We start from the raw sequence: 57,671 nt of genomic DNA on the forward strand, positions 1-57,671 counted from the left end.
ATTGACCATTGACCATTGACTAACGGCGAAGTCTACTATGTTTCTTTCCGTACACAAAATACAGACACAGCCCAATCACCAGCCAAACCACAAAACGTTCCCAGTTGGTCGTTCCGGATTCACAAAGCAGGTAAGTACAACATAAAAATCCGAGCACCGGAATAAGTGATAATTTCTTTACGAAACTGAGAATAGTAGTCGCCAGAAACACCGTACCGAAAAGCAGGTAAGGTACTTTTTCGCGCCAGACGCTCCAGCCCGATTCACCTTTTTCATTTACGCCACTCAAAAAGCCGCTCACGCCGCCGGGATAAAATTTGAGGAACAAAATGACTGCTGTAATAAACAGCGCCGGTACAATCAACTGACCATTGACATACGGTGTTTTGAATTTAATTGCCGATACGGTTTGCGAAGTATCGCCTTTCTTTCTTCTTTCCTCTAGCAGCAAAATACCTCCGCAAACCAGCACAAATGCAAACAGAGTACCCACGCTGGTCAGCGCTACCACATCATTCAGATTCATAAACAAAGCCGGAATACCCACTACAAAACCCGTCAGCACCGTAGAGAACGAAGGTGTTTTATACTTTGGGTGAATGCGCGAAAATACCGGCGGCAGCAAACCATCACGGCTCATGCTCATCCAGATACGCGGCTGTCCGAGCTGGAAAACGAGCAATACACTCGCGGTGGCAATTACCGCACTTACAGAAATAATACCCGCCATCCAATCCATCTGGATACTCTGGAACACATGTGCCAGCGGGTCGCCTACATTCAGTTCTTTATAACTCACCATACCAGTCAGCACCAGGGCAATCAAAACATAGACAACCGTACAAATGATCAGTGAATAAAACATGCCACGTGGCAGATCGCGCTGCGGATTACGACATTCTTCTGCTGTGGTAGAAATGGCATCAAACCCGATGTACGAAAAGAAAACAGCTGCCGTTCCGCCCAGCACGCCAGCAATACCATTAGGCATAAACGGATGCCAGTTTACGGGTTTTACGTAAAAAGCACCGGCAATAATCACCAGCACAATCACCGCCATTTTCAAAATCACCATGCCATTCATCAATCGCTTCGACTCCTTGATACCTATATATATGATCGCGGTAATGACAACGGTAATCAGGAATGCCGGTAAATCACAAATCAGTTTAAAACTACCAAACGAAGGCGCATTGGCCCAGGCAAGTTTAGCGTCAGCGGTAGCGCCTGCTTTCGCGGTCCAGTAATCCATGGTCAGAAACTCCGGAATATGCAGCCCCAGCCCGTCTAGTAACGTGGTGAAATAATCACTCCAGGAAATGGCTACCGCAATATTACCAATCGCATATTCCATCAGGAGATCCCAGCCAATTATCCAGGCAATGATTTCGCCGAAGGCAACATAAGAATAGGTATAAGCACTACCCGACACCGGCACCATGCTCGCAAATTCTGCATAACAAACCGCAGAAAAACCACAGGCAATCGATACAAACAAAAACAGGAACACCACACCCGGACCACCCTGAAAACTGGCTGTTCCGATAGTGGAAAAAATACCGGCCCCTACAATGGCTGCGATACCCATAAAAGTAAGATCGCGGACACCCAGCACTTTATTGAGCCCGCCGGACCCGTGCCCGTCACTGAGCCCACTTGCTGCTTCCAGCTCAATTTGTTGTATAGATTTTTTACGAAATAAGTCTTGCCACATGCGCGCTAAAACGTATCTGATGTGATACGGGCGGTAAAGTAAATTGAAAAATGAACAAGAAAAAAGCGCCGGCCGAAAATTGACAGGGATATATACCATCTATACTCGCTTAGGCAGGATTTGAATGCGGCTTCTTACATTTGGAGTGCAAATAAGTAAAATCATGAGTAAGATCGTAGAAGAATTCAACGAATACCGGGGTAAAATGAACGAAGTGATCCTGAGTAAGAATAATAAAGTGATCAACCGTCTTTTTAATCTCGATACCAATACATATGCAGCAGGCGCATTGCCGGTAAAAACAAAGGAAATGCTCGGACTGGTTGCCAGCATGGTACTCCGTTGCGACGATTGTATCAAGTATCACCTCGGCAAGTGTCACGATGAGGGCATCACAACGGATGAGATGTATGAAATTTTTGCCGTGGCAAACATTGTTGGCGGTACTATTGTAATTCCACATACCCGCCGCGCTGCAGAATATTGGGAAGCACTGCAGGAAGGCTAAAAACTTTTTTCATAAACAAATAAAACGCGATACGGTGCCCAACTGTATCGCGTTTCTTTTATGTCTTTCACCGAAGACATTTGCGATGAGATGACAAATATTTGCTACTTGTTGCGAAAAATTTATAGTTTTAACCTTTCTAAAAACCACAACTACTCAATCCAATGACCTTACACAAAGTCCTAATGGCTACCGCCATAGCTGTGCTATGCGCACAGGCTTCGAAGGCGCAGATGAGCAGCTATACCCAAACGCTGAATGCGACGGGTGGCACTGCGGTTGTCAGCACCGACATCTTCGAATGGTCAGTTGGGGAAATGCCCCTGGTACAAACCTTTACCACTTCCAGTCTGATGGTTACACAAGGTGTTTTGCAAACTGATCCAATCTCTACGGATGTAAATACTACAGCAGGGATTAACGACAATCTGCACGTCTATCCGGTTCCGGCATCTTCATTGCTCAATATCCAGTATGATTTCGCGAAAAGCGGAACGCTGAACTATGAGCTGCAGGATATCACCGGCCGTAAAATTGCAGGTCGCTCGCTGAAGATCAGTTCCGGCAGTCAGACCGAACAGGTATCGATGGAATCATTAGCCAGCGGTCACTACCTGCTTCATGTGCTGTATCAGCCTACAGGCGCTGACAAAGCTTCTTCCGTTGTCTTTAAAATTGAAAAAAACTAATTACTCATTATTCCCTTATTTATTAACCACCCGATTTGAATAAAATGAAAAAACAATTTTTAACTTTTGCGCTCTGCGCATTTGCGGCTTATAGTGCCTTTGCTCAGGCTCCTCAAAAATTCAATTACCAGGGTGTAGCGCGTTCTGCAACCGGTAGTGCGATTGCCAACCAGTCTATTGGTCTTCGCATCTCCATCCTCGATGGTTCTTCCACAGGTACGGCTCAGTATGTAGAAACACAAACTGTTACTACAAATGCCCTCGGCTTATATAATCTGCAAATTGGCGGTGGTTCTGTGGTAAGCGGCACGTTCGCCAATATTACCTGGGGTTCCGGCAATAAATACATTAAAGTAGAAGCAGATCCTACAGGTGGTAGTTCTTACACAACACTTGGTACATCTCAATTATTGAGTGTTCCTTATGCATTGTATGCGGCAAACGCAACAACTGGCGGTGTTTCCGGTACTAAAAACTATGTAAGTAAATTTACTTCTGCATCTGCAATTGGCAACTCCAGCATTTACGACAGCCTTGGCAAAGTAAGTATCGGGTCAATTACGCCAATTGCGACGCTGGACATTAGAAGTGTTGCTGCAACGGATTCTATGCTGCAATATATCAGCTCCACTTATAACGGTAGCGTCAACTATGGTGTTCACCGAGTGGAATACTCCGGTACATCAGAAAACGCTGCTGGTAGCATTGTCGCGGCATTTCCACCGGCAACCCAGACAAGTTCTGCGACAGGTATCGTTGGCGCTGGTAACAACACCGGTGTAGACGGTCGCGCACTGAACTCACTCTCTGCGCCAACCTCTACCCTTACAGACATGGGTGTTCTGGGCCAGGCTTATTCCCAGGGTTCAGCAGCTGGTGTTTTCGGTTACGCAAATAATTATACCGGCACGGCAGCTGGTACTAAAATAGGCGTTTATGGTACGGCAACTGGCGGTGCTACTAACTATGCCGGTTTCTTTAATGGCAATGTACAGATCAATGGTACATTGGCGAAATCATCCGGTACGTTCAAAATCGACAACCCGATGAATCCTGCAAACGAATACCTCTACCACAGCTTCGTAGAAAGCCCGGATATGATGAACGTTTATAACGGCAACATCACTACAGACGCTAACGGTAAAGCAGTAGTTACACTGCCTGATTATTTTCAGACACTGAATAAAGATTTCCGTTATCAGCTGACGGTGATCGGTACGTTTGCGCAAGCAATCGTTGCTGAAAAAGTAAACGGCAACAAATTTGTGATCAAAACCAATCAGCCAAATGTAGAAGTAAGCTGGCAGGTAACTGGTATCCGTCAGGATGCATTCGCAAATGCACACCGCGTAGTGCCGGTTGTAGAAAAAGAAGCAGAAAACAAAGGCAAATACCTGAATCCGGTAGAGCTGGGTAAAGATCCTTCACTGCAAATTGGCCGTCTGGAAATGCCAAAAACTGGCGCACTGGGTATAACACCATCAGTAAAAGGCAAATAATCGCTAAAGCACATAAAATCAGAAAAGCCGTCCCAACAACATCGTTGGGACGGCTTTCTTATTTATGAATCTTTTTCCTGACGTTAACCGGAATGTTTAATGTTTAATTCCAACTTATAACCTATAACATACAACTTATAACTCACAACTTACCTCTTGTAATTCGCCACTACCTGATTGTACAGGTTCTCGTACATCGGAATGATTTTCTCCTTTTCGAAATTGCTGGCATGCTCAATTGCATTCCGTTTAAACATTTCCAGCGTGTTGTCTTCTTTCAGGATTTCAATTGCATGTTTCGCCATATCCGTTACATCGCCTACATCACTTAAATAGCCTGTTTTACCTTGCACATTAATTTCCGGTAATCCTCCGGCATTGGTAGAGATCACAGGTACACCACAAGACATTGCTTCCAGTGCTGCTAAGCCAAAGCTTTCGTAAGAAGAAGGCAGAATAAATAAATCGGTGATGCTGAGAATTTCATCCATCTGTTCCTGTTTACCAAGGAAGCGGATATCATTGCAGATACGCAGCGTACGGCAAAGCTCTTCAGCACTCTGACGCTCCGGCCCATCGCCGATCATCAGCAATTTAGACGGAATCACTTCATGTACCCGTTCAAATACGCGCACCACATCTTCTACTCTTTTTACTTTTCTGAAATTGGAAACATGCGCCAGGATCCGCTCACCATTTGGTGCCAGCATTTTTTTAAAATGTCCTTTATCAGTTTGGCGGAAACGGATGGAATCTACAAAGTTTGGAATAACCTGTATATCTTTTTCGATGGCAAAAGAACGATAGGTTTCTTCACGCAGATTATCGGAAACCGCTGTAATCGCATTTGATTCATTAATCGAGAATGTAACCACCGGCGCATACGTCTGATCTTTCCCTACCAATGTAATATCCGTACCATGCAACGTTGTAATAAATGGAATATCTCTGCCCTGTTTTTTCAAAATCTGACGGGCGAAATAAGCAGCCGACGCGTGTGGAATCGCATAATGCACATGCAGTAAATCCAGATTATTGTTTAGAATCACATTCACCATGGTGCTGGCCAAAGCAGTTTCGTAAGGCGGAAAATCAAACAACGGATATGTGGGCACCGTTACTTCGTGATAATAAATATTGGGATGGAAATTGAGCCGTACCGGTTGTTGGTAGGTGATAAAGTGTATTTCATGGCCTTTTTCAGAAAGCGCCATACCTAATTCTGTAGCCAGAACCCCACTACCGCCAAATGTCGGGTAGCAAACAATACCTATCTTCATTACTATTACCTGCTTATGTAAAACAAAAATGCTGACGCAAATATCCATATCCTGAGGGATATATCAAGAATACCTGCATCAGCATTTTCAATGGACCAATTTGGGCTTAAAGCCCAAAGCTTAAAGCTTTCCCACGTAGTACAGCTTTAAGCTTTAGGCGTATTTAACTAGCTCATTTTCGCGTTGCTCAGAATATACGCGCGTACCAGGCTGGTTTGCGTTTCATCGAGGTGCGCTTTTTTCGCCATACCAGGAATAATACCTTCCCATGACTGCACGGTGTGCGTCGGCGGTTCTTTCAGTTTATGACACTTCTGGCAATTAGCTTCGAAAATTGTTTTTCCCTGAGCAAGCTGGTCGTCCGTAAAATTCTTCTTGATCTCTGCTACTTTTTCTTCTGGTGTCGGACCTGCTGAGCTTACAGATTTAGAGGTTTTGGGAGCACATTGAACCAATGCCATTGATGTAACGGCTAATACTGTAATAACAAGCAGCTTTTTCATAACGATCTATTTACAAATAAAATTACTAAAAGATTTGAGATCGCCGCATTACGTTTGAACAAATTAATCCGCATTTCTATTATTTTAGAGGCTATAAAACTGCTTTAAGGTGAACGGAATATCACGTCCGTTCAAAAAATACCATAATGAAAAAAACATTTCTACTCGCTGCCGCTACACTATTTTCAGCTTATGTGCAGGCCGCCAGCGATTCGCTGACCATCCACCGCATTTCAGACGATATTATGCTCAATGGCACCTGCTATAACAGTCTGCGTACGCTTTGCAAAACCATCGGACATCGTATCAGTGGTTCTCCGCAAGCCGCAAAGGCGGTGATCTGGGGACAAAAAGCGATGGAAGATGCAGGAGCCGACCGCGTTTGGTTGCAAGCTGTAGATGTTCCGAAATGGGTACGCGGCAAGGAAAGTCTGAAATTACCATTAGGCCCGAACAATAGTTTTATCAGCGTACCGATGCTTTCTTTGGGCAATTCGGAAGGCACCAAAGGAAAGGTGCTAAAGGCCGATATTATTATGGTCAACAATTTTGACGAGTTCAAAAACCTGACCGAAGCCGAAGTGCAGGGAAAAATTGTTTTCTTCAATTATCGCTTCCGCCAGGATTGGGTCAATACCTTCGCTGGTTATGGCGATGCCGTAAAATATCGTTGGGCAAGTCCATCCATCGCTGCAGCTAAAAGCGCAGCAGGCGTAATTATCCGCTCTATTTCTACGGGAGCAGATGATGTGCCGCATACCGGGTCCATGCATTACAGCGATACCACCAAAAAAATTCCCGAAGTAGCGATCGGCAATCAAACCGCCGATAAACTGGAAGAAGCCTGTCACAGCCGCAAGGAAGTGACTGCTGTTTTACAGTCAGAATGCCATATGGATGGTACTGCACCATCTTATAATGTAATTGGTGAGATTAAAGGTTCGGAACATCCGGAAGAAATTGTGGTATTCGGTGGCCACCTGGATTCATGGGATGTAGGCGAAGGCGCACATGATGACGGCGCTGGTTGTGTACAATCTATCGAAGTGATCCGTACACTGAAAGCTTTGGGCATTCACCCAAAACGTACTATTCGTGCCGTATTGTTTATGAATGAAGAAAACGGAACCCGTGGCGGCGCTGCTTATGCTGATTCTGCTTTGAAAAATAAAGAAAAAACAATTCTGGCACTGGAAACGGATGCCGGAGGTTTTTCGCCAAGAGGTTTTGGTACGGAAGGAATGAAGCCAAATCAGAAGATGAAAATACAAGGCTATGCTCCATTGTTTTTACCTTATGGCATTTATGATTTTTCTAAAGATGAAGGCGGTGCCGATATCAGTTTCCTCGGCAAACAAGGTGTACCAATGATGGGCTTATTGCCAGATCCGCAGCGTTATTTTGATTACCACCATACCAACGCTGATGTCTTTGAACAGGTAAATCATCGCGAATTGAAACTCGGCGCTGTTGCGATGACTTCGATGGTATATTTGATCAGTGAATACGGACTGTAGCAATGGTGAATGGTCAACGGTGAATGCCGATGAAAGGCTCCCAAAAATTGACTGTTCTAAAATACGGCTATTCAGACCCGATCATTCACGAACTTGAATTTCGCACAATTGACCATTCACAATTGACCATTCACAATTGACCATTTGATAAAAAAACTCTTCCGGAAACCATCGGCTGTCATTGCGGCTTGTATCATCGGACTCACTTGTCTGGTGGCGATCTTCGCTTACCAGCTCTCGCCCGATTCCTCGCCCTATGCCAATCGCATGATTGTAGAGCTGGGCGCGCGGCAACCTGGTTTCCGGAAACAATTACTTTATATTCCCAAAGCCATTCCACCTGCTAAAGAAAATAGGCTCACCGCCTGGTTTACCGGCATGCCATCGGCGTTTCAATATCTACCCATCAATAGTTATTGGTTTCGGGAAGATAAAATACTAGTGTCGCACTATATCGATGAGGACATGAGCGACACCATTACCTACAAACTGAGCGCACTCGTGCCTTCATCAATACAACAACAATCGATCGCGGCACAGCAAACTTATTTGCAGCAATACCAGATTAAAAAAATCCGTTTCTGGCTGGGCACAGATCGTTATGGACGTGATATTTTATCACGCTTGCTCGTCGGCTCACGGGTGAGTATCGCCGTGGGATTTGTCGCGGTTATTCTGTCTATAACTATTGGTATTATTTTAGGTTCACTCGCCGGATATTTCCGCGGTATTATTGATAACGCCATCATGTGGGTCATTAATATGCTTTGGGCCATTCCTACCCTGCTGCTTGTTTTCGCCATTACGCTTACTATTGGGAAAGGTTTCTGGGAAATTTTTATCGCCATCGGACTCACCATGTGGGTCAGCGCCGCACGTCTCATTCGCGGACAAATTATGGTGCTGCGCGAGATGGAATATGTAACGGCCGCGAAAGCGTTAGGATTAAGCGATATCAGAATTATTTTCCGGCACATCCTGCCCAATATTTCCGGGCCGGTAATGGTCATTGCTGCGAGTAATTTTGCAACAGCCATTTTGATAGAGGCAGGGCTGAGTTTCCTCGGCATAGGCGTACAACCTCCCCAACCGTCCTGGGGACTTATGATTAAGGAGCACTATAATTTTCTGCTCACTGATCGCCCGTTTCTCGCCATTATTCCCGGCATTGCCATCATGCTGCTGGTTTATGCATTTAACATCCTCGGCAATGCAATGAGAGATGTACTCGACGTGAGAGAGTAATCAATGGACAATTAACGGATACCTGGTTGTCACATCAAAAAAACGAAACCTCAATACATGAGGCAGGTTTATGGTAGATTATCTATTATTAGACATTCACTAAGATTTCGGCTTTTTTTACTTTTGAATTTTGACTTTTGACTTAGCGTCAGCTTTTCTTATCTTGTGAAAAATTTCCCGGCTATGGAAAATAATATGAAAGAAATACGCCTGGGCCAAGGCTTAGGCAAGCTCATCTTCGGTATGACACGCGATCAGGCTAAAGCAATCCTCGGCGCACCGTCTGAAAAAGAAAAATACTCTTTGTCTGACGATGGCGACGATACAGAAGCTTGGCATTATGATGATCTGGGACTGTCACTTTCCTTTGATCAGGAAAATGAATGGAAACTGACCAGCATCGCAGTAAGTTCTGAAGATTACAAACTGGAAGGTGAAGTACTTATAGGCCGTGAAATGGAAGAAATTCTGGATTCGATCAGTAAGAAAGACTGGGGCGAACCAGAAGAAGATGAAGAAGTAGCCGAAGAAAGTCCTGAACACCGTTTGCTGCACATCGACGAAGCCACACTCAGCCTGTGGTTCGAAAACGGTGTACTCACAGAATTACAATGGGGTCCGTTTTACGAAAACGAATCCGTAAAATGGCCATCTTAATAGCCGTCGATTGTACCCGAAATCATTAAAAAGAGGTTGTCTGTGACAACCTCTTTTTTGTTATTTTGCTGATCACTGATACTCCAAAAGTCAAACCGTTAAAAAGTCAAGAGGTTAAAACTTATAACGTAGAACTTAAAACGTACAACTTATAACTTAAAACCCGCAACTTAAAAACGAAATCCAAACACCAATGATAAAAACAAGATCTGGCATTTTATTTTACATAATCACCATCGGTGCACTGGTAGGGCTTATTTTCTTTGTTTTACACGCAGGTAAGCAATTAGAAACCTCCATTGGCAGCACACTCACGGCAAACCCAATGCCAAAACAGGCCCTGCAGCAAAACGCGCATTCGGCACTATCGCACCCACTGGCCGTATTTATTATGCAGATCACCATTATTATCATTGCGTCAAGACTCTGCGCTTATCTGTTTCAAAAAATCGGGCAGCCCGCCGTGATGGGCGAAACCATCGCAGGCATCCTTCTTGGTCCTTCGCTGATGAGCGCTGCGTTACCTGGTTTCAGTCAGTTTATTTTCCCGGCAGCATCATTGGGCAACCTGCAGATGCTCAGTCAAATCGGACTCATCCTGTTCATGTTCGTTATCGGAATGGAACTTGATTTGAATGTACTGAAGAAAAAAGCCGGCGCAGCCATCATGATCAGCCACGCCAGCATCGTCATTCCATACGGATTGGGCGTTTCGCTCGCCTATTTTATTTATCAAAAATATGCGCCGCCACATATCCCATTTTACGCATTCTCGCTTTTTATGGGCATCGCCATGAGTATCACCGCATTTCCGGTACTGGCCAGAATTATACGTGAGCGCAACTGGCAAAAAACACGACTCGGCACTTTAGCAATTACCTGCGCAGCAGCAGATGATATCACGGCCTGGTGTTTGCTGGCAATTGTTGTAGCCATTGCCAAAGCAGGCTCCCTAAGCGCGGCTATGTACACCATTTTGTTCGCACTGATTTACGTGTTGGCAATGTTTTTTATTATAAAGCCTTTTCTCAGCAAATTACTATCACGCAAAACCGAAGACAAAAACATTCACCGGTCCACGCTCGCGCTGGTATTTGTAGTATTGTTACTTAGTGCTTATTGCGCGGAAGTCATCGGGATTCACGCTCTGTTCGGCGCATTTCTGGCCGGCGTTGTCATGCCTCAAAACTGGAATTTCAGAAATAACCTTATCCATAAAATTGAAGATGTCGCGCTCGTATTATTGTTGCCACTGTTCTTTGTATTTACGGGTTTACGTACGCAAGTAGGACTACTCAACACGCCGGAACTAGGCATTACCTGTCTACTCATTATTCTTATCGCTGTACTGGGTAAACTGGGAGGCAGCGCCTTCACCGCACGCTTTACCGGAGAAACACCACGCAATAGCCTTGCCATTGGTGCACTGATGAATACCCGTGGGCTCGTAGAACTTGTGGTACTCAACATTGGTTACGACCTCGGCATTCTCACGCCAGAAATGTTTACCATGATGGTATTAATGGCAATCGTCACTACACTCATGACCACGCCAATATTGAATTGGCTAAAGGTTACGGGAGACTAAAGCTGGTGCGAGATTATTTTTCGCCCGATTATATCAAAATTATTTTTGCCACAAGCGTCAAAACTCCGGTTAAAATAAGTTGCGTCGCACACTGCATCACCAGTGCTGCTATTGGGTTTTCCCATACAAACTTTGCACTTTTAACTTTTGAATTTTTAATTTACCCGATCTTCATCAATTGTTCCAGCACCACAAAAGTAGCCGGACAAACGGTTGCATTCTTTAAAGTAAGGGAAACACGCTTCAGCAGTACGTCTTCATCGGTATACGGATAACGGCGGCAATCGCTCGGGCGATCTTCGTAAATAGAACACGTGTTGTCGTCAAGCAGAAAAGCGCAGGGCGATTGTTTTAAGACATAATCGCTGTCCTCATCCAGTTTAAGGTATTTACCAACCAATTCACCTTCTTTCATGCGCAGCGCTTTGGCAATACGTTTGATATCAGGTTGTTTAAAACGAGGGGAATAATTTTTACAGCAATTCGCACATTCCAGACAATCAATTTTGCTGAATGCTTCCTCATGCAAATCCGGCAATGCTTTCAGCATTTTATTCTTATTGCCTTTTTCCAGCAATCGTTTATAAGATTTCTGATGTTCTTTAGAAACCTTTTGCCAGTCTGCCGGTAATGAATCCTGATTTGCCATGGAAACGCAAAGTTACTGAAAAGTGAATGGTCAATGGTGATTGGTCAAAGCAATTCGTCGTTTGTCACCCTGAGCTGCGTCGAAGGTCGATATTCCATGGTTCGACTACGCTCACCATGACAAAGTGTGTCTCGCGATGGAACTCCCCTTCAGGGACCGGGGTAAATAAAAAAAAGCCAGCCTGAGAACAGGCCAGCCCCTATAAACCCTATCACCATGAAAACATCTTTATGCTATATGCTGAAGTATTTTATGTCGTTGTTTGTAATGTAAAATTACGATGGAAATTGATTTTGTCAACAAATTTTAGGTGTAATAACATCTAAAAAACAATTTTCAGAATCTTCAGAATCTATCATTATACATAACTCATTGTTACACATTCATCTTGTCCATGATTCTTTCCAGATCCTCGTCGCTATAAAATTCTATCACGACAGAACCTTTACCATTTTTCTTACGATCGAGCTTAACACGCGTAGAAAAATGGGAAGCCATATTGTCCTCAATACGTTTGTAAGCAGGCGGCAGTTTGTGCGCGTCTTTTACCGGATTGTTCGGAATTTTCTCGGAAGTCATGTTTTTTACCAGCTGTTCTACCTGGCGCACAGACAATCCTTTTTCCAGCACTTCACGGTAAACATACAATTGCTGATCAATCTGCTCCAAACCGATAATAGCGCGCGCATGTCCCATTGAAAGACGGCCATCGCGTACTGATTTTTGTATATCTGGTGGTAATTTGAGCAGACGGATGTAATTGGTCACCGTGCTACGCTCTTTTTTCATGCGCTCAGAAACTTGTTCCTGAGTAAGGTCGCATTCATCCATAAGACGCTTGTAGCTCAGTGCCACTTCAATAGCATTGAGATTTTCGCGTTGCAGGTTTTCAAGCAATGCCATTTCGAGCATTTGCTGATCATCTGCAGTACGCACATAAGCGGGGATATCTTTCAACCCAGCCATTTTAGCGGCACGCCAGCGACGCTCACCGGAAATGATCTGAAATGATTTTTCACCCACTTTTACAACCGTAATTGGCTGGATGATATCATGCAGTTTAATACTTTCTGCTAATTCATTCATCGCCTGTTCGTCAAAATCATGACGCGGCTGTTTCGGGTTGACCGCAATCTGATCTACCGGAATACGATTAATAGCATTTCCGTTATTTGCAGCAGAAGCAGCGGCAACAGGCTGTGGTTTCGCACCAGACACCACATCAGTGGTCGCCTTCATGTCCTCATCAATAGTATTGAGCAACGCTCTGATACCTTTTCCTAATGCCTGTTTTTGTGGATTCTTATTTTGAGCCATGCTCGTCAGTTTCAAATATTTTATCCTCGTTTTTAATCTTAGTCAGGTTGTTTTTCTGCAAAATCTCTTTACCGAGATTCAGATAGTTTACAGCACCTGTACTTTCTGCATCATACATCAATGCAGGCTTACCAAAACTCGGCGCTTCACCCAGTTTGGTATTGCGGTGTACGATGGTATTAAATACCAGTTCACCAAAGTGATTTTTAATCTCTTCCACAACCTGGTTACTCAGACGCAAACGGCCATCGTACATAGTCATCAGAATACCCTCCACCTGTAAGTCAGGGTTGATATGCGTTTGTACGATCTTGATCGTGTTCAGCAATTTGCCGAGACCTTCAAGGGCAAAATATTCGCATTGTACCGGAATGGCTACGCTATCAGCTGCCGCAAGCGCGTTTACCGTGATGAGACCCAGCGACGGCGAACAATCGATGATGATAAAATCAAACTCTTTACGCTGCTCTTCTAGCGCTGCACGCAGAATATGCTCACGGTTTGGATGATTGATCAGTTCGATTTCAGCACCAACAAGGTCAAGATGAGACGGCATGAGGTAAAGATTAGGCGTTTCCGTTTCCAGAATAATCTGGCTGGCGGGCGTATCATTTACCAGGCAGTCATAAAGGCTGAGCTGAATATTTTTCAGATCAAACCCGTTACCCGTAGTACTGTTAGCCTGCGGATCGCCATCCACAAGCAGGGTTTTATACTCCAGCACTGCCAGACTCGCAGCCAGATTAATGGCTGTGGTAGTCTTTCCTACGCCACCCTTCTGGTTGGCTATCGCTATAACTTTACACATTTGTAAGTCTAAATTCAAAAAAGTCAATAATCTTATAGGGCAATTTCTTTACCGATTTCCGGCAAAATAAGCGTTTTCCCCGCAGCAGCAAATTGTTTTGCAACTGCTTCATGATCTATGCGGATCACTTCAAAGGTATCAAAATGCACGCCAACTATCTTATCACACTGAATAAAATCTGCCGCAAGGATTGCTTCTTCTGCATCCATTGTGTAATTACCGCCAATTGGCAATACTGCAAATGAAAGTTTCACGAAGCGTGGAATCAACTGCATATCCGTAATCACGCCAGTATCACCCGCGTAGTAAAAAGCTCCTTCATCATTGCTGATCACAAAACCGCCGGGATTACCGCCATAACTGCCATCAGGCATACTGCTGCTGTGTGAAGCCGGTACAAAACGCAGTTTACCGAAGTCGAACTGCATGCTACCGAAATTAATACCATGTACTTTTTCACAACCGTTCTGATGCGCCCAGCCTGCTACTTCTGCCGCTGCAATAACCGTAGCTCCTGTATTTTGAGCAATCGCCGCCATGTCACCAACATGATCACCATGACCATGTGAAACAAGAATATAATCAGCTTCAATTTTCTTTACATCAATATCTTTAGCCAGCGCATTGCCGGTGATAAACGGATCAAACAGTAATTTCTTGCCCGCAGTCTCTACCATAAAGCAAGCATGTCCGTAATAAGTAAATTTCATAGCCGTATCGTTTAGTTGACCTGGTATTAAAAGGCCCACAAAAATAATGTTCGCCCGCGACTTTTTGAGCGTTTAAATATAAAATGTGGATAAGATGAAATGAAAAGCAGACCATTCATTTAAACAATAGATAATACATCGAGCCGCGGTGGTCGAAACAATGCCGGTACACTTTCAAATATTTCCACAACTATATCAGGTATAACAATTTGTCATTCGATTTTACGTATTCACTTCCGATGACCAAAGCATGTACCTTTGCAACCATATTTTCTGTTTACTCCCAATGATCACAATAATAGCCGGCACCAACCGCAAAGACAGTATGACACTGCGGGTCGCCAATCTTTATTATAAAATACTGAGTGAAAAAACGAATAACGTCCAACTGCTTTCGCTGGAGGACAAGGACATTTTAACACGTAATGACGTGATGAAGGAAATTGAAGAAAATTATCTCATTCCTTCCGAAAAATTCGTTTTCATCATTCCTGAATACAATGGCAGTTTTCCCGGCATACTAAAACTACTACTCGACAACAGTGATATCAAAAAAGCCTGGTGGCATAAAAAAGCAATGATGACTGGCGTATCCGACGGTCGGGCGGGCAATCTGCGAGGTATGGAACACCTTACGAATATCCTGCATTACGTAAAAGTGCATGTATTGTATAACAAACTGCCGATTTCCCGGATCAACGAAGAAATGGATAAAGACGGCAATCTGCTGATTCCTGCCACCCGCCAGGTAATTGAGCAACAAATCGATGAATTTTTAAACTTTTAGAACTTATGTGGTTGCGCTTATTGTTGTTCATCGCCATTTTAGGATTGGTGGAATATTACAGTTTTATCGTAATTCGCTCAGCGGTCCGGAATCTGCCTTCCATTTGGCGGATCGGCGTAATTTCAGTGTATGTATTGATTACTGTCCTGGCCTGGAGCGCTATCATATTTTTCCGCCAGATCAATTGGGCTCATCTGCCGCATTTGCTGCGCAACCTCTCTATTGCTGTGATTCTGGGCATGACAGTCGGCAAAGTCCTGATGACGCTGGTGATGCTGGTTGACGAAATACGCAGGATTGCACTTTGGATTTTTCAGTCGTTCCAATCACCGACTACCGTTCCGATGCCTGACCCGAAAGGCATCAGCCGTTCAACGTTTCTTACAAGATTTGCACTGTTACTCGGTGGCTTTGCTTTGGGTGGCTTCGTTTATGGCGTAAAAAACCGATACAATTATCATGTGCGTCGCGTTCGTCTTTCTTTTAAATCGCTGCCAGAGGCCTTTAAAGGAATGAAAGTGGTTCAGATCTCCGATATTCATACCGGTAGTTTCGACAGTCATCATGCGGTAGAACGCGGCGTTCAGAAAATCATTGACGAAAAACCGGACCTGGTGCTTTTTACCGGCGATCTGGTCAATAATAAAAGTGAAGAAGCTGAAAGCTACAAAGAGATATTTGCTCGTATCAAAGCGCCGCTGGGCGTATACTCCAGCCTTGGCAACCACGATTATGGCGATTATGTAGAATGGGATTCACCTGCTGCTAAAAAAGCGAATCTGGACCGCCTGAAACAAATCCATGCAGAAATGGGCTGGCGTTTGCTCCTCAATGAACATGTGGAACTGGAGAAAAACGGCGAGAAAATTGCTATTGTAGGTATCGAAAACTGGGGCGCTAAAGGTCATTTCTCCCGTTACGGCGATATGAAAAAAGCCTACGAAGGTTTGCCGGAAAAAAATATTCCATTTAAAATGTTGCTCTCGCACGACCCTTCCCATTGGGATGCACAAGTAACACCGGAGTATAAAGACATTCAACTCACACTTGCCGGACACACGCACGGCATGCAGTTTGGCGTAGAAATTCCTGGTCTGAAATGGAGCCCGATTCAATATATGTATCAGAAATGGGCGGGACTTTATCAGGAAGGAGAACAATACTTATATGTAAACCGGGGATTCGGGTTCCTGGGATATCCTGGTCGACTGGGTATCCTTCCGGAAATTACTGTTTTTGAATTCGTGTAGGCTTCGCCGTTAATAAGTTAAAACGGCAAAGAGATTGATACGTCGTTATGCAATAGGCCTGATGGACACTTGCAGCGGACAACTCACCACTCGCAAAAAAAGAAAAAGGCGAAAACAGATCGATATCCGTTTTCGCCTTATTTTTTTCAGTGACCGATTTTTTTGAGTAGCATGGCTACTGCTTCTGGTCTCGGCTGTAACAGTTCTTCTGAAGCCTGTTGCCAGAAATCCTTCATGTTTTTCATTTCGCCGCCCAGCAATTCATTTTCACTTTTCTGTGTGCTAGCCGCCAGCGTCGTTTTGTGGTTTGAAGGAGAAAATGTACGGAGTAAAGTTTTGCTCATTAAGATAGATTTTCAGCTTAAACGGCAAATAATAAAAGATTATTGTTACGCATTTAATTTTTTCTCAAAAACTAGAGCCTTTAACATTCCTTTAAATAAGGCACGATTTTACTACCCTATTAAAGAAGTAAATTACTGGCACTACCTAAAAAGTTCCTATGCAAACAATTGGAATCACCGGCGGCACCGGCTTCGTCGGTCACCATTTAGCAACGCAGCTTCAATCTGAAGGATATAAAGTGATCATTTTCACCCGTTCGGCCAAACAAACCGGCGACGAACAACTCAGTTATGCGCACTGGGATCCAGACAATAAAAAATGCGATATAGCAGCTTTGGGAAAAGCAGATGCAATGGTGCACCTAGCGGGCGCGAGCATTGCCGGTAAACGCTGGACGCCGGAACGCAAAAAAGAAATCATTGACAGCCGGGTAGCTTCTACCCGCTTTTTGGTACAAATGCTTCAGATTCACGCGCCGAATTGCAAAACCCTACTCTGCGCCTCGGCCACCGGCTTTTATGGTCCCGACAGACCTGGATTAACGCCATTTACAGAAGAAGCACCCGCCTACCCTGATTTTCTGGGAGAGGTCTGCAGAGAATGGGAGGAAGCATCGGAAGAAGCGGCTCATTTTTTGCGCAGAGTAATTGTACGGTTTGGTATTGTACTCGGCAAAGAATCCGGAGCCTTTCTGGAATTTGAAAAACCGACGCGCATGGGCGTGCTACCGATTTTGGGTAGTGGCCAGCAAATGGTGTGCTGGATTCATGTGGAAGATCTTGCCCGCATGATCACTTTCCTACTTCAGCATGACACACTTTATGGCATTTATAACGGCGTGGCTCCTGTTCCGGTTTCCAACAAAAGACTGATGAAAGATATAGGACAAGAAAAAGGTGGCATCAAAATTCCGGTGCCTGTGCCTTCGTTCGTTCTGAAAATGATGCTTGGAGAGATGAGCGTGGAGGTTTTAAAGAGCACAACGGTAAGTGCTGAAAAAATCCTGAGAGCAGGCTTTTCATTTAAGTATCCGAATATTGAAAAAGCGGTGCACGATTTACTCAAGAAGCGCTGAAGTTAATAATGATGATTTGGGTGAAAGTAAAAGTTGAATACGAACATGCATTTACATCACCCGACAAAGCCAGGAATGCCAATCAAATATTTTTCATGTGCCGCCAACTTCAGGACGCGACACTGGCTACCCCATCTTGCACTGTTTCTTTGACAGGCGCATCCGCTCTGAAAGCTTCTGCAATTGCGTAGGTATCCATGTACACCTGTACGTTGACGATTTTTTCATCAGCCAGTGTAAATGCCATAACCCATTCAGTGGAATATATTTTTTGCGTAGCCAGCACTTTTGCGCTATCGTGGCCCTGAACAAGCACCATGTTGTCTTTATTAAAGAAGCATGTCGGTGTTAAAGGCGCTAGTATTTGGAGCAGGGCCTGTTCCATGCCAAACATTTTTTGTACTTCCTGTATACCGGAGTGTATGCCGCCAAATGGAACGCCGGGGGCGCCGGGTTCTGTCCATACAATATTATTGCTCATAGCAGCGAAAACACCTGCGGCGTTACCGTGTGCGTAATCATAAAATAATTGCTTTACGATTGCTTCGTTTTTATTCTGGTCCATGCCATTGTCTTTAGATGATGTGGTAATATTTGTGTTGACTTGCTGTAGTTTTTCCTCCATAGGAGTCTCTTTTAACGGCACATGATTTTTGTTTCTCCTGTAGTTGGCCAGCGCTGTATACACCAGTTTTCTTGCGCGGTTCAGGCCACCCAACGGTCTGTGTTCCGGCAGTGAATGCCAGGGCGAAAATGACATGTCTTCGCCAAGTTTGTTCATTTCTGCGGTATCAAATTCCTGCCTTTTTATAGTAATGGTCGCCAGCTTCACAAAAGGAGATTTCCATTTTACCGTAGCGTCTTCAATCGGCATTTTATAAGGGTCTTCCTGGAACTGAACATAAAAGCCAAAGCTTACTTCGCGCTCCAGCAATACGTTTACCATATTCTGTCTGATCAAATCGTTCCCCGTTGTAATGCCAGCAGGAATGGGAACATCATTTTCTGGTTTTACATGATATTTGACTGCTTTATCCTGTGCGCCAAACTGATACGGCGTAGTGCTCCAGTATGGAATATCAAGAGCCTGTACGCATTTTGATTCAGCACGCAACAGTCCCGCAATCACGCGTGCATTCGACCAGAAATTTTTGAAAAACGAACGTGCCTTAGCGAGCCCCAATGGCAGTGTTAAGAGTATCACACTTTTGCTGAACTCTTTTACTGTTTTCGCAATAAAAACTTCGTGCGACATCAGTATGAAATCCTGTGTCTGTGCAGCATGATCGCCGGCGAGTAATTTCTCTCCGGGCACTTCGATAATTTTTATAGCGAAGCCGCGAATGTCAGGTTTCTCATCATTCCTGATGCGCGTATTAGAATTTGAAAACCGGATAAATGCACGGTAAGTGTGTGGTTCCTTAAACAGTCCTACCCGAAGATGTTCCGGCAGCTCCGGTACTTTAAATTCCGCCTCTACGCAGCCATGCATTTTTGGATGTGCCTGACGCAGCGTACCTCCTTCCGGATATGATCTGGCCAGCTGAGCAATCATGTAGTTGATCGTATTCAGCACATCACCTGTTTCTTCTGCTGTAGGATATTCGTTCCCCAGTTTCAGCATTTTGCCTTCGAATTTAGGAGCCATAACAATGGACAATACATCTATTGCTAATATAATAAATATATTTAATAGTATAATTTGCAAAATGCCGATGGAGCATTAATTCCAATTATATCCCAGAAGTGTACCGTATAAAGACGTTTGGAGTAACCGGGTTTTGCTCGGATTTTTACAAGGTTGGATGAAATGTTGTAAATTTTGTTTGCAAACTAACTTGTTTGAATCGTGAATATAAAAATCGCTACAGCGCTATCTACCCTGCTTTTTTGTTCGTTCACCTATGGGAAAACAAAAAGCCACGATACAAACATTCGCATCAAATCTATGGGTTCCGGTTCCGGTTACGATACGATTCAATTCAGACATCGCATTCAAGATGGAACGTCATTGGTGATTTGTTCAAAAGACACTTTTTGCCTGACGAATAGTCAATATGGAATTATCGACACAAGATTGCTGCAGGAAAAATTTCTGTATGTAAGCTTTGGCTTGCCGGGAGGTAATGGCGCACAAAATAATTCGCAGGCGATATTCTGTGTTAGCGATCATCACCTTCATTTAGTCTGTCCTATTTTTAATTCGTCCGTTTTTCATTCGGAAACCAATGAACTGATAGAGCGGCATATTATCCAGCCATCGGTTTGGGAGCAAGGCAATCAATTTCATCTAAAGCTTCATTTTGTTGATAAATGCACGCCGGATACGGATAATAGCCTATGTGAGAGAAAAGATATGGAACTGATTTTCGATCGCAAGCAAAATATTTTTTTCCAGCGTAAGGTATACCTTGACAACACGTATCACGTGAGCATAGCGGGTGCGGATGGTGATTATACAAAGGCATTTAAAGGATATTTTCCTTCCATGGCCAACGGAAAAACGGCCTATTATTTTGCAGCTGGTAATTGGTATGAGCTATATAAGGAAAAGCATTTGTTGTTGAGAGGAAAGGCTTCTGCTGAAAAACAAAATTGACTGCTGAATGGCTATTTAGTGTTGTGCTAAATTACCTTCCGGCGCAGCGAAAATTCTAATCGCAGCGATTATTGTTTTTAGGTACTTCTTTGAAGAAGCCCATCAGTATCTCTTTGCATTTATTCCATGACAGGGTATCAATAAAATAATGGAAGTCTTCGTCCTGTTTGATTTTGCGAATGAAGCCCGAATTTTCCAGCTCCTTGAGATGAACACCAAGAGCTTCTGGTTCCAGTTCCAGATCGTCAAGTATATAATCAAAGCTTGCATCATGGACGGCTGACAAGTATTGCAAGATGGCAATCCGTGCCGGATGTGCGATCACTCGCGCGATGCCGGCGAGATCGTTTTGGTATTTTGTAAACGAATGCGTGCTGTCCATATGCAGATTCTGGCGTAGAAAATACGCTGATACTAATTTCATGAAATTGAGGAAAGCAGAATGGTAGATTTGAAAAAACAATGGTATTCTTTATTGCTCGGAATGCAAAATGGCCACAGAATAGCAAAGTACATAGCCTGGAAGAAATCCTCCCAACACAACCTAGGCGGCATTTAAACTCCGGAAACGCAATGTTGTGACCAGTCCGGCTATCGCAATTAAGATCGTTCGCCAGTCTGTAATGGCGAATTACCCCATTTCTATACAAATAGCCACGATCAGGCCTGCTGAAATAATATTCACCTCTGCAACCAGAAAAAATGCTTGTATTCCTTACAATTTGCGAAAAGCGGACGGTGTTTGCGTTGTGTACCGCTTAAAATATTTGACAAAATGGGAGCCATCACTAAAATCAAGTGAATTGGCAATTTCCGCTACTGAATTATTTGTGTATAATAAAAGGCGTTTGGCTTCAGCGATTATGTATTCGGCGAGCAGCTCACTGGCAGCCTGATTGGTTGCTTTTCGGCAGATTGCATTCAGGTTTTGCGGCGATGTATGTAGCAGTGTAGCATAATGTGCAACATTATTTTTAATGCCTGTTTTCTGACTGAGTAATTCGCGGAAGGTGGTAACGAGATCTACACTTTTATTTACTTTCTGATATACAGGTAAGGACACTTCCGATACTTTGGCAAATAATGCTTTTAATAATCCTTCCTGAATATGGAAGTTTGTTTCGGAAGCAAGTAATTGAAATACCTGTTCTATAAAAACAGAATCCTGCACTTGCATGCAGGCGTGGGCACTTAATTTTATCAGCAAGGCTTTTAGTTCGCTGTCGAGACTCTGATCTAAAAATCCTTTTTTCAGAATGATTACAAAACCGTCTGGCTCACTGCTTAAATCCCAGTGATGGACTTGTTCTTTCCGTACGAGGAATATAACCGGAGGTTGAATGTTGTAAGTCGAATGATCGATCGTATGAGTACCCGTTCCTTTAGACAAATAGATCAGCTCAAAATAACTGTTGTGCTTATGCGGTTCAGTCTTTCTGATTTCTTTTCGAAAGGGGCTCACTTTCAAAAGAGAAGACGATTCTATTTTATTTTTTACCTGGATGAAGTCAGACATGGTACGGCACAAGTTTAAACAGTCCGTATGGAAGATATAAAATAAGCAAGAAAAAATTATATTAATTTGCTCAATGCCTCAGTAATGGCAGAATATCAATAATGAAAGCGGTAGAGAAACATACGGTTTATACGGTCGGGCATTCGACCAATAGTCTCGAATATTTTATTGAAATGCTGCGATCATTTAACATTAAAATGCTGGTAGACATCAGACGTTTTCCCGGCTCAAGAAAATACCCTGATTTCAACAAAGAGACCCTGGCAGAAGCGTTAAAAAAAAACGACATTGATTACATTCATATGGAAGATCTGGGTGGCAGAAGACCTGCAAAAAAAGATTCGATAAATAACCTTTGGCGCAACAGATCATTTATGGGTTATGCCGACTATATGGAAACAGATGCATTCAAAAAAGCGATAGCAGAACTTCAAAGAATCGCTGCACAGCAACCAACTGTTTACATGTGCGCAGAGGCATTGTGGTGGAGATGCCATCGTTCCATGGTTTCTGATTATCTGAAAGCAAAAGGCTGGCTGGTATTACACATCTCTGCACCTGGCAAAGCCGAAGAGCATCGCTACACATCGCCTGCCCGCGTTGTCGGGGATCAGGTTTTTTATTCCGCGGAGTGATTCGATACTTGCATTTCATAACAGGCGATTTATATTCCCTTCATTATTCTATCTCCCGAAAAACCTTTTAATTAGTGATCACAGGTAATGAGCAGTCAAGAAATGGACCTGCGGTTTCATCCAGCTGCAAAATTGTTTTTCAATTTCCATTATCTTCGCAGCTGAAAATGGAGGTTGAACAGCCTATTCACCTAAAATAGAAAGTTCTATAATTACCAACCCACAATATCCCCAAACCAAACGTAAACCACTTTAAACAGCATATGATAAAAAGTATCCTATCGATTATTGCAGTTTTCTTTTCTGTAGCTGCATTTTCTCAAACTCATCCCGCGTGTGCCAGTGATCTAATTCATAAATATCAGATGGAACATGATTCGGTGTATGCTACCGCTTTTAAACGCCAGTTGCAGCAATGGGCTGCGTATAACAAGCCTAAGGGGCCCAAAATGGCACAGGGATTGCTGGTGAGCAGTCCTACAGGAATGGTCTATGAGATTCCGATTGTGTTTCACATTATTCATACAGGACAAAATATTGGCACACCACAAAACCCAAGTGATGCCACTATCCAGACATTAGTGAATTATCTGAATTCCGTTTATGCAGCTACCTGGGCATCCAATCCGGATACCAACAACGGTGGCGTGAATGTTCCGCTCCGTTTTAAGCTGGCTCAGAGAACTCCTTCTTGCCAGGCGACAAATGGCATTAACCGCGTAAATGGGAGCAGTTTGCCCGGTTATGCAGCATATGGAATTAAAATGGCCGGCGCAACATTAGGTGCTGATGATTCACTGGTGAAAGCATTAAGCATATGGCCCTCTTCAAAGTATGTGAACATATGGATTGTCACCAATATTCAGGGCGCTGCCGCTAATGGTGGTGCTGTCGCTGGCTATGCCACTTATCCCGGCACTCCGGCATACCGGGATGGCGTTGTGTTGCGTTACGACCAGACAGATTGGTCCATTGCGCATGAAGTGGGACACGTTTTTGGCCTTGCACATACATTTGAAGGATCGAGCAGTCCGACGACTTGTCCAACCAATAATAATTGCGTAACCGACGGGGATTACGTCTGCGATACGGACCCACATCCGCTAGTGTCAGGCTGCCCTACCGGTATCAATCCATGTACCAATAGCAGCTACGTTCCGGTTAACTACAATATCATGAATTATTCAAGTTGCCCGAACCGTTTTACTGTTGGACAAAGATCAAGAATGATATTTCAGATGCTGAATAACCGAGGATCGTTGAATACGTCTCTGGGTGCCTATGCTCCAGGAATCTTTCCGACCAATCTGCCCTCTCCGGTTTTAGCTTGTGTGCCCAGCGCTATTTCGGCCCCTGGCAATATATACGGCATAGGTCCACAAAATGTCACACTCGCAGATATGAGCTATGCAAGCGGCGGCTATAGCCAGGATGGGAATTTCTATATGGACAATACCGCCAATTCATGTTTGACTGGACAGTCCATAGCCCATTTACAAGCCGGCATGCAGTATACGTTAACTGTTTCTACAGGTCTTTGGAATGATGAAAATGGTGCAGCCTGGATTGACTGGAATAATGATGGCGTATTTCAAACCTCAGAACAAGTAATGGATTATTCCTCGACATCAGGTGATCAAACGGCTACAGTTATTGTTCCTACTACAGGTGTCCCACTTTGTACACCTTTGCGCATGCGCGTGTTTTCCGACTTTTTTGGAAGCGCCACGCCAACACCGTGTGGAAACCCGGCTTACGGTCAGGTGGAAGACTTTACAGTATATGTGTCCGGCACACCGTCTGTTAGTATTGCTTCAAATGCAGTGTCCTTCTGCGCCGGACAAGTAGCGAGCTTTGCAGCTACCTCGGTAAATGGCGGCTCTGGCGCTACTTATCAATGGCAAAAGAATGGTGTTAATATGGGAGCTAATACCGATACACTCAGTTTCGCTCCTGCCAATGGCGATACAGTTACCTGTGTACTTACGAGCAGTCTCTCTTGTGTAACTCCGGCAACGGTGACAAGCAACACGATTACCTTAGCGGTTCACCCTATAGTGACACCCGCGATCGTTATAACTGCTAATCCGGGGACTAATCTGGCTACCGGACAAAATGTGACTTTTACGGCAACGGTAACCAATGGCGGCAATGCGCCCGTTTACGAATGGCGTAATAATGGTACAGCCATCCCGGGTGGAACAACGATAAGCTATACCGCGACTGCAGGTGTAGATTTACAAAACAATGACCAGATAAGCGTTTGGGTTCATAATACCGATTCATGCGGACTGTCTTCTACCAGCAACGTGCTCAACATTCAGGTGCTCTCTAATACGAGCGTTGCCCATGTTGACGGAAACGAAGATGCTGTAAGCATATTTCCGAATCCGAATGATGGAAGTTTCAGAATCAAAGGCAAGATAGAAGATAAAAACAGTCGATCATTGAGCCTAATGCTTTTTAATGCCATTGGTCAATGTGTATACAAAGAGCAAACAAGCGTGGCTAACGGTAATCTGGATCAAATGATCCATTTACCAGTAACTATTAGTACGGGTCTGTACCAGTTAAAAATCGTCAGCGATCACAGTGCGTGCAGTTTAAAATTAGCAGTGTACAAATAGTTTTTGCTCTGGCGACAGAATATACAAGAAAGACCGGGCAGTGATGTCCGGTCTTTTTTGTGTTTTTAAATGCTCACAGCTGTTGTCACTTTCTTGCACAAACTCATTGCAGATATGTCTGTCGAGGAATCAATCTATTTCATAAATATCATAACTTCTGGCTAGTGCTTTGAAACGCACTTCATCGTTACTCCAGGGTTCACTATTTTTCCAGGATTGATCGTCCTTTAATTTTTTAATAATGACCGGTTTAATTTCCGCGTCACGGAACCGAAGTAATTCATCCAAAATCCGGTAATATTCGTCTGTCCCGGATTTGCTGTAATCCGTCTCTTGCAAGCGTTCAATCAGCGCTTTTTTTAAATTTTCGGAATTGGCAGCACGATACCAATCGCACAGATAAAAGACAGCCTCGATGCTATTTTGCAGAAACGCGAGATTTTCGATTTGATCATTATAGCACGGAGGATAAACTCTGTTTTGAAAAGCCCGCTCTTTCAGCAGCCATCCAGCTTCTGAGGTGTATATTATGGTGCTGTCAAGTTGCGACAAAAGTCTGTCATCAGCTTTTGCTTTTTCATCCACTTTATTCCAATATCGATAGTAGAGCTCGGTTGAAATCGATTTTGTAGATTTTATGCAGCCGCGAAGTGTTTGAACTACTTTATCATTTTTAAGAAAATGGGCGAAGACGGCCGGCAAATCTGGATAAGACTCATCTGCCAAAGCCCAGCTTGCATAACACGCAACAACACTGTTTGTATCATAAGTCAGGCTCACTAATTCCTTGGTTGAAGCCAGCTTCTGTAATTGCAAGTAATTTCTATAGTTGTCGCTCTCTGCACCCCCATCTCCGATATATTTTGATTGTACTTCATCAATAATTGCGATGTTTTGCACTATTGCTCTGAGATGCTGCGGTATTTTAAAGTTGACAGTTGCGGTATCTGGCGCTGCAAGACTTTCTTTCGGCTGTTCTTTTCTAACACTTTGTCCGAATGAAACAAATGACGTGACGATAAGGATGTATGAAAAAAGGGATTTCATTTTCTGATTCAGTAAAAAAAATTATTCGCCGGAAAGTAAAAATATATTTGAGCAATGCTATCATTCCGATGTCATTTAATGACAAAAAAGGCCGGACATTCTGCCCAGCCTTTCAAAATATTATCAAAGCAACACCTTATGCTTCCATAGCCTTCGCCACTTTTCTATACACAAACTCATGGTAGATATGTCTGCGGCAGAAACGTGCAGGAATATCAGAGTTGCGCAGTTTAGCATACAGATTTTCCGGCACACCAAAATATTCATAACTGCTGCCATCTACAAAATTCAGTTGTAAAATCCGTTTCTCATAAGAGAAGTGGAGGATCTGCGAATTCGTCACCGTTGCAGTATATTCTGGCAATGCAGCTTCGATAGTTTCCGGCGCAATGCTCACCAGGAAATGATACGCTTCAATCACCTGCTTGCTTTTTTCTTCAGCAACCAATTTACCATCTTCATCATTTATGAACCTGTCAGGATGGAACTCTTTCATCATGTTCCGGTATACTGATTTCAGTTCTTTAAGATCAGCAGTTTTATCAACGCCTAAAAGCTTTCTATGTGCAATAATTCTTTTCATACAATGTTTGTTGTGTTTGCGTAGTGGGGTTATTTATCCAGTGCAAAAAAGCAACGCGGAAGTCAGGATAGGAACAATAAAAAAAGGAATCACTTTCCCTTCGAGATTCCTCAATCGCGCGCAAAGGTAAGGACTTTATCTAATATTTTGACACACGACTGTCAAAATATTGATTGATTTTACTCAATCCACGTTAATTGGACTGAAACCAGCGTCCATCGCATATACATACAGCCCACACAGAGTACGATGTATACGCTTATTATTTAGACCATCTCGGCATCGATTATAAAACACCAGCAGGCAATGCCGATTATGATAAAATCTATGAATTGTTGAAATTTAACGTCGTGGTCGCTTTCGTGGGCGGCGGAGGCAGTAGCCATGACAACGGGACTTATGCTGTTGTAAAACTGCTGAAGCTGACATTTCATACTACACTAGGTTTTCCGAAAACTTATTGCAACATAAACATGATGAACCTGTTTCCTTTCATTTTGGAGGTATGCACTAGTTATGAAAACGGGCTCAATCAATAAAAGAGAACAATTCATATTCCTTGATAACTCGAAGGACCGACGATGTGAAAAAGAAATTGATTAACCGTGCTAAAAAGGTATCCGGAAGTCGACGGTATCATTTTGTAATTTCGTTGACGGAAGCCAGTCGGCAAATAAAAAAGGAGCCACTTTCGTAACTCCTTTGTAAATCTCTGGTGCCCAGAACAGGAATCGAACCTGCACTACCTTGCGATAACCAGATTTTGAGTCGCGAAATGATAATTACATGATTAATAGCGACTAATAAATACACGTCGTTAATTAAGCGAAAGTCTAATTTGGATCACCTATTGCAGACTTCGACAAGAAAAACACATCTGTTTTTTGCGCAAAAAGAATCGCAAAAATTTAGTGTAAGTTTTAATGCAAGGAAAAAGTGGCTATGAGACAAGTCCGTAAAGATGAGAGCCTTATCCCAGGTCCAAATAGTTCCAGCTCTAAAATTTTGTATCGTCAAAGGACAATCATTATTAATGGCGATTAACGAACAAATAATGCTAAATAAAAAGCCGCCGCAAACAGTAGCTGCTCTTTTTAGTATAAAAAACTATATAAGTATTTCATTACGGTAAAGGTGGTTTAGAAATTTTAATAAGTTGAGTGGGTACATCTTGTCCAGCGAGACCATCGTTGCCTTCTCGACCTGGTCCTCCATGAGGTCCACTATTGTTGCCCGCTTCTCGGCCAGACCCTGGCCCGCCCTTTTTTCCTGCAGAACCCCCACTTGCATTTACGCTTAAGTACTGCAGAATTGCATCGAGATCTAAGGTCGAGTCTGCAGCCCAAACTTCAACTAACACATTACCTCCTCTGCCGCCATTGCTACCTGACCCTGCGTCACCTCCGGCCCCTCCGGCCCCATTCGAACCAAACATTCCACTTTTATTTCCTCCAATTTGTCCCATGCCTCCGTTTCCTCCTTTTCCTCCATTACCTCCATTCGCGTGGATGTTTAGTCTAATTAACTTAGTCAAACCAATTTGAATTTTTACGTTTTGTACGGCAGGTCCCCCTGGCGTTCCAGAGGTTCCGGCGACACCCTTTAAGCCCGGCTGACCTCCATCAGCCTGCCACCAACCGGTACTATCCCAACTGTCCTTTGGTTTAATACCATCTTGTCCATTGTCACCGTCTGCCACAATCTCTGTATCGGCGTCGAAAGAACCTTTTCCGATTATTATGTTACAGCTTGTAAAGTGCGACGGAATCAAAAGCTTTGACCTTGGTCCCATCTCCAAAGAGGGAAAAAAAACGGATGTTCCAGGAACCACTAAAGTTTGGTCTGCTGAAATTTGTGTGGTTGGATATTTTATGAAGTCTTCAAGAATATCGATTGGATTGTTCGTTTGTTGCGGATTCATATTGCATGTTTTTGATGTATAATATTATTGTTTTAAATTATTTCACTATATGTTGTAGGTGATAACAATGCTTAGGTAGGCTGACTTTCAGTTTGTTTTTTAGACTCTAAAGGTGGAGTTGCGCCATAGATTGATTTAACTAATATGCCAAGATATACGCCAAAAATTAATTCACCTAAACCCAAAAAAAAAGTAAAATCATCATTATCCATTGGGCTGACAGCTTGATAATATAGAATGTAACCCATAATACATATAAACACAAGAGGTATAAAAATCGCGATAAAAGCGAATACAATATTTACGAGGTCTTCTGATACTCTTGTTTTCGATTTATTGACTACATAATAATTAATAATAACCGTCGTATACGCCGCAAACAGCGGGACAATAATTGGGAGGCATATTTTTATTGCTGGAGTATCATACCATCCGATAAAACGTAGTGCCAATATCTCTATAATAATTGAAAAATGACCGGTAATAAATAAGATGCTAAGTATGTTTATTAATTTATTTTCTTTCATGATTTATATATTTATAAATTTCTTTAGATAGTTGATTGAAATAGTCGTCTAATAATTGCCTTTGACCGTTTTCAATTAGAACCCCGCCATTTCGTACTGTTTCCGGTTTAGGGCCTGATCCGTCGGGTTTAGCAGTTTTATATCTTGCCTCACAGTGCAGTGTCAAGTGACCGGATTCTCTACTGTATACTTCATATATTATGTATAGATGTATGTATTCCCAATTTTTATTATCCTTTGTAATTTCGCCCGGCGCTAAAGCAAACGTAAAACCGGTATGACCATCTGACAGAAACCTTGAGCCATAAATCGGCTTATATTTTTTAAGCATGAATTGTTCTATTTGATTTTTTACAGTTGATTCTATTTGGCGCCGTTCCTTTCCAGATAAATCATCATTAAAAAGCGGATTTCCAAAATCAAATTCGTATGTCACCATCGCTCTGGGTTGATATATATTCATGTAATGTTTCATGCTCCATGAGCCGTCCTTGACTCCATTTATGTCAAACACACGATTTTTTATCTCACATACCCGCATTTCATTATCAAAATAGAGCACAAAGTTTCTAACAATATCTAATTTCGACTCTGACGGTAACGCTGCGTTCGATTCTTTTTTGGGATTAGTACTACAAAATATGTAGATACTATCTATTGGGATTTGAGATAAGTAGCTCAGCTTGCACAAAAAATGAATCATAAAATCATTTTTCTCGAAGGTATTTGAGTCTAAAGTGGCCGCCATTAAAAAATCAATAGGCATAAGTGTACCACTGAATTCTCTTGTTCCCGATACATACAATTTTAACAGCGTATTTGAAACAACTGCAGAGTCTACTTTAACTAATTTGCCAACTTGTAATACGGCATGTCCATGACTAACCGAATCAAATTTGCCGTCTGGGGGAGTTCTTTCGTAAAACAAGGGTGTATATTGTTTTAAATCTATGTTTCCACCGATTGCAAGATCCAGTGAGTTTATATTAACCGCAGTAGCTAATAAGAGTTCATTAATTTCATCTGCTAATTGGACATTCTTGGTTTGCGCCTTGACTTGCTTGCCAAATGCGAGTATACATATACTACATGTTACGAAAGTTGTAAATAAAGCAGCTTTCATCATCGAGAATGGTTAACAATATCCATAAAACATTATGCATAATTCAAATTCAAGCGTACAACTCAAAACGTCCCTTAAGGGAGTAAGTTTCATCAAAACAAACATGTTGAAATTTTCTTTGAAATTTAGTGTGATGTTTTATTGTGAAATTATAAAATATAATAATTATACATATGCGTTAATTGACGGTGGAGATGGGGGTAGTTTTCACGTAGTTACTCTGGGCAATTCTTGCTAATTGATTGTTGTTATTTTTTAGCGGTCCGACCTTGTACATTATAGAAATTATTTCGAGCAACTCTGGTGATTTGATTAATAAATTTACTTTTAATGAACTGTAACTCTTGCTACATGGACCGCTCAATAAACCTTCAAATTGAAACGGCGTAACTTCAGGTTTCAATCTCATTTTTGAATAAGAAATGGTTCCATAAATTCGTTGGAAGTCAATACTGCAAATGGATATTTGTTTGGAAATCCATTTTTGCGCAACGATGCAGTCTGTTGTTGATCTTGAATTTCAAATGCAAGGCCTCTCAAAGTCGATGTTTAAACGTCTTCTCCTCAACATAGAAGATCGATATGATATTTTATTTGCGATGGTGTCAAAATTGAACCCCAAATTCAAAGCGCACTTAAGTGTGGGTTGGAAAACTCTGAGAGAAACTGACGAACTTTTTTTGCTGAGTTATTCAATAGTCCATTAACAACCTACCAATTATTTCAAACATAAAAAATCAACCATCATGAGAAACGAATTGTTGTCTCTGTACAAAGAGAAGCAAAAGAACTTTAAATCTATCATTAACAGTTTTCCCGAGGACGATTTGGCGGGACCATTTTTGATGTCTCCTGGCGAAGTCTATCGCGGTCAGCCGAATCGATTGTTGATTGTCGGACAGGAGACCAATGGTTGGACATCTTACGTGGATGATCTGGAAAAACAGATGGGGACCTATGAGGGCTTTAACGTCGGAATTGAATATTATGCATCTCCATTCTGGAACATTACAAGGAAAGTTGAAAAGGCACTCGGGAATGAACCGTATTCATGTGCCTGGACGAACCTTAGTAAGTTCGATTTGGATGCAGGACGACGTTATGGGAACATGAAGCTGCCATTTCTAAAATCGACGGAATTCTGCTCAATGAAATAGAAATAATAAAGCCAGATTTCTGCCTATTCTTTACCGGTCCATCTTTTGATAACAGGTTAAAAGCGATTTTTGAAGGTCTGGAATTTATCGACATTCCCAATTGGACTTCAAGGCAATTTTGCAATTTGAAACATCCGAATCTTCCAGCAAACAGTTTCCGAGCGTATCATCCAAAATCACTTAGAATAAGGCATCTCGAAAACGCCTTTATCGATTACATCGCGAAACAAAATGCATCAAAATTGCAGTAACATAGCGGGGATGATACGCCAAAACAAAAACAAGATTAAAACATGCCTTGTCAACATAGATTTCACCACATATTGATCCCTCAACAGGAGAATTTAGAGTTTTTATTTATTGGGACTTTTAATCCCGTTTGGGATGCTGCCAACGGGAAGAATGCAGACTATTTTTATGGACGAGCGTCAAGCCTGTTTTGGTGCATACTTCCACATGCATTCAATGAGAACTGCCTAATCGACCAAGGTCCGGAACAATGGGAGGCATTCTGTACTAATCACAATATTGGTTTAACAGATATTATCTCCTCGGTTTTGAATGGGAACGAGAATGATGAGGAGCACAACGATCTATTGTGTCGTGGGTTTCAAGACAAAAATCTTGATAAAAAGATTGATAGGCAATATGTCTTTAATCTTGATTTTACAACACATCAAATAATACGACTCATAAGTCAAAACCGTAGAACCTTAAAGGCTGTATTTTTTACTCGGTCCACACCCGGGGAGATACCAAGGATATGGTCGCAATGGCAATTAATTTTATTGCATTGCCAAAATTTAGGAATTTATGCAAACGGATTACCGACACCGTCAACACGGGGTGGTACCATAAGAGATAAAATTGCCCTGTGGCGACAAGAAGTTGGGAATAGCCTGTAACAAGGTGTTGGAATAACGAATGCCGTTGGGGGACGTTAATGATTCTACTTAAGATTTTTTATGAACAATTTTACATGTACGTCTGGGAGGTGCATTGATATCAGACTTGCAACGTTGGGAGATTTAGATGCCATTAGTCTATTGAACAAAAAATGGATTGTAAACTCATTTGACATTCCCAACAAAGAAGATGGCTTTTTGCTGTGCGACGAATACAACTCAGAGGACCTCTCTAATATCATTTTAGCTCAGGATACCGCTGTAGCGTGTTCTGATGGTGCAGTAGTCGCCTACTATATCAACGACAATTGTTCCTCTCTGTTGGATCAATATAATCTTGCGATCTCGAACCTCAAGGAAAAGAATTTAATTCCGGCTGATTCAAGAGTATCCATCAGAACACAGATTGTTGTTGATAGGGAATTTCAACGTTTAGGTATTCCCAAAGCAATGCTTGATTTTTTAGTGCCGTTTTTAAAAGAGAAATACAATTTTCTATTTTCGATCGGAGTAAATGAAAATCCGAAGCGAGCTGCACATCAAAAAGTCGGTTGGAAAATAGTTGACGAAGATGACCTTAATTATTACTGCCTATACGATTTGAGAACACAGTAGCAACCAAGGTGTTTTTCATTTTACCTGCGGCAATATTGCTGCAAGTAAAATGAAACTTCAATAAACTGACAAATGTTTGCATTCATCAGGTAAAATCAATTAGCCACGTACTTTTTATAAACGTCGTTTTTTGATAAATTGCCCCCGATGGTAAATGTATTGCAATTGTCCTTGTCCTGATGTCGAAGTATTGCTACGGGTCTTGTACTAATTCTGCCTGCCTGATAAAAGAATATTGAATAATTATTCATAGCGGCTAATCCCAAAAACAATATAGTTGTAGGGTATCAGTTTTGTCGGCTCATCAGCATGCACCAGCTGGCCGTTGGATGGATTGAAAACCCATTCGTCCCAATCCCAGGCAGTAACCAGTGTTTCGGGTATTTGAACGGCAATATAAGACCCTTCACGTAAACGGGCGCGTGTACTTATTTTTGAAAAGTCAAGGCCCATATAAAAACTTTGCACGGGCACGTTTCTATTTCTTTTTGCAATGGCTTCAGAGATGCCCAGTGCCATCTTGGAGAGGGGCGCGATAGCCGGCTGTAACTGTTTACTGAGTTCAAGCCCTGATTTGAACACATCTGAATCCAGGAAAGATAGAAACTTTTCATCCGACTCATTTTTTACGTTGACCGTAAAACAGCGAAATGCTATTCCTTCGGTTCCAACATTCAGGCCGACAAATACAGGATATCCGATGATTCCGGCCTGTTCTCCTTCCCTTGCGGTGTATGTATTGGTAAAATGGAGATGTTCGATTGTGCCAGGAAGTTGATTTTGTGCATAGAAATCGAACAGGACCAAGTGTTGGCCTGATCCGGGATAATCGGCTACCCGGAGCCTGTCCAATGTGACTTTTATTCTCGTATTTTTCAGGTTTTGATCAGCCTCGATATTCCCCGCGTGCCTGATAGAAATAAATTCAGACCCCGGTTCTGACGGAGGCAGGAAACCGAAACTATGCCCGGTATGAATCCATGCTTTCTGACCGAAAAGATTTAAAAAAAAATCTTTCCTGACGCCTTCCTCACCTTTTAACTGTTCACCCTGCTGATCAATATCTTCTCCAAGAGAAGAAAGCAGGTTCATCAGTTCTTCCTTTGGAAGCTTTCCCGCCACGGGTATTTGATCCAGTGTATATTCTGAGCTCATTGTACGTTTGATTTATATTGGCTAATAATTTTATTGGCGTAAGCGATGCTTTGGGCATGAGTGGATGCATCTCCGTTATTCACAATATATTCTGCATAAGCGACGGCCTTATCGTACTCTTTCAGTTTTATCATTGCATCAATCATTTCATGCCGAGTGGTTATGCCCGCATCGAAGAAGCCGTGTTTATTCGCGAATGAAAGCGCATGATTGAGGCTCTCCATTGCTTTAGCGGGATGACCTGCGCGGTTTAGGATGCTGCCACGTGTCTGGTAGGTCTGGAGCAGTTTCATGGCGGCATTCGCAGGCAGTTCGTCTATAGCGTCCGAACAATATGAATACGCTTCCTGTAAGTAAGCGGCGTACTGTTCATCGGTCAGCGAAAGATCATAGCTTTGATACAACCGGGCCTGAGACAGGGCAACGAGCGCTCCGCCTTTTTGCTCATTATTTTCAGCAGGACAGTTCTCAAATGCTATTTGAGCGTATTCATAAGCAGGATTTGCTTCTTTTACGCCAAGTTGCAGATAGCAACCTGAAAGATTGAGTGCATAAATGGTGGTGCTTGCTTTATCACCAAGTTTTTCAGCAATTTTCATTCCTGTATTAAAATGTTCAATGGCTTTTTTGACGTCGTGTTTTGCCAACAACGAAGCAAGTTCACCGACAGTGACCTGGTAGTTATTCAGTACAATTCTTTCCTGGCTGGTAAGCGTGCCCTCATCCTTATCTAAAAGGGCACCAGCTTTTTTCTGTTGAATTTCCATCTTTATCCCCAACAGTTTTTCACTCAAAGCCGCGTTGCCAAAATCCATTGTTATGCGGGTCTTCGCCTCCATAATAAAATGCCAGCACCCATCATCTTCATTAAGCGGGTAGCCGGTTTTTAAATCAAAATAAAAAGGCTCCATTTTGGTTACAAAGCGCAGAATATCGTATGCCCTGCCATTTCTTTCATAATATTCCACCAGCGCAAGAAAGATATCTCTCGCCGCCACAAATAACTTGTGTTCCAGTGCAAGATCAAGTGCGAACCAGAGGTTAAATCTATTTTGCTGTAAAAGCGCAAATCCCTGCAGGTTGCCTTCAAGGAACTGGTCATAGAGGTAACCGCCCATATCTGCAAAATCTCCGGCAAATGACCGCTCGAGATCGCTGCCGAATTTGGCGACCACTCTTTCTTCATACAGGCCCCTCAGGAAAAACGGCAACATTGGATGGGTTGCAAAAAGGCCTTTGGACAAGCTGGTCATTAAGCCGATGTCTGCAAATGCCTTGAATATTTCCAGGTCAGCATGTTCGTCGAACCCGGTCAGCATAGGAAAGTAAAATGACATTTTAGAGTCTGCCATTAAGCCAAGATCGGTGAGGCTCAACCACGTCTGGAAAGGTTGTGTGCATGAAATTTTGTCCAATTGAACGGAATTGAATTTTTGCAGCAACATTGTTTGAAATTGGCTTCGATCTTTTAACAGTTGCGAAAGCACCTGTTCGGCCATGTTTTCATATAAACCGCGTCTCAAACGTAGCGTTGTTGCTTCAAATTCCTGGTAGTTGACCAGTTTGTTTTTTACGACTAAATCCATGCAAACCTTTACAAGTAAGGGGTTTCCTTGCGGAAACTCTATCAGGGTTTTCCAAGCCGAAGGATTGACTTTAACATGCTCCCGGTTTAAAAGCATATTCCCATAAGCTGCAGCTTCTTCTATTGTTAAAAAATTGACGAAAGTTTTTTCATCGGTATCCCATGTTTTTTCGCCCCAGCCAGAGCTGACAATGATAAATTTTATGACTTCGCTTTGCAATTGTTGCAGGAACTGCTTTGTGCGCCAAATATCTTTTTCTGACCACGTGTAAGCACTCTTGAAGCAGTTACCCAATACAGCGTGGATATCATCTAATACAAGCAGGCTTTGCACAGACGACAATGTTAATAGAATTTTCCGGATTCGGTCTTTTTCGTAGGCCTGAGGGTCTGGGATTGTATGCAGCAATAATATGTTTTCTAACCTGCCTATAAAAGCATCGAAATCCTGCAAACCACAAAAACTGCAGTAAACAGTTTGTTCAACGCCGTGTGTAAACTTATACCACGATGCAAAAGCCTTTATAGCGGTTGTCTTGCCGCCGATTGCCCATCCTTCAACCAACACTGAATTGTGGTTATTAAAAATATTTTCAAGGTGCAAAAACAAGTGATCTATTCCAAAAATAGTGTCACCCGCGTAGGGCATTTCATCAAAACCGAATTCATTGCTTTGATCCAGGCTGTCTGCTGTCGGAAGAGAATTGCCCGCTTTAATAACAGGAGTATGCTCCTGTTCATAGGTGACGGGAACAATCCAGTCCTGGATAAGAAAAGTGTTCTTATGAAGTTGTTTGCGGGCGTCTGCTGCTGCGGACCTTAAGCTGAAGTTTTCTGAAAACGAGGAATAGAAATTAAACATGAAATCAGCAGCCGTATTTACAAAAACATTGTATCGCATAGCAAGGCAGCCGGTAACTCCTGCTTTAATCAGCTCTGTTGCAAAAGATGGGTAGCCGTAACTGGATGAACCTGAGACCGTCTTTCTGTTGATAACAACTGATTTGGCGGACTGGCATGCGTTCAATACAACAAAATAGACACCATTCCGGACCAACATTTCCCCAAGCGCTTTGCCTTGTATATATTCAACGTTGCCGGGGAAATTATTATTTTCAAACAGTATATACCCCCTGTATTTTTGTGGTGTTTCGCCGACCATTACTGCATTGATATCTTCGAAAATGCCGTGCCCATCAAAATGAAGCATGGTATAGGGTTGGTTACGCTCTACAGCAGCCGACAGTTTTTCTTCAAGTTTCTGAAAAGTTGGCGGACGTAATACTTCCAGTATGATATGTCTGGAGCCGGATGATCTTAAAGCGTCAGTCAGCATCCTGCCCACCGAATGAAAGGGCACGTCTTTGTATTGGGAGGGACGGGATATGACCAGGAGTACCCTGACTAAGCCTGCTTCGATGTTTGTCTGCGAAGTAGTGTTGCCCTGGACGATGTAAGAAATGGATTCTACCTTTAAGAAAATGGGGTCATTCAAGTCCGGCGACTTTATCAGTTCAAGTGGAAAAGGAAGCTCTTGCCGGGAATTGTTGACAACATCCACTTTTGTCTGTACTATGTTTTCAAGAAAGTTCCGGCAAAGTATAATGGACTCTTCATCATTATAAAACATGCTTATGAAAAATTGTTCACCAATCGCTTGAAGCCTGCCTTCAATTTGTTTTGCAATTTCAGGATTGGGTTCAAATGGCTGGTAGGTATAATCTTCCAGGTACCACCGGAGATGCTCTTGGTCTTTTTGCGTGAAATCATGGTTCGCCACAACTGAACAATCCAGTACTTTGTCCAGGAGCATATATTCCATTTTTATTTCAACTTCCTGTTCCTTTTGGCTTTGGATGAAAATTTTTAATATTGGTTGTTGCATGGAGATAGTGGCGATTAGCTATTAGTGTTTCATTTTGGCATGTTGCTTCTTAGCGCAGCATCAGCAATCAACGAACTATTCACTATATGTAAAGTAGTATATTTGTTAGATATGTTGAGTGTTTTAAAGTTATATTGCCTAAATAATAGCAGACTGGTAATAAAGAATGATAATAACCTTAATTTTTGAGGCCATTGGACCGGAATTTCATGATTAAAAAATGGCGTTATAAATCAATATCCTGTAGGGAAGAGAAAAGCAAATCTGTCATTATTAAGGCTAAAAGTGATTTTTGAAGGTTTGGAATTTATCGATATTTCAAATTGGACTTCGAGGCAATTTTGCAAATTGAAACATCTGAATCTTCCAGAAAACAGTTACCGAGCGTATCATCCAAAATCACTTAGGATAAGGCATCTTGAAAACGCCTTTATCGATTACATTGCGAAGCAAAATGGACCTAAAAATTTATGGATAATTTAATTAGAATTACTAAAAGTATAACATTTGGAGATTTAAGATCCGGTAGAAAATCCCCAATTGATGTTTATAATGAACAAATAAAAAGCTTGCTATTTGGACCTTTGGAGCAATTAGCTCTTGATAAGTGGCAGTCCTTCGAAAATGGCTATGCGATGTTTGGGCTTGAGTTGCTATTTTTTGAACCTCATGGCAGGTATTTGAAAGGTGAAAGCGGTAGAAGCGGACTACTTTTCCAGTACGGATTTAATACATTTCTAAATTTTCTAACAAACAATGGTCTTATTGATGAGATTGTTTTACGCAAGATTCGTCACACAAATTTTTACCGAATTTCAAGATGTGGGATATTTCACAATATGACGTTAGAATCAGGACTTCTAATCGATAGCATACACATCGAAAAAGAAATGGTTTTTTATAACAGTCCTATTAATAACGGTATTTTAGTAAGTCCGTGGAATTTTTTTGATGCTCTAAGGAGATATTTTGATAGCTATATAGAAAGTTTAAAGACGGATAACTTGAGAGCAGATAATTTTAATTTAACTTTTAGCTCATTGTTTCAATATTAGATAAATGCTTCCTGTTTAGTTTGCAAAATATGTAGGCCTACCTATAGGTTGAATTGTTTCTAATGAATTTCGAGTACATAACATTTTTGCCTTGTAAAAATGACATGCAAGTATTTGATACTTCATTTCAAAAAGTCATTTTTATTAAAGCGTTTGATAAAGAGCACGCGGTTGTTTTCATTCCATTACTTGAGTTCAAAAACATCGATCTTCAGCATTTACGAGCATTTTGCGTGAATGTTACAACGAAGTTTTCAAGCAGCCGACCAATTTTTAGAAAACTGGTATGTTTGTATGATTATTTGGCATATGGGGTAGACGGATAGTTTGGTTGACTGTAATGTTTACCGAATAGGCATTTCGTTTGCCCAATGAGAATGCCTAATTCTATAATTGATACAAAAGACAGCGACTTTACCAAGGCAAGTGTTTTTACCGTTACTTGAAAAACATCAATGATTTAGTATACTACTACTACTACTACTACTACTACGATTCAAGTTTGGTTTTAAATTTCTGCCAGTGATATCTCAATGCGTCAGAATCCAATGCTTTATTGTCGTTGCGCATCGTTAGAGCCTTTCCTCTGTATTCGCTATACTCAGATTCGTTCAGTTTTTCGTGGATGTGTATTGTTAGACTCTCGGGCTGAATGCTTATCAAATGAGCATCAAATAAAAGGTGAACGTCGGCGCGCAATAACAAACCATTCGTTGATATACTACCACCATTTTCGGCAAACGGTTTGATATGGCATGCTTGTAAAATCTGTTCAATGTTACATTTTGTTATCGCGCATTTTCCCTCATATAAGTTTAGCAATTTGTCTTTCAGTTTCCGCTGCCAAGGACGCATGGTTACTTCTCTACTTGCTTTGAGGTTTAGATCATCGATCCATGATTCAGCATTCAATTTTTCGTTTAAACCTAAGTTGCCAAATGCTTCATTGTAGATATAGCGTCCTTCATTTGCCCAACATAGCATCGGTAGTAACTCAACGATAGCAGATTCCTCCGCAATTGTTACATAAATCTTCCTCTTTGGGATTAATGTATTGTTTGCGTTGTTAATGTTATTAATGCAGGTTTTAAATTGTTTTTTTCCAATTCTTTTGGGAGCACCACCTCCTCGCACCCACACCACATCTTGGGCTGTACCAATAATTTGATATGGCTTCTTCTGCTTCGAGGAATAAAAAAGTTCGCCTGTTACTTCGTACAGTTTTGCATTGTTAAGGAATATAGGCCACAATTGTTCAGCAGATAACATACTATCTTGTTTATTGTGAATATACTAAATCGATCATTTTTCTGATGTTTTCTACCGAACCTACGTCCATATCGCCGCAAGTAAACAATCTTTCGCTGGTGATCTGCAAAAGTCGACACCAGATCTCATGTTTTCGTCGTAATCTGTTACACTCGCTTTATAAAACAGTATTAAAGCAAGTGAAGAACATCAAGATAAATCAGCACGGATCAGTCTATCCTTTCCTCGATGCCAGGACACCAATGGCGAACTCAAATCTACTTCCAGTCAAACTCTCAGTTTACTTGAACGGTTCCCAGTTCAGAGTCGGATTGCAACTATACTCCACCAAAGAGATATTCGACAAAGCGATCTCTGGTAACGGCAACATTCCCATCGATGCCAAAATTATAAAAGAGAAAGTCGATAAGTACTTACAGAAGGCGAAAGACATTCTATACAACTTCCCCAAAGCAGATCAGAAACAGTTTACCAATCTCTTCAAGTCTGAAGCCGATCTAAAGGTACATAACAAGACCAACCTTGAAGTTTTGTTTCAGATGAAGATCGATGAACTCAAAGAAGAAGACCGAGCAGGAAGCGCCTGTTTTTATGAACAATCAATGCTTGCCTTTAAGAAGTTCAGAAAAGATTTCTACCTGGAAGATATCACGGTTCAATATTTGAAAGCATTTCGTTCATGGTATGTCGGTGAAGGCAATTCTAACGCAACATCACAGATCTATCTTAGAAGTCTGCGCCATATCTATAACAGAGCAATCAAAGATGGTTACATCTCTGCAGGACATTACCCGTTCAATGAATTCAAAATCGGAACTGCATCCCGATCCAAAGACGTATTGTATCCGGAACAATTAAAGGCGCTGTGGGAATACGAAACAAAGACAAACGGCGAAAAGAAAGCGAAAGACTTTTTCTTCTTCCTCTATCTCTGTAATGGAATGAATATAAAAGATGCGCTATCGCTAAAAGGAAAGAATATCAGGAACAATATGATTTCATTCGTTCGTGCAAAGACTTCCCGCACATCCAACGAGTCAAAAGAGATCATTGTATATCTGCATCCCGAGGCAAAGACGATCATCGAAAGGTGGGGAACGTTGAATACAAAGGACTATCTCTTTCCTCATTTCAGAGGACTTGCCACCGACGTCGAGCGAAAGCATGCAAAGGATGTGATGGCGCGGAACATAAACAGAGACTTGAGAGCAATTGGTGCGACATTAGGTTTTGAAGTAAATCTGACGCTGAACCTGGCGAGACATAGCTACGCAACAAAACTAAAGATTGAAGGTGTTGCAACGTCATTCATCTCTGATGCATTGGGACATTCGAACGGCAGTACAACGGAACATTATCTGAAGACCTTGCCGGATCAGAAGTTCAAATCGATTTCGGAGAGGTTGCTCAAATTTTAACGGAGAATTTCAAAACCGGATGTGGCATTTATAAATCGTATCACTATACGCTTCACTTTTGGACGGATGATAAACGATTTTCTTTTTCCACATCAATGTTGTTAATAAGATGCTGATTGACACATGGATACATGAATGGCGGCTGTTGCTTTCTTCGGGCATTAACAGATGGTGTAAACTTTGCAATTGTAATTTTGTCGTAAATGCGACAATTATGATACCCGGAACAACAATGCTAATGAGTGAACTAATGAAACAGCATGCAGATAGTTTTGGCTACGTGGTATATTCAGAAACGATGAACAGTAGTGCAGTGCTGTCTGACTTCAAAAACTTGCGAATTCCCGTAAACGCAACGCTTGAAGAAATAGATAAGACGTTTGGTGTCTCATCAAAGATGATAGTTGAGTTTGAACGAGGAGCAAACTTTGGAGAACGTCTTACTCATTTAATTTCTGCCAGGAGAAATATACAAGAGAAATACGAAGCACCGATTCGCACAGGATTCAGGATTGACGAGGAAGAATTAACGAGTCCCGATAGAAGATGGGACCCGGATTATGTTGCATTTCATTGCGTGAGAGAAAGGAGTGATTTACCACTATCGGAACTGGGCTATACTTTTTTGGAATACATTGCCCCATGTGAGTTCTCCAAGGAAGTGGAAGCAGAGCAATATTTGAAATTATTAGCAGAAGGTGCGGGAACTGCAATTTATGCAAGGTATTTAGATGCTAAGATTAAAGAACAGATAAATGCTGAGATTAAGGAGCAGAATACAGGGATTAAGGAAAATGCCGTGAGTGAATACCTTGTTCAAGAGGATACAATCAATGAAAATCTTACTTTACAAGAGATTTTTGCATCGGCAGACGAATATGCTCTGGTGATTTCATTATTGAAGGAATGGGATCTTATGGACGAGACTGAAACCTGGCGATTGGGCAAAGGGAAAAAAATGAAACTTGTCTGTTTAGTTAGAGTACTGGATCGGAAGGGTTATTTCAAGGAAACGTATAATGCAGCGGATTACGGCCTGATCATCTCGGTAATTAAAAACTCCTTCAATATTTCCATCGCACCAAGAACTGTTCGAGATGATGTCTCGCGGTACAATAGAGAGTTTGCGTTTATACCGGATAGCAGCTTAAAGACGAAAATGTAAATTGCCGAAATTGCCATGAAAAGAAATGCAGTTTCGGCAATTTCGATTATGCCCGACGTCCTACTTTTGCCTTGTTATTAAAACATAAATAGCAATGCAACTACATCTACCAATAACTAAAGACAAAACCGAAACGTTAGTTATCGCCGCTACCAGGTTCCCCTGAAGGTTTCTGAGGATCTTTCAATTCAGCACTTCAGCAGCAATTCCACGAAGAAGCGAGGTAGCGCGATGCGCTTAAACAGAGCGCCAGTAAAATAGTAACAAATAAGATTGTAAGTAATGTAGTGATTCAAAAAATGACCTTGAATCATAACGGGGCTCCCGTGTCTTTAAAATTGGTAAATGGTAAATCTGCAGACGATGTTCAAACGGTTCAGACCCCGCTGCCGTTCTATGTAAAGTACGTAGCCAAGACAATTAAAACGAATTGCTCTACATAAATCAACAATAACAAGAATGCTAATTGTAAACAATAATCATTTAGTTGACATAGATCAACTTTTACAACACCCTCTTCACAAAGAATGTTTCCTGGATCCGAGCGAAAAAAATAAGAAGGAACATTACCACGAATCAATTGAAAAGTTTGGCAAGATAAAGCCTGTTGTGTATGTCGAAAATGAAGGCCAAAAACTCGTGATCGACGGCTGGGGCTTCGTTCAATATGCAAAAGACAGCGGAATTGATCAGGTGTCCGCTAAATGTGTTGCAGTAACCGACAACGAAGATATACTTCAGGTGATGTTGGAGCTGCAGTTCTCTGATCATAATACGCCGAAACAAGAATATCAACTATACAAGGCAGCTTATCGGGTTTTAAGTAAAGGTAAAGGTTATCGCAGCGACCTTAATGAAGATGAGGAAACGGAATCGCCGGAGAATAAAAGGCGTGAAAACACATACCAGAAAATTGCAGCGATGACCGGCGCCTCTTCCGGCAAGCGTGTTCAATACATGTTGAAAATCGGTGACACTAATCCTTTGTACTTTGAGCGGATGGAACTTGACCGTATGAGTCTGAATTCCGCGTATTTAAACTGCAAGAGCGAAGAAAAAGGAGAGGCTCCTTCAGCGCCCAAAGTAAAAGCTCCGGTCTTTATGACAAGCGAGACTGATCCACCCGATTTTAATACATCAAGTCAAACGCCGGAACCAGAGTTTACAACGACAAATCAAACCGAACTGCCGCATTTTACAACGACAACGGAAGATAGCGCCCCTGGAGAATTTGATGGCACGATGGTTGCACAAACCAGTAAAGGTTTTTCGGGCATTAGCGGAACACAGCCCCCTGAGCAAACGCGATCTTCAGAATCGAAAAGTTCGCATCAAAGTGTTGCTGATGGCGAGCCGCGATGGATCACGATGGAAGGCATTTGCGCCGACTGTAATTTGAAAACAACTGTAAAAATCAACTTAGCTGACCTTTTAAAATTCAAAGAATGGAATACCCTGAACTTACAGTAGCATCGGTATTTTGCAGTGGCGGAATCGGAATGACAGGATATGTGGACGCAGGATTTACCCCTGTATATGCCGCAGATTTGGAAAAGCAACCCTTGGAAATTTTTGATGCAAATTTTAGGTACTCAAATGGTGCGTCTGTGACGCACCAGGAGAACGCAGAGTTACTGATCGGATCAGCTATCAGGCAAGCTGTCAGGAAACTCACGGGGTCGGATACAATCCATCTACTCGAACAAGGGCCGTCTTGCCACGATTATACAGGTCTGCAATTAAGAGGTGATTTCGGACGAAGAACGCTTATGCTTGATGCGCTGCGCCTTATCGAAGAAGTACAGCCGATGGTCGCTGTCATCGAGGAAGTTCCCAAATTTTTGTTACCGAAACACAAAGATGTGTCCGACGAATATTTTGCAAGATTGAAAAAAATGAACTACCGCAGTGCTTACAGAATCATGAATACGGTCCATTATGAAAGTAACCAAAGCAGAGAGCGGTATGTCCATATATTTGTTCATAATGAATTGGGAATTGATCCGATCTTTCCTGAACCTATTCTGGGTAAGGAAAAGAGGGTAAAGGATTTTCTGGACGTTGATCATTTTTTCTCAGGTCACTTTTCAGATAAGATCAAAACGAAAAACCACTTTATGTGCACAGTAACTTCTGGAAGCCCGGAATGGTTTGCGAAAGGAGGCATAAAATGGGAACCTACGGACGATGAACTTAAGCTCTGCATGGATTTGGACCCGAAAAAATACAAATCCGCCTCGACGAAAACAGCAATGAAACAAGCCGTCGGCAACGGAATACCTGCAAAACTGACTTACCACATTGGCAAAACGATTATTGACCAGATACTACGTCTTGAACAAAAACATGACGGAACTTGGGTTGGTAAGAAATAAACTTGGCTGAATTAAACGGGCCCACGGCAAATAACCGTGGGTCTCTTATTATATTCTCATTCAGAATCTGCTGAGAAGGAATACACCTGAGGCGGTATTACCACAGGTTCCCTTGAAAAAATGTCTTAAGCTGTAATAGCGGGAGCAGGCCTGTGCGTACCAACGGTGGCAGCAAGCTATCGTCGCAAAAGACAACCATGAAACAAGGCCCCGGCTGGGGGCCCCTTTTTACTTTTTAAGGCTTTTTCCGTGCAGGAATCACAATGCAAATTCCGGAAACGCGGCTTTTTATCGCACCTGTTTTTTGATGAAAAACCTAAAGTGCCTTAAGTGCTATCCTCCGTTGTGAACCTTTTCAATCGCGTCCATTAGTTCAAAAAATGTAAAAAAGTCGCCGAGTAACTCCTCGAAGCCAACCGGCAAAACTTCAAACTGGAGACGGATATAGTCAAGAAGGATATTCCGTAAGCCTTTGCTCAACCTTCCGGCATTGCAGTTATTTACAAAATGAATCAAGGCATCCTTTAACTGGCCATCGTTTACAGAGTCAATATTGATACTTCCTTCCACAGAGTTTTTCTATTTGGTAAGCAGAAGTTATAAGTCTGACAAGTGAAAACGAAGCATCAGTAAGGGTTTTAGCGTATCGTTAGCGTCAGGAGATCCCCTTTCCTTCTATACTTGCTGTATCAAACAAAACAAGATGACAACGGAACAGATTAACAATTATCGCTCGCTTGCGGCTTTAGGATTGATGCCAGACGACGAGAATCCGATCTTCCTTTTCAGTCAAACAAACAAGAATATACTGTTACAACTTTTGAACAACGATATTGATGCAAAAGATATCATCCGGCATGAATTAAAATGCAGAGGACTGAATGAAGAAGGCAGGTTTGTTGGGTTCAGTTAAGGCAGGAGATCGGAAACAGGAACTTCTAAAGCTTCGGCAACTTTGTATAGAGTCGCTATTCTAAGATTTACTGTTCCGGACTCCATTCTGGACATGTTGGACTTCTCATAATCGATGGCGGCAGCAAGCTCCTGCTGGGTAATTCCCTTAGAGAGCCTGATTTCCTTGATACGCTGCGCGATCTTTTTCAACAATTTTTTTTCGTCCACCTGTTATCGAAATTGATAACTAAGTTTTCGGAATCTTATATATTTGTGGTTATCGAAAACGATAACACGTTTAAACTCAAATCAAACTACACACGAACAACAATGAAACGACTCAAACATTTTTCCCTGAAAGGAATGATCGCTCTTTCTTCTCTTCTTTTCGCAACAGAAAGTATTGCACAGAACGCTAATAGCGAGTTAGGAGCAAACGTTCCGTTAAGTAAAGCTTACAACACGTATGCGCTGGTGAACCATTGGAAGACTTACAAAGAAAAGACGGGCTATACTATTAGCCTTCCTGCAAACATCAGTGATGACGGGAAGACCCAGTCGGACATTCACAATTATGGAAATTTCGAAATAGGGGTAGAAATAGATATGTATAATGCCGGTGTTGATATGCAGAAGAAACTGAATGAATGGTATAAGGGGTCTCTGGATATCGGTAAAGAGAGAACATTGGTTAGTCAGACACTTTCAGCTTCTGATTTTGTAATTGTTACTAAAGATAAAGATGGTTCTACCTGGTATACGAAGTGTATCAAAGGATCGCATTGCCTCTACACGCTTTCTTTCGGTGTCGGAAATGACCATCCAATAAAGGAAAGAGATGTAGAGCCGTTGTTACACCTATTCAAAACAATCGGCAAGTAAATAACATCAAAACGAGTTACCTATGGAACAAACACCCATGGCAGAAGTAGAGTTTGAATTGGCGACGCTCCACCTCAAGGGCAAACGCTTCGACCAGGCAGCGAAAGCGTTTTATGAACTGGTTTCTGCAACACAACGAAGCGAAGCATGGTGCGGACTTGGTCTCTCCAAACTTGGCACGATCCTCGATGAAACAACGCCCGATGAAATCTTTTACTGCTTTGACAAAGCAAAAGCGGCAGAACCCGGCAAGGTAAACGAGATCGAACAATTGGTTCTTCAGTCTGTCCTTGAGGTTGCGGGACAGCTCTACGGACTTTATACCAATGCGATCTTGGCAATCAGGGACGCGAACACGAGGAAGACGATTGCCATTATCGGAACAGTTGTCAGCACGCTCTTCACAATGGAGGCAATCGGCAAGAACAGGGCTATGGCTTCTATCGCTTCCGCGGGTCTTACTGCACTAAACTATAACCGATATCTCAGCTTACACTCGACGGCTGAACAATTGACGACATTGTCGAGCAGGATAGTCAAGATTATAGAAGAACTCAAAGCACATGTTCAAATATTCGTTGAGCAGGAGCAGGACAACCTTCAAACCTTCAATAATACAATTGCCCAGTATGAGCAAACGGTGATCGCGGAGACAAAAACAGAGAGTCAAAGGGCAGCGGAACAGAAGAAGCAGGAAGAGAAAGTCCAACAGGAAAGGAGAATCGCTTACGTCGGAGATAAGAACAGTGAACTCGCTGACGTTAGCCATCCATTCCATAAAGCAAAAGAAGAAGCGCTCAAATGCTATAACAAACAGCAATACGGAAAAGCCGTGACGTTGACCAACCAGGCTTTGAAGATCTATGGAGATGATTACGAACTAAAGCTACTTAAAAACAACATGTTGGCCAGAGCATTTAGGAGGGATGCAGTCGTCAGTTTCGTTCTTCTTTTATTTGGCGCAGGCATAGTTGGTGCGGTTCTGGATATTAGTAAAGAGAATGCGAAATATATCGTTCTGATCCCTATAGCGCTGTCGATTGTTTTCACCCGTTATCGTCATAAACAAAGATCAAAATAAGTATAAATCAAACTAACATGGAACAACAAAACAAAACTTGGTGGCAACAAGCCGCCGTTGAGCCCGCTGTCAAAGAAAAATGGTATAATGACAAATTCAAACTTGGATTGTCAGTTCTATTATGGCCGGTGCTACTGTATGGGCTTTACAAGACTGATTTGATCAGCAATAAATCGAAGTGGATTTTCGGAAGTCTGATTGCTGTTATAGTTTTCTTCTCGTACATAACACCGAGTACTCCGGTAGGGAAATCATGGGTAACAGCAAATGCGACCGCAGAATATGACCTTGGCAATACTTCCGGGCAAGGAGATAATTTTTTGAATTACAATCAGATATTTTTTGATGGAATGGGCAATCCCATAAACAGTATTCATAGAACTGGAACGTTTACAATGGATGGAAAGAAAACGGTTCGTTGCAGTTTTAACGACGGCATGCCGCCGTATGAATTGCAGTACGGAAAGGTTGACGGTCGTTGGTGTATTTCCGATGGCAGTGGAAACTTGTTTTACTACGACGATCCTAAACAAAGAAAATAAGTCAAATAATATGGGCTGATGTGCGGTTCCGGTTGTGTTGTGAGTGAGTCATTTCGGCTCACTCTTTTTTATTTTATGAAATTCGTTTTGGACGGATGATGATGTCATCATTCCAGTAATCAGAAAAGCGAAGCGAGGGCTTTATGCGTATATTTGAGAGTTGTAGGCAAGCTTTAGATGATAGTCTCCAAAAAACAAATTACCTCGACACTCATTGCGACACTGCTTTTTTACGTTGCAGGGCGACTCATGTACGAGCTATTCTACAGATGGACACTTTCGGTTATTGAAAACTTTTCGGGGAACACAGTTCATTTCTTTGGCAAAATCCCATTTTGGTTTTTGGGCGACCCATACTTTGGATTTGTATTTTGTTCAATTCCATCGGCAATATCTTTGTGTTATTTGCTGTTAAAAGACAAATATGAAAACGCGTTTCGGTGGACACTGGTTTTTTATTTGCCAATTCTGATAGTTTGCTTTTTGCTGAATTGTTACACAGAAAGTATCGCGTTAGTTGCTTCAAACGACTTTTATCAGACCGGACAAACATTGTCGTATAATTTGCGGCAAATAAATATCAACAACTTGCTGTTCGAATCCATAATTTTGACAACAATTATAATGACAATAGTAAATGCCTTCAAAAGGCGTGGCATGACGAAAAAAGCGCCAGCCTGCAACGCCCATTTGCAATAGCATGGCAGAAATCATGTCAACTTCAGTTTGATGTCGTGAAATAAAAATAGTTTGGCTGATGTGCGGTTCCGGTTGTGTTATGAGTGAGTCATTTTTGGCTCACTGTTTTTATTTTATGAATGTCGTTGTCAACCTGGGGGGACGTGGTGGCGGTTAGTGCTTAGATAGTCCTTTTTAAATAAAGCATTTTTATTGTAAATCATGCAGCTGCAATAACCGTTCAAAATTAGAAAGAGATTGTCTCCTAAATGTCCGGGACAACCTCTTTTTAATACTGCTGTGATAACCTGAAAGAAATGCCAATCTACTCTTTAATAAACTTGGATTGATATACAACATCGTCTTTTGATGTCAGACGAATAAGATATAGCCCAGCAGATAGTCGAGAAGTATTTAGTTCGTTTTTTCCTTGCGTCAACAGTTGATTAATGACCGCTCTGCCATCTATGCCATAAACAGTCACGTCTTTCAATTTATCAAACACGTCATCTACAAATATATTGCCTGTAGAGGGGTTGGGATACACGCGAAACCGATCACGAATAAACGTATGTTCTGTGTTAGGAACACTTAATGATCCAGCGCTGTCGATATAATACAGAAATCCTTGTGTTAAAGAATCATTATACGGTGTTAACGTCGTTTCTCGTTGCCCAGAAATAACCACGCCAGACCTATTGTAGGGTTTTATCACCTTCAAAACGCTTGCGCAGTTATTTGTGTCGGAATAAATATACTTCACCCATTTCTTATTCAGATTTGAATCCGTGCAAATCACTTGAATGTAGTTGGCATTCCCGTCGCAACCAAATGTAGATACATTTGTATTGGTACCGTTACAATAGTAAACGCGATTGTCGAAACCATTGTAAATAATATTTGCCTGAGCAATTGAGGAATGATGCTCATGGCCCTGCACAACAATAAATGAATCTGTTCGGAACCCGTTGCTAACATCTTGCTTTGAAAGTGCTGTACCAAATGTCTGATCATCTTCATAAACGCCTCCGAGGATAAGTGATCCTGTCGGTAGTACTGCAGCAAAAGGAGGTCTGTAAGCATAAATCGCATGCTTGGAATAGTCGAGATAACTGTCGTATCGAAACGTGTCGATCAAATCCATACTCGAATCCGCGAGATACATCCCATTCCCATCATATGGTCCCAGTAATCCTCGTCCCGCCGCTATATAGCGGTTTCCAGGATAAGATAAAAGTTGTGCTATCTCGTGAGTTCCGTCCCAATAAGGAGTACCCTGCACCGTATCTTCTTTTATAAGGTTTGCTGCGGTGTCCAATATTTGATACATCAACAACGTTCGACTCTGACCGTACAAAGTATCGAGCATTCCATATCCGATCAGCACGTGTTGATTACTGCAGTTAACAGCTTGTGGTAAGGGCGCAAAAAATGACTCATTACCTTTCTTTTGAACTAACATTTTGTCTGATACCAAAACATTTAGATTAGTGTCAAGGATAGTACAATAAACGCCATTCCATGACTTTTGATAATAAACCAATGATGTGTCGTAAAGAATGGATTTTTCATAAAATAAATAAATTCGACCATTCATCGCTTCCATATATATCTGACTCCAGAATGCTGTATTGTCGGCATGGGTACTATCTCCCAATTCCGTCAGCAGTTTCGCTTGTTGTAGAGTATTTGTGTATTTATCGGCTCTATTGATTGTGTATTGTGTAGCAAAATCGCTTGGATAATAATGGGGAGTGTTGGGAAAGAAGCGGGATGAAAGAAAAAAATAATGGTTGCCATATTCGGTGGCAGCACCAGGAACACTACGTCGTATGCCCAGTTGCTGTACAACATTAACTTGCGCATGGGCTACGAAACATGCGAAAAGTGATAAAATGGAAAGAAATTTTTTCATAACAGGATTTTCTCAAACGAATATATTAGAAAAAAGAGAGACACTCGAAGATTTCGAGTGCCTCTCTCGCAGAAATCGCAACTAAAATGTAGCCAAAGATCCCGGCGGTGGTAATTTAATACCGGTTATGACACCATAAGTCATTTTATAAGCATGCCAAAAAGTTAACCATGGTTGATTGTAGATGTTAGTGTTTGCTGGCTGAGCTCCTCCGGAAACTGGATACAGTGCATAAATCTTCAAATCGCAGAAAACATATGAGTTTGTCGTGAGTCCACTGTTAGGTGGCATTACCAGCGCATTCTTTCCGTTTGAAATCAGACCAGGAATAAAACTGAGGTAGTAATTCATATTTGGCGTCGTAAGCCATTCTTTAAACACCTGATCAGCGTCCGAAATAAGGTAGGTGCCCGGGATGCTATAAAATTTTGTACATACCCAACGATCTCTATTTACATAGCCTGGAATATTACTGGCAACATAATCAGAAATAGGGCTTGCGACCGCAGTGGTTGACATTGACGGTAAATCTTTGTACTGGATATAGGTAATCAATTGTCCATATGCAATTGCTGGTTGATTACCCTGCCAATAATTATTAATACCCAGCTTACGCAACACCTCTGCGGCTCCTGGTCCATTCTGACCGTAAGTTTGACTGCCACTAATAAGGCTCTTATTAGTAATGTCGATATTGTATTGCCCTGGTGCGGCGGCAGTTGAAGCTATATCGGAACTGGATATAGCATTCCAAGCATGATTAGGCGCGCCTGAAACTGTGTATACGTTGTTAATTACAGACGAGGGAATTGTTGGTTCCGGACCACTCTTTATCGTCGCGTAAACATCGAAGCTGATGGTTCTGTCATCGATTACAGTAAGTTTCAGGTCAAACAGTGCAAGGCCTTTCTCATCAAAATTGATTTGATTATATGTAGTCATAAGGTTGGCCTTAATTTGCCAGAACGCGTCAGTCACATCTTTCATTTGAATACCCTCACTACTCATTGGTTCCGTTATTGAAAAATCCACGGATGTCGTTGCATACTTGTAATCGTTCCGAGCTACATAATAATTATAGGAAGCTTCAGTCAGGAACTCGGCATCATCGGCTGAAATTAGAGTACTTCCAGGATCGTTACCATCTCGGATGTTTTTTACGTTTTGGTAAAAAGTTTGGATGTCAGCCAGTGTCTGGTCATCGTTTTCCACGCTACGAGCTGTACTCGTTTTAGGTTTTACATTGGTGCCTGAGTCATGTTTTTTCGTGCAGGCAGTAAGGGAGGCCACAGAAAGCAGGCCCAGCGCTAATAGTGTTTTTTTTCTTAGGTAATTCATTGTCTTTGAATTTATTTGATAAAACTATGGTTGAAAAACATATATTACAAGCGGTAGAAAACTGAGCCTACCCGTGAAAAAGGCCCCCCTTCCAAAGAGAAGCCTCGTCCACTAATTCAAAAATGTTCAACCGTGGATATTTAATATTCATGCCGTGTAGACTATAGAATTCTGAACTTGTCGATTATTTCTTTGCAGACTACAGTACTGCATTCATCATGAACAAAATTCCGTTGTTAAAGTTGATGAGTTAGCGTTTCAATAGCACAGTTATTTGCTGGTTACTGCTATTCTCGTTGGAAATAAATTTCCGATGTACGCAAACGACCAACTCACAGAATACACCTGCACTGAACATTATTACAAACACCTTTACGGAATCGTCTACACCGACGGAGTTCGAGCACTGTGTCATCAGTTTGAATGCTATTGGTTTCTTGATCTTATTGTGAGTTACCAGCCAAGATTGAAAGACGAAGAATTTCAGTTGTGGTGTCTTGTGAGACATGAAGATGAATCGGCAACAGTGACCTGCACGGATGGCAACGACAAAGAAATGGTGAGGCAACAAGTTGATTGGACAGATTTCAAAGCGACCGAAGCTGCTGTCTGGGTTGAATTCAATGTTGTTTTGCTGCCATCAGAACATTAATCCTGTTGCCTCAGTAGCATGATACCTTTTTTCTTAATTACATCGAAATGTCTTTTTGGAATATTATTCTGTCTCATTGGGCACTTTTAACCGCGGCATTCGATTGACCTTTGTTTTGTAAATCTCAGGATATGAAGATGACGATAGATGAGAAACTCGACCGACTGGTTGAGCAACGGAATGAAATCTTGCTTTCGCTTGAAAATTATTGCAATCACAAAAGAATCAACAGCGACCTACACGGGAAGCTGTGTAGAAGGAATGCTGATACTTCCCCACTGAGTGATGTGAATGGTATTGAAATAGTCTTGGGTTGCGATTATTTTTTGTTGACGGCTGAGTTGAGAACTTTTAGTAACAATGAGCCGTGTCTTTTCTTTCAGACTTACCATATCGTGAGGAATAAAAGAGAATACCCAAATTGGTCGTTAAAGGAAATTAGTGAACTGGACATTGTCAGTACTTTAAATGAGCGTACATTCTTTCAGCATATTCATACAACGGGTATTTCGGATGAAGATGTGCCGGTTGAAAATGACATCACGGATCATTTTGGCGATACGTACATTTTCCAATTGAAGAAGCATATGATTGAACATTTTCAAGTCGTTCATTCGGTGAAATAGTATTATCGAGTAGAATTGAAGCTCAAATCATCAATCATGGTTTGACAGTATAAATTGAAGTTTTGTTTGACTGTGATAAAAAACAGTTGTTTGTTTATTTGTGTGTTTGTGGTTTATCCACTGAGAAGACTCTCTTAATCGAGAGTCTTTTTTATTGGGCACGTTTCCGCGAAGGAGTCCTTCGAAATGTTGGAGTTCTATAATTGTTTTTATCCTGGTTGAGGAGATAGTGTTTTTGGGAACGGTATTCTGTCTGACTGGAACTTTTTTAGATTGGCGAGATCAAAGTTTTGTAGATGTCTGAGAGTAAATGCGATTAGGATTGAACTGCCTTTTGTTTTTTGACAAACAAATTAATCGTTATTCAATAAAATACAAAGATTGCATATTTATATTGTATTTTTGTGCAATACATAACTATCCGCCTTTGTGTTAATTCCACGGAGGTGCAATTGGAAAACGATGAGATTGTTGAGAGCAAATCAATTACACAACGTTTTTTTCTACGCAATTACTGCACTACTTGTGTTTATCGGCGTTATGTCATTTTTTTTGTTGCAAAATGCTAATAAACTTGAGCGACTTGAAAATGAACGGTATAAATTAACGACCCTCGCACTTGAATTAAAGGAAACTTCCGAAACACTCACCAAATATTGCAGAACCTATGTCTTGACAGGAAACCATAAATGGGAGCAGAGGTATTGGGATCTGCTTGACATCCGCAATGGTGTGAAACCTCGACCTGGAGGAAGAAAGATCGCATTACGGGACAGCCTATTTAAACTCAACATCGCACTGGATGAATACAAAGAACTGTTGTTGGCGGAAGAATATTCAAATAAATTGGTGAAGACGGAAAATGTCGCCTTACACGCTGCCAAAGGTTTATTTGCAGATTCAACAGGAGAGTTTACCGTTCTATCAAAACCCGATACTTTTTTGGCTCGTCGGATGCTATATGATGCTGCTTATTATGCGGACAAAGAAAAAATAATGCACCCTATAGATCAGTTCAGATCGATGTTGGACAAACGTATATCTTCTGAGGTTAAATGGCGAAATTCAAGGAGGAATGTCTTCCTGGCGTTCATCATATCGAGCATTTTTATCACTGCATTTTTATCATTTTATGCCATCCTTGTCTTGAGAAAAAAAATACTGCTCCAATTGAAGGAACTTGAAATCTCAAACGAAAAGATAAAGAAGAATGAAGAGGAACTGTTGGTTCAAAATAAATTGCTGGATGCTAAAGTGGAGGAACGTAACAGGGAGCTGAAGACGAAATTTGAGGAGCTAATGACATCGCGGGAGGAAATAAAGCAAAAAGAAGAATTATTAAGGAAGATAACAGCGCAAGTGCCTGGGAATACTTACATGTTCGAGATACAAGAGAACGGACACCCACGACTGCTTTTTGCAAATCAGGGAACGGATCCGTTTTTTGAAGGTGATGGGGAAGATGTATCAGGTCATTCACAGATCCTCGCGGAAATACTCTTAGAAGATGATAGGGCCAAATTTTTTCAGGCGATGAAAGAAGCGTCGAAGACGCGGACTGTGCTGAACCTTCAGTACCGGGTAACAGTGAAAGACAAGATCAGATGGCGTTGGTTGCAAGCCGTACCTGAGGTGGAAGCGAACAATAGGGTTGTTTGGTATGGTGCAACAAGCGATATTACGCCACTGGTGGATTACCTCGCTGCCATCGAACAAATAATTTTTGACATTTCGCACGTTATCCGACGACCGATTTGTACCATGCTTGGCATGACACAGCTTATTAGCGAGTCGAATTTGACGGAAGCTGACATCAAAGAGTATTCCGAAAACTTTTCTGATATCGTGAAGGAAATGGACCGTTTCGTTCGAGAGCTGAACGAAGCCTATCATCTGAAAAAAGAATCGACTTATTTCAATATCGATGTCTCTTCTTCAATCGATAAAAGGAAGGCGTTATTTGATTAAGAACTCCGACATAGGCTGGAGCTCTTTCTTTTGAATTGCTTGACATATCATGGGTTCAAAATTGACCCCTCCTCACTTCATTGTCTCCAACTAATATAAACATCGTTTATTTCTTCACCACCAGCTTCAAATCTTTCCAGAGTATAAATACCAGCAAATCCATTCCGAAGTCGGTCATGAGAGAAAGAACAGCTGATGCGCGAGTTTGGACGGTTAAATTATACCAGTAGCACAAAGACCAGAGATCGTTGGCAAATCGTAATATTTATGTTCCAGGTATAGCTTCTTCTCTTACTTGTTGCAATCCTGACGTAAGTGCCGGCTTGAATGATTGCTTTTTGTTCTAAGTGAAGTTCATTTCGTGGTGAAGTCAATTTCTCTCTTCCATTTTCAATTTGGAATCACATATCTCCTAAACTCGCTTGTCGGAAATCGTCAAAGATGCTGTTTGTTTCTCCGTCATCAGCTTTGAATCGCAATGGAAGCTACATGCTTGATTTAAAATTCGGACTTGATATTGGAGAAAAGAAACACGTTTATGTGAGTCAGGAAAAATGCCGACAAGTATATAAAAGAAGAAAAATGCCAAGAAAGAAACATCCAACGAAACAGGTTACCTACATGCTGCCAAAAGGCGTCAGAGAACAAATCGATGCCATGATTGATGGTAACGGAGCCTACAAAGACAAAGAACTGTGGAAACAGAAATGCTATTACATCTGTGAATACATCGCCACGCAAAATCAAATGAAATCGGAATCTCAACAGGAATATGTCAACATTCATCAGGAAACAATGGCGAAAACGGTCGGCGTGAACAATCAAGGAATCGCCCGTCTTCTGAAGCAACTGGTGAAAGCGAGCATTCTCGAAAAGGACGGTATTGCAATTCAGGCAGTCGTCAGTCAAAGAGGACGTCAGAAAGTGTACATCGAAGAAGGAAAGTCTTATGGTTACCGGTTCAAAGCAGAAAATCCATTGGAGACATTTGAGGTACAAAGTCACCGCCAGCAATACGAGAAATCAAACCAGTCAATCAAAGAAATATTTTCAAAGTATGACAGAGATCTACGATCCTATAACGAAGTTCTAAAGGAGATAAAGATTGATACAGAAAATTTGAAAGAAGTGATTGAAGAAATTCTAAAGAACAAACAAAAGAAAAAGAGCCAAAAAGAAAATTATGAAAGTTATTTAGAGGAAGTAGAAATTAAATACAGAAATAATCTTCTTAACTCTCTGAAGTATTACAAAGGAAATAATAATCAAGAGTGTAAAATATATCCATTTAACGGTAACATCGTACCTATCAAATATGAAGCAGAAACAAGGACGGTAAGTTCGTACCTGACAGGAGAAGTAGATGATGAAAACACTGCTGATAGATCAATTGATCCAAATGATGAAATTTACAGGACGGTAAGTTCGTACCATGTTGGAGAGAAAGACGATCAAAACAACAGTGATAAGACAACTGCTCCTGTTGATCAGATTTGTAGGACGGTAAGTTCGTACCAGTGTAAACCTCGTCGTTTTAAGATTCGCTCATTCATGGCTAAAAACCGAGTGAAAGAGAAAGTTCTCGAACCGGACGAAACCACGATTGCAAGATGTACGAAAGCTGTCTTTACAATTAACGAAGGTTACCTTTTTGCTACAAGACCAGTAAAGGATTCAAGGGTTTATTCCGCTATCACAAATCTGAACAGGGAATTCAGAAGTTCTATTCGCTTAAACGGTAAAAAGATTGTCGGGATTGATATTCGTAATTCACAGCCATTACTTGCCTGCA

At 41.7% G+C, this 57,671-nt stretch carries 52 protein-coding genes (1 of these 52 only partly in view); 29 read left to right on the forward strand and 23 right to left on the reverse strand.

The features are described from left to right. Positions 1-19: 19 nt before the first annotated feature. A complete protein-coding gene (locus tag DN068_RS11790) occupies positions 20-1,714 on the reverse strand; it encodes an amino acid permease (RefSeq protein ID WP_110999129.1) in 1,695 nt (564 codons plus the stop codon). Between the two features lie 163 nt (positions 1,715-1,877). On the opposite strand from DN068_RS11790, the gene DN068_RS11795 reads away from it, so the two are divergent. The 3 genes from DN068_RS11795 (at position 1,878) to DN068_RS11805 (ending at position 4,410) form a co-directional block, all read left to right on the forward strand. Then, on the forward strand, positions 1,878-2,222 hold the full coding sequence (locus DN068_RS11795) for a carboxymuconolactone decarboxylase family protein (RefSeq protein ID WP_110999130.1): 345 nt from the start codon (positions 1,878-1,880) through the stop codon (positions 2,220-2,222). A 185-nt stretch (positions 2,223-2,407) separates the two neighbouring features. Further along, entirely contained in the window at positions 2,408-2,911 is a 504-nt protein-coding gene (locus DN068_RS11800) for a T9SS type A sorting domain-containing protein (protein ID WP_110999131.1), read from the forward strand. Between the two features lie 44 nt (positions 2,912-2,955). After that, positions 2,956-4,410: an autotransporter outer membrane beta-barrel domain-containing protein gene (locus DN068_RS11805; RefSeq protein ID WP_110999132.1), complete on the forward strand. Its 1,455-nt coding sequence runs from the start codon at positions 2,956-2,958 to the stop codon at positions 4,408-4,410. A gap of 149 nt (positions 4,411-4,559) precedes the next feature. On the opposite strand, the gene bshA is transcribed toward DN068_RS11805, so the two are convergent. Further along, entirely contained in the window at positions 4,560-5,690 is a 1,131-nt protein-coding gene (bshA, locus tag DN068_RS11810; RefSeq protein ID WP_110999133.1) for an N-acetyl-alpha-D-glucosaminyl L-malate synthase BshA, read from the reverse strand. A 167-nt stretch (positions 5,691-5,857) separates the two neighbouring features. Beyond that, positions 5,858-6,193, reverse strand: a complete 336-nt coding sequence (locus DN068_RS11815; protein WP_110999134.1) for a cytochrome c — start codon at positions 6,191-6,193, stop codon at positions 5,858-5,860. 146 nt (positions 6,194-6,339) lie between these two features. Between DN068_RS11815 and DN068_RS11820 the strand changes: the two genes are divergently transcribed. From DN068_RS11820 to DN068_RS11835, 4 genes are all read left to right on the forward strand, one after another. Then, positions 6,340-7,710 (forward strand): M20/M25/M40 family metallo-hydrolase, encoded by a 1,371-nt coding sequence (locus DN068_RS11820; RefSeq protein ID WP_110999135.1) that lies wholly within the window; start codon positions 6,340-6,342, stop codon positions 7,708-7,710. A 144-nt stretch (positions 7,711-7,854) separates the two neighbouring features. Further along, complete coding sequence (locus DN068_RS11825; protein ID WP_243630225.1) at positions 7,855-8,955, forward strand: ABC transporter permease; 1,101 nt, start codon at positions 7,855-7,857, stop codon at positions 8,953-8,955. A gap of 183 nt (positions 8,956-9,138) precedes the next feature. After that, positions 9,139-9,612, forward strand: coding sequence for a hypothetical protein (locus tag DN068_RS11830; RefSeq protein WP_110999137.1), 474 nt, complete (start codon positions 9,139-9,141; stop codon positions 9,610-9,612). Between the two features lie 193 nt (positions 9,613-9,805). Continuing rightward, the gene (locus tag DN068_RS11835) at positions 9,806-11,200 is read left to right on the forward strand and encodes a cation:proton antiporter domain-containing protein (protein ID WP_110999138.1); all 1,395 of its coding nucleotides are present in this window, start codon (positions 9,806-9,808) and stop codon (positions 11,198-11,200) included. Between the two features lie 160 nt (positions 11,201-11,360). Here DN068_RS11835 and DN068_RS11840 read toward each other — a convergent pair whose 3' ends face one another. The 4 genes from DN068_RS11840 to DN068_RS11855 form a co-directional block, all read right to left on the reverse strand. Then, positions 11,361-11,849 carry a YkgJ family cysteine cluster protein gene (locus tag DN068_RS11840; protein WP_110999139.1) on the reverse strand — a complete coding sequence of 163 codons (489 nt, stop codon included), beginning with the start codon at positions 11,847-11,849 and terminating at the stop codon, positions 11,361-11,363. 375 nt (positions 11,850-12,224) lie between these two features. Next, complete coding sequence (locus DN068_RS11845; protein WP_110999140.1) at positions 12,225-13,166, reverse strand: ParB/RepB/Spo0J family partition protein; 942 nt, start codon at positions 13,164-13,166, stop codon at positions 12,225-12,227. Continuing rightward, positions 13,153-13,974, reverse strand: coding sequence for a ParA family protein (locus DN068_RS11850; RefSeq protein ID WP_110999141.1), 822 nt, complete (start codon positions 13,972-13,974; stop codon positions 13,153-13,155). The genes DN068_RS11845 and DN068_RS11850 overlap by 14 nt, the downstream gene beginning before the upstream one ends. A 32-nt stretch (positions 13,975-14,006) precedes the next feature. After that, entirely contained in the window at positions 14,007-14,684 is a 678-nt protein-coding gene (locus DN068_RS11855) for a metal-dependent hydrolase (RefSeq protein WP_110999142.1), read from the reverse strand. A gap of 286 nt (positions 14,685-14,970) precedes the next feature. On the opposite strand from DN068_RS11855, the gene DN068_RS11860 reads away from it, so the two are divergent. Both DN068_RS11860 and DN068_RS11865 read left to right on the forward strand, forming a co-directional pair. Then, positions 14,971-15,471, forward strand: a complete 501-nt coding sequence (locus tag DN068_RS11860; protein WP_165836373.1) for an NADPH-dependent FMN reductase — start codon at positions 14,971-14,973, stop codon at positions 15,469-15,471. A 5-nt stretch (positions 15,472-15,476) separates the two neighbouring features. After that, entirely contained in the window at positions 15,477-16,721 is a 1,245-nt protein-coding gene (locus DN068_RS11865; RefSeq protein WP_110999144.1) for a metallophosphoesterase, read from the forward strand. Between the two features lie 146 nt (positions 16,722-16,867). On the opposite strand, the gene DN068_RS11870 is transcribed toward DN068_RS11865, so the two are convergent. Further along, the gene (locus DN068_RS11870; RefSeq protein ID WP_110999145.1) at positions 16,868-17,065 is read right to left on the reverse strand and encodes a hypothetical protein; all 198 of its coding nucleotides are present in this window, start codon (positions 17,063-17,065) and stop codon (positions 16,868-16,870) included. A gap of 158 nt (positions 17,066-17,223) precedes the next feature. Between DN068_RS11870 and DN068_RS11875 the strand changes: the two genes are divergently transcribed. Then, the gene (locus DN068_RS11875) at positions 17,224-18,141 is read left to right on the forward strand and encodes a TIGR01777 family oxidoreductase (protein WP_110999146.1); all 918 of its coding nucleotides are present in this window, start codon (positions 17,224-17,226) and stop codon (positions 18,139-18,141) included. Positions 18,142-18,250: 109 nt separating this feature from the next. Here DN068_RS11875 and DN068_RS11880 read toward each other — a convergent pair whose 3' ends face one another. Next, positions 18,251-19,789, reverse strand: coding sequence for a hypothetical protein (locus DN068_RS11880; protein ID WP_110999147.1), 1,539 nt, complete (start codon positions 19,787-19,789; stop codon positions 18,251-18,253). 201 nt (positions 19,790-19,990) lie between these two features. Between DN068_RS11880 and DN068_RS11885 the strand changes: the two genes are divergently transcribed. Continuing rightward, positions 19,991-20,740, forward strand: coding sequence for a hypothetical protein (locus DN068_RS11885; RefSeq protein ID WP_110999148.1), 750 nt, complete (start codon positions 19,991-19,993; stop codon positions 20,738-20,740). Positions 20,741-20,795: 55 nt separating this feature from the next. Here DN068_RS11885 and DN068_RS11890 read toward each other — a convergent pair whose 3' ends face one another. Then, a complete protein-coding gene (locus DN068_RS11890) occupies positions 20,796-21,164 on the reverse strand; it encodes an ArsR/SmtB family transcription factor (protein ID WP_123985324.1) in 369 nt (122 codons plus the stop codon). Between the two features lie 291 nt (positions 21,165-21,455). Further along, positions 21,456-22,256: an AraC family transcriptional regulator gene (locus tag DN068_RS11895; protein WP_110999150.1), complete on the reverse strand. Its 801-nt coding sequence runs from the start codon at positions 22,254-22,256 to the stop codon at positions 21,456-21,458. A gap of 101 nt (positions 22,257-22,357) precedes the next feature. Between DN068_RS11895 and DN068_RS11900 the strand changes: the two genes are divergently transcribed. Next, complete coding sequence (locus tag DN068_RS11900) at positions 22,358-22,891, forward strand: DUF488 domain-containing protein (protein ID WP_110999151.1); 534 nt, start codon at positions 22,358-22,360, stop codon at positions 22,889-22,891. A gap of 263 nt (positions 22,892-23,154) precedes the next feature. Further along, a complete protein-coding gene (locus DN068_RS11905) occupies positions 23,155-25,518 on the forward strand; it encodes a GEVED domain-containing protein (RefSeq protein WP_110999152.1) in 2,364 nt (787 codons plus the stop codon). A gap of 129 nt (positions 25,519-25,647) precedes the next feature. On the opposite strand, the gene DN068_RS11910 is transcribed toward DN068_RS11905, so the two are convergent. From DN068_RS11910 to DN068_RS11930, 5 genes are all read right to left on the reverse strand, one after another. Continuing rightward, positions 25,648-26,565, reverse strand: coding sequence for a hypothetical protein (locus DN068_RS11910; RefSeq protein ID WP_110999153.1), 918 nt, complete (start codon positions 26,563-26,565; stop codon positions 25,648-25,650). Between the two features lie 136 nt (positions 26,566-26,701). Then, positions 26,702-27,148 (reverse strand): J domain-containing protein, encoded by a 447-nt coding sequence (locus tag DN068_RS11915; protein WP_110999154.1) that lies wholly within the window; start codon positions 27,146-27,148, stop codon positions 26,702-26,704. 1,123 nt (positions 27,149-28,271) lie between these two features. After that, positions 28,272-29,069: a hypothetical protein gene (locus tag DN068_RS11920; RefSeq protein ID WP_110999155.1), complete on the reverse strand. Its 798-nt coding sequence runs from the start codon at positions 29,067-29,069 to the stop codon at positions 28,272-28,274. Between the two features lie 71 nt (positions 29,070-29,140). Then, positions 29,141-29,596 carry a hypothetical protein gene (locus tag DN068_RS11925; protein ID WP_110999156.1) on the reverse strand — a complete coding sequence of 152 codons (456 nt, stop codon included), beginning with the start codon at positions 29,594-29,596 and terminating at the stop codon, positions 29,141-29,143. Next, complete coding sequence (locus DN068_RS11930) at positions 29,583-30,722, reverse strand: hypothetical protein (RefSeq protein WP_110999157.1); 1,140 nt, start codon at positions 30,720-30,722, stop codon at positions 29,583-29,585. The genes DN068_RS11925 and DN068_RS11930 overlap by 14 nt, the downstream gene beginning before the upstream one ends. A 743-nt stretch (positions 30,723-31,465) precedes the next feature. Between DN068_RS11930 and DN068_RS11945 the strand changes: the two genes are divergently transcribed. From DN068_RS11945 to DN068_RS11955, 3 genes are all read left to right on the forward strand, one after another. Next, positions 31,466-31,876, forward strand: coding sequence for a hypothetical protein (locus tag DN068_RS11945; RefSeq protein WP_110999160.1), 411 nt, complete (start codon positions 31,466-31,468; stop codon positions 31,874-31,876). A 293-nt stretch (positions 31,877-32,169) separates the two neighbouring features. Further along, complete coding sequence (locus DN068_RS11950; protein WP_207798920.1) at positions 32,170-32,781, forward strand: uracil-DNA glycosylase family protein; 612 nt, start codon at positions 32,170-32,172, stop codon at positions 32,779-32,781. Positions 32,782-32,841: 60 nt separating this feature from the next. Further along, on the forward strand, positions 32,842-33,396 hold the full coding sequence (locus tag DN068_RS11955; RefSeq protein WP_110999162.1) for a GNAT family protein: 555 nt from the start codon (positions 32,842-32,844) through the stop codon (positions 33,394-33,396). 243 nt (positions 33,397-33,639) lie between these two features. Here DN068_RS11955 and DN068_RS11960 read toward each other — a convergent pair whose 3' ends face one another. Continuing rightward, positions 33,640-34,551, reverse strand: a complete 912-nt coding sequence (locus tag DN068_RS11960) for a hypothetical protein (RefSeq protein ID WP_110999163.1) — start codon at positions 34,549-34,551, stop codon at positions 33,640-33,642. Beyond that, positions 34,548-38,021 (reverse strand): CHAT domain-containing protein, encoded by a 3,474-nt coding sequence (locus DN068_RS11965; protein ID WP_110999164.1) that lies wholly within the window; start codon positions 38,019-38,021, stop codon positions 34,548-34,550. The genes DN068_RS11960 and DN068_RS11965 overlap by 4 nt, the downstream gene beginning before the upstream one ends. A 470-nt stretch (positions 38,022-38,491) precedes the next feature. Between DN068_RS11965 and DN068_RS11970 the strand changes: the two genes are divergently transcribed. Beyond that, positions 38,492-39,076, forward strand: coding sequence for a hypothetical protein (locus DN068_RS11970; protein ID WP_110999165.1), 585 nt, complete (start codon positions 38,492-38,494; stop codon positions 39,074-39,076). A 489-nt stretch (positions 39,077-39,565) separates the two neighbouring features. Here DN068_RS11970 and DN068_RS11980 read toward each other — a convergent pair whose 3' ends face one another. Then, positions 39,566-40,345 carry an HNH endonuclease gene (locus DN068_RS11980; RefSeq protein WP_110999167.1) on the reverse strand — a complete coding sequence of 260 codons (780 nt, stop codon included), beginning with the start codon at positions 40,343-40,345 and terminating at the stop codon, positions 39,566-39,568. Positions 40,346-40,629: 284 nt separating this feature from the next. On the opposite strand from DN068_RS11980, the gene DN068_RS11985 reads away from it, so the two are divergent. From DN068_RS11985 to DN068_RS12000, 4 genes are all read left to right on the forward strand, one after another. Further along, a complete protein-coding gene (locus tag DN068_RS11985) occupies positions 40,630-41,763 on the forward strand; it encodes a tyrosine-type recombinase/integrase (RefSeq protein WP_165836374.1) in 1,134 nt (377 codons plus the stop codon). A 214-nt stretch (positions 41,764-41,977) separates the two neighbouring features. Continuing rightward, positions 41,978-42,928, forward strand: a complete 951-nt coding sequence (locus DN068_RS11990) for a hypothetical protein (RefSeq protein ID WP_110999169.1) — start codon at positions 41,978-41,980, stop codon at positions 42,926-42,928. A gap of 459 nt (positions 42,929-43,387) precedes the next feature. Next, on the forward strand, positions 43,388-44,398 hold the full coding sequence (locus DN068_RS11995; protein WP_110999170.1) for a ParB/RepB/Spo0J family partition protein: 1,011 nt from the start codon (positions 43,388-43,390) through the stop codon (positions 44,396-44,398). Beyond that, positions 44,374-45,303: a DNA cytosine methyltransferase gene (locus tag DN068_RS12000; protein ID WP_110999171.1), complete on the forward strand. Its 930-nt coding sequence runs from the start codon at positions 44,374-44,376 to the stop codon at positions 45,301-45,303. The genes DN068_RS11995 and DN068_RS12000 overlap by 25 nt, the downstream gene beginning before the upstream one ends. A gap of 333 nt (positions 45,304-45,636) precedes the next feature. On the opposite strand, the gene DN068_RS12005 is transcribed toward DN068_RS12000, so the two are convergent. Then, positions 45,637-45,873 (reverse strand): hypothetical protein, encoded by a 237-nt coding sequence (locus DN068_RS12005; protein WP_110999172.1) that lies wholly within the window; start codon positions 45,871-45,873, stop codon positions 45,637-45,639. Between the two features lie 133 nt (positions 45,874-46,006). Between DN068_RS12005 and DN068_RS12010 the strand changes: the two genes are divergently transcribed. Then, positions 46,007-46,216, forward strand: coding sequence for a hypothetical protein (locus tag DN068_RS12010; protein ID WP_110999173.1), 210 nt, complete (start codon positions 46,007-46,009; stop codon positions 46,214-46,216). Here the strand turns inward: DN068_RS12010 and DN068_RS12015 are convergent. Continuing rightward, the gene (locus tag DN068_RS12015) at positions 46,213-46,425 is read right to left on the reverse strand and encodes a helix-turn-helix domain-containing protein (RefSeq protein ID WP_110999174.1); all 213 of its coding nucleotides are present in this window, start codon (positions 46,423-46,425) and stop codon (positions 46,213-46,215) included. The genes DN068_RS12010 and DN068_RS12015 overlap by 4 nt on opposite strands. 102 nt (positions 46,426-46,527) lie before the next feature. Here DN068_RS12015 and DN068_RS12020 point away from each other — a divergent pair, with 102 nt between their 5' ends. Genes DN068_RS12020 through DN068_RS12030 form a run of 3 tightly spaced genes read left to right on the forward strand, consistent with a single transcriptional unit; the run spans position 46,528 to position 48,702 of the window. Next, entirely contained in the window at positions 46,528-47,079 is a 552-nt protein-coding gene (locus DN068_RS12020; protein ID WP_123985325.1) for a hypothetical protein, read from the forward strand. A 22-nt stretch (positions 47,080-47,101) separates the two neighbouring features. Continuing rightward, positions 47,102-48,160, forward strand: coding sequence for a hypothetical protein (locus DN068_RS12025; protein WP_110999176.1), 1,059 nt, complete (start codon positions 47,102-47,104; stop codon positions 48,158-48,160). Between the two features lie 17 nt (positions 48,161-48,177). Then, positions 48,178-48,702 (forward strand): hypothetical protein, encoded by a 525-nt coding sequence (locus tag DN068_RS12030; RefSeq protein WP_110999177.1) that lies wholly within the window; start codon positions 48,178-48,180, stop codon positions 48,700-48,702. Between the two features lie 1,003 nt (positions 48,703-49,705). Here DN068_RS12030 and DN068_RS12040 read toward each other — a convergent pair. Next, a complete protein-coding gene (locus tag DN068_RS12040; RefSeq protein ID WP_110999179.1) occupies positions 49,706-51,295 on the reverse strand; it encodes a T9SS type A sorting domain-containing protein in 1,590 nt (529 codons plus the stop codon). Positions 51,296-51,376: 81 nt separating this feature from the next. Next, complete coding sequence (locus DN068_RS12045) at positions 51,377-52,633, reverse strand: hypothetical protein (RefSeq protein WP_110999180.1); 1,257 nt, start codon at positions 52,631-52,633, stop codon at positions 51,377-51,379. A gap of 313 nt (positions 52,634-52,946) precedes the next feature. Here DN068_RS12045 and DN068_RS12050 point away from each other — a divergent pair, with 313 nt between their 5' ends. From DN068_RS12050 to DN068_RS12065, 4 genes are all read left to right on the forward strand, one after another. Further along, entirely contained in the window at positions 52,947-53,285 is a 339-nt protein-coding gene (locus tag DN068_RS12050) for a DUF6876 family protein (RefSeq protein ID WP_110999181.1), read from the forward strand. 131 nt (positions 53,286-53,416) lie between these two features. Continuing rightward, positions 53,417-53,911 carry a hypothetical protein gene (locus tag DN068_RS12055; protein WP_110999182.1) on the forward strand — a complete coding sequence of 165 codons (495 nt, stop codon included), beginning with the start codon at positions 53,417-53,419 and terminating at the stop codon, positions 53,909-53,911. 462 nt (positions 53,912-54,373) lie between these two features. Continuing rightward, positions 54,374-55,879 carry a hypothetical protein gene (locus DN068_RS12060; protein WP_110999183.1) on the forward strand — a complete coding sequence of 502 codons (1,506 nt, stop codon included), beginning with the start codon at positions 54,374-54,376 and terminating at the stop codon, positions 55,877-55,879. Between the two features lie 441 nt (positions 55,880-56,320). After that, a protein-coding gene (locus tag DN068_RS12065) for a hypothetical protein (protein ID WP_123985326.1) crosses the window boundary here: on the forward strand, positions 56,321-57,671 show its 5' portion. The gene runs 638 nt beyond the window's last position; 1,351 of the gene's 1,989 nt are visible here — the first part of the coding sequence; it begins with the start codon at positions 56,321-56,323; its stop codon lies off the right edge, out of view.

Source organism: Taibaiella soli (genome assembly GCF_003236175.1).
In the GTDB taxonomy this organism is placed as follows: domain Bacteria; phylum Bacteroidota; class Bacteroidia; order Chitinophagales; family Chitinophagaceae; genus QKTW01.

Excerpts from the sequence above, each read along its gene's own strand:
- DN068_RS11790 (WP_110999129.1), bottom strand. The coding sequence starts at position 1,714 with ATGTGGCAAGACTTATTTCGTAAAAAATCTATACAACAAATTGAGCTG.
- DN068_RS11795 (WP_110999130.1), top strand. The coding sequence starts at position 1,878 with ATGAGTAAGATCGTAGAAGAATTCAACGAATACCGGGGTAAAATGAAC.
- DN068_RS11800 (WP_110999131.1), top strand. The coding sequence starts at position 2,408 with ATGGCTACCGCCATAGCTGTGCTATGCGCACAGGCTTCGAAGGCGCAG.
- DN068_RS11805 (WP_110999132.1), top strand. The coding sequence starts at position 2,956 with ATGAAAAAACAATTTTTAACTTTTGCGCTCTGCGCATTTGCGGCTTAT.
- bshA (WP_110999133.1), bottom strand. The coding sequence starts at position 5,690 with ATGAAGATAGGTATTGTTTGCTACCCGACATTTGGCGGTAGTGGGGTT.
- DN068_RS11815 (WP_110999134.1), bottom strand. The coding sequence starts at position 6,193 with ATGAAAAAGCTGCTTGTTATTACAGTATTAGCCGTTACATCAATGGCA.
- DN068_RS11820 (WP_110999135.1), top strand. The coding sequence starts at position 6,340 with ATGAAAAAAACATTTCTACTCGCTGCCGCTACACTATTTTCAGCTTAT.
- DN068_RS11830 (WP_110999137.1), top strand. The coding sequence starts at position 9,139 with ATGGAAAATAATATGAAAGAAATACGCCTGGGCCAAGGCTTAGGCAAG.
- DN068_RS11835 (WP_110999138.1), top strand. The coding sequence starts at position 9,806 with ATGATAAAAACAAGATCTGGCATTTTATTTTACATAATCACCATCGGT.
- DN068_RS11840 (WP_110999139.1), bottom strand. The coding sequence starts at position 11,849 with ATGGCAAATCAGGATTCATTACCGGCAGACTGGCAAAAGGTTTCTAAA.
- DN068_RS11845 (WP_110999140.1), bottom strand. The coding sequence starts at position 13,166 with ATGGCTCAAAATAAGAATCCACAAAAACAGGCATTAGGAAAAGGTATC.
- DN068_RS11850 (WP_110999141.1), bottom strand. The coding sequence starts at position 13,974 with ATGTGTAAAGTTATAGCGATAGCCAACCAGAAGGGTGGCGTAGGAAAG.
- DN068_RS11855 (WP_110999142.1), bottom strand. The coding sequence starts at position 14,684 with ATGAAATTTACTTATTACGGACATGCTTGCTTTATGGTAGAGACTGCG.
- DN068_RS11860 (WP_165836373.1), top strand. The coding sequence starts at position 14,971 with ATGATCACAATAATAGCCGGCACCAACCGCAAAGACAGTATGACACTG.
- DN068_RS11865 (WP_110999144.1), top strand. The coding sequence starts at position 15,477 with ATGTGGTTGCGCTTATTGTTGTTCATCGCCATTTTAGGATTGGTGGAA.
- DN068_RS11870 (WP_110999145.1), bottom strand. The coding sequence starts at position 17,065 with ATGAGCAAAACTTTACTCCGTACATTTTCTCCTTCAAACCACAAAACG.
- DN068_RS11875 (WP_110999146.1), top strand. The coding sequence starts at position 17,224 with ATGCAAACAATTGGAATCACCGGCGGCACCGGCTTCGTCGGTCACCAT.
- DN068_RS11880 (WP_110999147.1), bottom strand. The coding sequence starts at position 19,789 with ATGGCTCCTAAATTCGAAGGCAAAATGCTGAAACTGGGGAACGAATAT.
- DN068_RS11890 (WP_123985324.1), bottom strand. The coding sequence starts at position 21,164 with ATGAAATTAGTATCAGCGTATTTTCTACGCCAGAATCTGCATATGGAC.
- DN068_RS11895 (WP_110999150.1), bottom strand. The coding sequence starts at position 22,256 with ATGTCTGACTTCATCCAGGTAAAAAATAAAATAGAATCGTCTTCTCTT.
- DN068_RS11900 (WP_110999151.1), top strand. The coding sequence starts at position 22,358 with ATGAAAGCGGTAGAGAAACATACGGTTTATACGGTCGGGCATTCGACC.
- DN068_RS11905 (WP_110999152.1), top strand. The coding sequence starts at position 23,155 with ATGATAAAAAGTATCCTATCGATTATTGCAGTTTTCTTTTCTGTAGCT.
- DN068_RS11910 (WP_110999153.1), bottom strand. The coding sequence starts at position 26,565 with ATGAAATCCCTTTTTTCATACATCCTTATCGTCACGTCATTTGTTTCA.
- DN068_RS11915 (WP_110999154.1), bottom strand. The coding sequence starts at position 27,148 with ATGAAAAGAATTATTGCACATAGAAAGCTTTTAGGCGTTGATAAAACT.
- DN068_RS11920 (WP_110999155.1), bottom strand. The coding sequence starts at position 29,069 with ATGAATCCGCAACAAACGAACAATCCAATCGATATTCTTGAAGACTTC.
- DN068_RS11925 (WP_110999156.1), bottom strand. The coding sequence starts at position 29,596 with ATGAAAGAAAATAAATTAATAAACATACTTAGCATCTTATTTATTACC.
- DN068_RS11930 (WP_110999157.1), bottom strand. The coding sequence starts at position 30,722 with ATGATGAAAGCTGCTTTATTTACAACTTTCGTAACATGTAGTATATGT.
- DN068_RS11945 (WP_110999160.1), top strand. The coding sequence starts at position 31,466 with ATGAGAAACGAATTGTTGTCTCTGTACAAAGAGAAGCAAAAGAACTTT.
- DN068_RS11950 (WP_207798920.1), top strand. The coding sequence starts at position 32,170 with ATGCCTTGTCAACATAGATTTCACCACATATTGATCCCTCAACAGGAG.
- DN068_RS11955 (WP_110999162.1), top strand. The coding sequence starts at position 32,842 with ATGAACAATTTTACATGTACGTCTGGGAGGTGCATTGATATCAGACTT.
- DN068_RS11960 (WP_110999163.1), bottom strand. The coding sequence starts at position 34,551 with ATGAGCTCAGAATATACACTGGATCAAATACCCGTGGCGGGAAAGCTT.
- DN068_RS11965 (WP_110999164.1), bottom strand. The coding sequence starts at position 38,021 with ATGCAACAACCAATATTAAAAATTTTCATCCAAAGCCAAAAGGAACAG.
- DN068_RS11970 (WP_110999165.1), top strand. The coding sequence starts at position 38,492 with ATGGATAATTTAATTAGAATTACTAAAAGTATAACATTTGGAGATTTA.
- DN068_RS11980 (WP_110999167.1), bottom strand. The coding sequence starts at position 40,345 with ATGTTATCTGCTGAACAATTGTGGCCTATATTCCTTAACAATGCAAAA.
- DN068_RS11990 (WP_110999169.1), top strand. The coding sequence starts at position 41,978 with ATGATACCCGGAACAACAATGCTAATGAGTGAACTAATGAAACAGCAT.
- DN068_RS11995 (WP_110999170.1), top strand. The coding sequence starts at position 43,388 with ATGCTAATTGTAAACAATAATCATTTAGTTGACATAGATCAACTTTTA.
- DN068_RS12000 (WP_110999171.1), top strand. The coding sequence starts at position 44,374 with ATGGAATACCCTGAACTTACAGTAGCATCGGTATTTTGCAGTGGCGGA.
- DN068_RS12010 (WP_110999173.1), top strand. The coding sequence starts at position 46,007 with ATGACAACGGAACAGATTAACAATTATCGCTCGCTTGCGGCTTTAGGA.
- DN068_RS12020 (WP_123985325.1), top strand. The coding sequence starts at position 46,528 with ATGAAACGACTCAAACATTTTTCCCTGAAAGGAATGATCGCTCTTTCT.
- DN068_RS12025 (WP_110999176.1), top strand. The coding sequence starts at position 47,102 with ATGGAACAAACACCCATGGCAGAAGTAGAGTTTGAATTGGCGACGCTC.
- DN068_RS12030 (WP_110999177.1), top strand. The coding sequence starts at position 48,178 with ATGGAACAACAAAACAAAACTTGGTGGCAACAAGCCGCCGTTGAGCCC.
- DN068_RS12040 (WP_110999179.1), bottom strand. The coding sequence starts at position 51,295 with ATGAAAAAATTTCTTTCCATTTTATCACTTTTCGCATGTTTCGTAGCC.
- DN068_RS12045 (WP_110999180.1), bottom strand. The coding sequence starts at position 52,633 with ATGAATTACCTAAGAAAAAAAACACTATTAGCGCTGGGCCTGCTTTCT.
- DN068_RS12050 (WP_110999181.1), top strand. The coding sequence starts at position 52,947 with ATGTACGCAAACGACCAACTCACAGAATACACCTGCACTGAACATTAT.
- DN068_RS12055 (WP_110999182.1), top strand. The coding sequence starts at position 53,417 with ATGAAGATGACGATAGATGAGAAACTCGACCGACTGGTTGAGCAACGG.
- DN068_RS12060 (WP_110999183.1), top strand. The coding sequence starts at position 54,374 with ATGAGATTGTTGAGAGCAAATCAATTACACAACGTTTTTTTCTACGCA.